At 62.2% G+C, this 54,289-nt stretch carries 59 protein-coding genes and 1 tRNA gene (2 of these 60 only partly in view); 30 read left to right on the forward strand and 30 right to left on the reverse strand.

The window, feature by feature from the left end; all coding sequences use genetic code 11:
* Window positions 1–660 carry the 5' portion of a serine O-acetyltransferase gene (cysE, locus tag NLY33_RS21955; RefSeq protein WP_023695384.1) on the reverse strand. The gene continues 189 nt to the left of window position 1, outside the view, so 660 of the gene's 849 nt are visible here — the first part of the coding sequence; its start codon is at window positions 658–660; its stop codon lies beyond the left edge, outside the window.
* 133 nt (window positions 661–793) lie between these two features.
* Between cysE and NLY33_RS21960 the strand changes: the two genes are divergently transcribed.
* The gene (locus NLY33_RS21960; RefSeq protein WP_023706617.1) at window positions 794–1,408 is read left to right on the forward strand and encodes an HD domain-containing protein; all 615 of its coding nucleotides are present in this window, start codon (window positions 794–796) and stop codon (window positions 1,406–1,408) included.
* Here NLY33_RS21960 and NLY33_RS21965 read toward each other — a convergent pair.
* The 6 genes from NLY33_RS21965 to NLY33_RS21990 all read right to left on the reverse strand — a co-directional run bounded on the left by NLY33_RS21965 (window position 1,405) and on the right by NLY33_RS21990 (window position 4,819).
* Window positions 1,405–1,905 (reverse strand): GNAT family N-acetyltransferase, encoded by a 501-nt coding sequence (locus tag NLY33_RS21965; RefSeq protein WP_023706616.1) that lies wholly within the window; start codon window positions 1,903–1,905, stop codon window positions 1,405–1,407. The genes NLY33_RS21960 and NLY33_RS21965 overlap by 4 nt on opposite strands.
* Window positions 1,906–1,944: 39 nt before the next feature.
* Window positions 1,945–2,286, reverse strand: coding sequence for a hypothetical protein (locus tag NLY33_RS21970; protein WP_023706615.1), 342 nt, complete (start codon window positions 2,284–2,286; stop codon window positions 1,945–1,947).
* Between the two features lie 43 nt (window positions 2,287–2,329).
* Window positions 2,330–2,701 carry a hypothetical protein gene (locus tag NLY33_RS21975; protein WP_286438986.1) on the reverse strand — a complete coding sequence of 124 codons (372 nt, stop codon included), beginning with the start codon at window positions 2,699–2,701 and terminating at the stop codon, window positions 2,330–2,332.
* Between the two features lie 57 nt (window positions 2,702–2,758).
* Window positions 2,759–3,526, reverse strand: coding sequence for an alpha/beta fold hydrolase (locus NLY33_RS21980; RefSeq protein ID WP_023706613.1), 768 nt, complete (start codon window positions 3,524–3,526; stop codon window positions 2,759–2,761).
* Between the two features lie 10 nt (window positions 3,527–3,536).
* A complete protein-coding gene (locus tag NLY33_RS21985; protein ID WP_023691205.1) occupies window positions 3,537–4,109 on the reverse strand; it encodes a DUF192 domain-containing protein in 573 nt (190 codons plus the stop codon).
* A 113-nt stretch (window positions 4,110–4,222) separates the two neighbouring features.
* Complete coding sequence (locus tag NLY33_RS21990; protein ID WP_031196524.1) at window positions 4,223–4,819, reverse strand: cold-shock protein; 597 nt, start codon at window positions 4,817–4,819, stop codon at window positions 4,223–4,225.
* Between the two features lie 359 nt (window positions 4,820–5,178).
* Here NLY33_RS21990 and NLY33_RS21995 point away from each other — a divergent pair, with 359 nt between their 5' ends.
* A complete protein-coding gene (locus tag NLY33_RS21995) occupies window positions 5,179–5,619 on the forward strand; it encodes a VOC family protein (protein WP_023667513.1) in 441 nt (146 codons plus the stop codon).
* 133 nt (window positions 5,620–5,752) lie between these two features.
* Window positions 5,753–6,046 carry a DUF2218 domain-containing protein gene (locus tag NLY33_RS22000; RefSeq protein WP_023681521.1) on the forward strand — a complete coding sequence of 98 codons (294 nt, stop codon included), beginning with the start codon at window positions 5,753–5,755 and terminating at the stop codon, window positions 6,044–6,046.
* A 104-nt stretch (window positions 6,047–6,150) separates the two neighbouring features.
* Here NLY33_RS22000 and NLY33_RS22005 read toward each other — a convergent pair whose 3' ends face one another.
* The 3 genes from NLY33_RS22005 to ilvA form a co-directional block, all read right to left on the reverse strand.
* Entirely contained in the window at window positions 6,151–6,657 is a 507-nt protein-coding gene (locus tag NLY33_RS22005) for an outer membrane protein (RefSeq protein WP_023708471.1), read from the reverse strand.
* A 350-nt stretch (window positions 6,658–7,007) separates the two neighbouring features.
* Window positions 7,008–7,586, reverse strand: coding sequence for a DUF1697 domain-containing protein (locus tag NLY33_RS22010; RefSeq protein ID WP_023706611.1), 579 nt, complete (start codon window positions 7,584–7,586; stop codon window positions 7,008–7,010).
* Entirely contained in the window at window positions 7,583–8,839 is a 1,257-nt protein-coding gene (ilvA, locus tag NLY33_RS22015) for a threonine ammonia-lyase IlvA (protein ID WP_023706610.1), read from the reverse strand. The genes NLY33_RS22010 and ilvA overlap by 4 nt, the downstream gene beginning before the upstream one ends.
* A gap of 126 nt (window positions 8,840–8,965) precedes the next feature.
* Here ilvA and NLY33_RS22020 point away from each other — a divergent pair, with 126 nt between their 5' ends.
* The 3 genes from NLY33_RS22020 (at window position 8,966) to NLY33_RS22030 (ending at window position 12,884) form a co-directional block, all read left to right on the forward strand.
* The gene (locus NLY33_RS22020; protein WP_023706609.1) at window positions 8,966–10,369 is read left to right on the forward strand and encodes an aminopeptidase P family N-terminal domain-containing protein; all 1,404 of its coding nucleotides are present in this window, start codon (window positions 8,966–8,968) and stop codon (window positions 10,367–10,369) included.
* Between the two features lie 145 nt (window positions 10,370–10,514).
* Window positions 10,515–11,588, forward strand: a complete 1,074-nt coding sequence (locus tag NLY33_RS22025; protein ID WP_023706608.1) for an alpha/beta hydrolase — start codon at window positions 10,515–10,517, stop codon at window positions 11,586–11,588.
* A gap of 132 nt (window positions 11,589–11,720) precedes the next feature.
* A complete protein-coding gene (locus NLY33_RS22030; RefSeq protein ID WP_023706607.1) occupies window positions 11,721–12,884 on the forward strand; it encodes an alpha/beta hydrolase in 1,164 nt (387 codons plus the stop codon).
* A gap of 21 nt (window positions 12,885–12,905) precedes the next feature.
* Here NLY33_RS22030 and ade read toward each other — a convergent pair whose 3' ends face one another.
* Entirely contained in the window at window positions 12,906–14,717 is a 1,812-nt protein-coding gene (gene ade, locus NLY33_RS22035; RefSeq protein WP_023706606.1) for an adenine deaminase, read from the reverse strand.
* A gap of 256 nt (window positions 14,718–14,973) precedes the next feature.
* On the opposite strand from ade, the gene NLY33_RS22040 reads away from it, so the two are divergent.
* Window positions 14,974–15,825 carry an alpha/beta fold hydrolase gene (locus NLY33_RS22040; RefSeq protein ID WP_023706605.1) on the forward strand — a complete coding sequence of 284 codons (852 nt, stop codon included), beginning with the start codon at window positions 14,974–14,976 and terminating at the stop codon, window positions 15,823–15,825.
* Window positions 15,826–15,954: 129 nt separating this feature from the next.
* Window positions 15,955–16,617 (forward strand): outer membrane protein, encoded by a 663-nt coding sequence (locus NLY33_RS22045; protein ID WP_023706604.1) that lies wholly within the window; start codon window positions 15,955–15,957, stop codon window positions 16,615–16,617.
* Window positions 16,618–17,001: 384 nt separating this feature from the next.
* Here the strand turns inward: NLY33_RS22045 and NLY33_RS22050 are convergent, their stop codons facing one another.
* Together NLY33_RS22050 and NLY33_RS22055 are read right to left on the reverse strand one after the other, a co-directional pair.
* The gene (locus NLY33_RS22050) at window positions 17,002–17,742 is read right to left on the reverse strand and encodes a DUF4145 domain-containing protein (RefSeq protein ID WP_198020367.1); all 741 of its coding nucleotides are present in this window, start codon (window positions 17,740–17,742) and stop codon (window positions 17,002–17,004) included.
* Window positions 17,743–17,769: 27 nt separating this feature from the next.
* Window positions 17,770–17,855 (reverse strand) — tRNA-Leu (locus NLY33_RS22055).
* Window positions 17,856–18,820: 965 nt separating this feature from the next.
* Here NLY33_RS22055 and NLY33_RS22060 point away from each other — a divergent pair.
* Together NLY33_RS22060 and NLY33_RS22065 are read left to right on the forward strand one after the other, a co-directional pair.
* Window positions 18,821–19,012 carry a hypothetical protein gene (locus tag NLY33_RS22060; protein WP_023667524.1) on the forward strand — a complete coding sequence of 64 codons (192 nt, stop codon included), beginning with the start codon at window positions 18,821–18,823 and terminating at the stop codon, window positions 19,010–19,012.
* Window positions 19,013–19,910: 898 nt separating this feature from the next.
* The gene (locus tag NLY33_RS22065) at window positions 19,911–20,159 is read left to right on the forward strand and encodes a hypothetical protein (protein ID WP_023695401.1); all 249 of its coding nucleotides are present in this window, start codon (window positions 19,911–19,913) and stop codon (window positions 20,157–20,159) included.
* Here the strand turns inward: NLY33_RS22065 and NLY33_RS22070 are convergent.
* Window positions 20,156–21,019 (reverse strand): ATP-dependent DNA ligase, encoded by an 864-nt coding sequence (locus NLY33_RS22070; RefSeq protein ID WP_023708468.1) that lies wholly within the window; start codon window positions 21,017–21,019, stop codon window positions 20,156–20,158. The genes NLY33_RS22065 and NLY33_RS22070 overlap by 4 nt on opposite strands.
* Window positions 21,020–21,105: 86 nt before the next feature.
* Between NLY33_RS22070 and NLY33_RS22075 the strand changes: the two genes are divergently transcribed.
* Together NLY33_RS22075 and NLY33_RS22080 are read left to right on the forward strand one after the other, a co-directional pair.
* Complete coding sequence (locus tag NLY33_RS22075) at window positions 21,106–21,327, forward strand: hypothetical protein (protein WP_023681532.1); 222 nt, start codon at window positions 21,106–21,108, stop codon at window positions 21,325–21,327.
* Between the two features lie 724 nt (window positions 21,328–22,051).
* Window positions 22,052–22,240 (forward strand): hypothetical protein, encoded by a 189-nt coding sequence (locus tag NLY33_RS22080; protein WP_023704573.1) that lies wholly within the window; start codon window positions 22,052–22,054, stop codon window positions 22,238–22,240.
* A gap of 277 nt (window positions 22,241–22,517) precedes the next feature.
* Here the strand turns inward: NLY33_RS22080 and NLY33_RS22085 are convergent, their stop codons facing one another.
* The gene (locus tag NLY33_RS22085; protein WP_023704572.1) at window positions 22,518–23,489 is read right to left on the reverse strand and encodes an ATP-grasp fold amidoligase family protein; all 972 of its coding nucleotides are present in this window, start codon (window positions 23,487–23,489) and stop codon (window positions 22,518–22,520) included.
* Window positions 23,490–23,578: 89 nt separating this feature from the next.
* On the reverse strand, window positions 23,579–24,157 hold the full coding sequence (locus NLY33_RS22090) for an NUDIX domain-containing protein (protein WP_023667531.1): 579 nt from the start codon (window positions 24,155–24,157) through the stop codon (window positions 23,579–23,581).
* A gap of 142 nt (window positions 24,158–24,299) precedes the next feature.
* Here NLY33_RS22090 and NLY33_RS22095 point away from each other — a divergent pair, with 142 nt between their 5' ends.
* From NLY33_RS22095 to NLY33_RS22110, 4 genes are all read left to right on the forward strand, one after another.
* On the forward strand, window positions 24,300–25,397 hold the full coding sequence (locus NLY33_RS22095; protein ID WP_023704571.1) for an NADH:flavin oxidoreductase/NADH oxidase: 1,098 nt from the start codon (window positions 24,300–24,302) through the stop codon (window positions 25,395–25,397).
* A 124-nt stretch (window positions 25,398–25,521) separates the two neighbouring features.
* A complete protein-coding gene (locus NLY33_RS22100) occupies window positions 25,522–25,836 on the forward strand; it encodes an SH3 domain-containing protein (protein ID WP_023704570.1) in 315 nt (104 codons plus the stop codon).
* 84 nt (window positions 25,837–25,920) lie between these two features.
* Window positions 25,921–26,199 carry a DUF982 domain-containing protein gene (locus NLY33_RS22105; protein WP_032995678.1) on the forward strand — a complete coding sequence of 93 codons (279 nt, stop codon included), beginning with the start codon at window positions 25,921–25,923 and terminating at the stop codon, window positions 26,197–26,199.
* A 59-nt stretch (window positions 26,200–26,258) separates the two neighbouring features.
* Window positions 26,259–26,498: a DUF2188 domain-containing protein gene (locus tag NLY33_RS22110; RefSeq protein WP_023667535.1), complete on the forward strand. Its 240-nt coding sequence runs from the start codon at window positions 26,259–26,261 to the stop codon at window positions 26,496–26,498.
* A gap of 117 nt (window positions 26,499–26,615) precedes the next feature.
* On the opposite strand, the gene NLY33_RS22115 is transcribed toward NLY33_RS22110, so the two are convergent.
* Window positions 26,616–26,888, reverse strand: coding sequence for a hypothetical protein (locus NLY33_RS22115; RefSeq protein WP_023704568.1), 273 nt, complete (start codon window positions 26,886–26,888; stop codon window positions 26,616–26,618).
* Window positions 26,889–26,892: 4 nt separating this feature from the next.
* Entirely contained in the window at window positions 26,893–27,954 is a 1,062-nt protein-coding gene (locus tag NLY33_RS22120) for an alpha/beta fold hydrolase (RefSeq protein ID WP_023704567.1), read from the reverse strand.
* Window positions 27,955–28,127: 173 nt separating this feature from the next.
* Here NLY33_RS22120 and NLY33_RS22125 point away from each other — a divergent pair, with 173 nt between their 5' ends.
* The 7 genes from NLY33_RS22125 to NLY33_RS22155 all read left to right on the forward strand — a co-directional run bounded on the left by NLY33_RS22125 (window position 28,128) and on the right by NLY33_RS22155 (window position 32,500).
* Window positions 28,128–28,868: a competence/damage-inducible protein A gene (locus NLY33_RS22125; protein WP_023681539.1), complete on the forward strand. Its 741-nt coding sequence runs from the start codon at window positions 28,128–28,130 to the stop codon at window positions 28,866–28,868.
* 98 nt (window positions 28,869–28,966) lie between these two features.
* Complete coding sequence (locus tag NLY33_RS22130; protein WP_023704566.1) at window positions 28,967–29,800, forward strand: universal stress protein; 834 nt, start codon at window positions 28,967–28,969, stop codon at window positions 29,798–29,800.
* Between the two features lie 87 nt (window positions 29,801–29,887).
* Window positions 29,888–30,388 carry a xanthine phosphoribosyltransferase gene (gpt, locus tag NLY33_RS22135; protein WP_023667540.1) on the forward strand — a complete coding sequence of 167 codons (501 nt, stop codon included), beginning with the start codon at window positions 29,888–29,890 and terminating at the stop codon, window positions 30,386–30,388.
* A gap of 207 nt (window positions 30,389–30,595) precedes the next feature.
* Window positions 30,596–31,093 (forward strand): NUDIX hydrolase, encoded by a 498-nt coding sequence (locus NLY33_RS22140; protein WP_023704565.1) that lies wholly within the window; start codon window positions 30,596–30,598, stop codon window positions 31,091–31,093.
* Between the two features lie 185 nt (window positions 31,094–31,278).
* Window positions 31,279–31,599 carry an ArsR/SmtB family transcription factor gene (locus NLY33_RS22145; RefSeq protein WP_023681541.1) on the forward strand — a complete coding sequence of 107 codons (321 nt, stop codon included), beginning with the start codon at window positions 31,279–31,281 and terminating at the stop codon, window positions 31,597–31,599.
* The gene (locus tag NLY33_RS22150) at window positions 31,596–32,060 is read left to right on the forward strand and encodes an SRPBCC family protein (protein ID WP_023704564.1); all 465 of its coding nucleotides are present in this window, start codon (window positions 31,596–31,598) and stop codon (window positions 32,058–32,060) included. The genes NLY33_RS22145 and NLY33_RS22150 overlap by 4 nt, the downstream gene beginning before the upstream one ends.
* 26 nt (window positions 32,061–32,086) lie before the next feature.
* The gene (locus tag NLY33_RS22155; protein WP_023681543.1) at window positions 32,087–32,500 is read left to right on the forward strand and encodes a GFA family protein; all 414 of its coding nucleotides are present in this window, start codon (window positions 32,087–32,089) and stop codon (window positions 32,498–32,500) included.
* A 43-nt stretch (window positions 32,501–32,543) separates the two neighbouring features.
* Here NLY33_RS22155 and NLY33_RS22160 read toward each other — a convergent pair whose 3' ends face one another.
* The 4 genes from NLY33_RS22160 to NLY33_RS22175 all read right to left on the reverse strand — a co-directional run bounded on the left by NLY33_RS22160 (window position 32,544) and on the right by NLY33_RS22175 (window position 37,849).
* Window positions 32,544–34,349, reverse strand: a complete 1,806-nt coding sequence (locus NLY33_RS22160) for an ABC transporter ATP-binding protein (RefSeq protein ID WP_023704563.1) — start codon at window positions 34,347–34,349, stop codon at window positions 32,544–32,546.
* A gap of 389 nt (window positions 34,350–34,738) precedes the next feature.
* Complete coding sequence (locus NLY33_RS22165; protein WP_023695412.1) at window positions 34,739–35,149, reverse strand: GNAT family N-acetyltransferase; 411 nt, start codon at window positions 35,147–35,149, stop codon at window positions 34,739–34,741.
* 205 nt (window positions 35,150–35,354) lie between these two features.
* Window positions 35,355–37,070 carry an NAD+ synthase gene (locus tag NLY33_RS22170; protein WP_023704562.1) on the reverse strand — a complete coding sequence of 572 codons (1,716 nt, stop codon included), beginning with the start codon at window positions 37,068–37,070 and terminating at the stop codon, window positions 35,355–35,357.
* Window positions 37,071–37,132: 62 nt separating this feature from the next.
* Window positions 37,133–37,849: a DNA-3-methyladenine glycosylase I gene (locus NLY33_RS22175; RefSeq protein ID WP_023704561.1), complete on the reverse strand. Its 717-nt coding sequence runs from the start codon at window positions 37,847–37,849 to the stop codon at window positions 37,133–37,135.
* A 91-nt stretch (window positions 37,850–37,940) separates the two neighbouring features.
* On the opposite strand from NLY33_RS22175, the gene NLY33_RS22180 reads away from it, so the two are divergent.
* Complete coding sequence (locus NLY33_RS22180; RefSeq protein WP_023667551.1) at window positions 37,941–38,504, forward strand: DUF1003 domain-containing protein; 564 nt, start codon at window positions 37,941–37,943, stop codon at window positions 38,502–38,504.
* On the forward strand, window positions 38,501–39,109 hold the full coding sequence (locus tag NLY33_RS22185) for a DedA family protein (RefSeq protein WP_023704560.1): 609 nt from the start codon (window positions 38,501–38,503) through the stop codon (window positions 39,107–39,109). Before NLY33_RS22180 ends, NLY33_RS22185 begins: the two co-directional genes overlap by 4 nt.
* A gap of 3 nt (window positions 39,110–39,112) precedes the next feature.
* Here the strand turns inward: NLY33_RS22185 and NLY33_RS22190 are convergent, their stop codons facing one another.
* The 3 genes from NLY33_RS22190 to NLY33_RS22200 all read right to left on the reverse strand — a co-directional run bounded on the left by NLY33_RS22190 (window position 39,113) and on the right by NLY33_RS22200 (window position 40,598).
* Complete coding sequence (locus NLY33_RS22190) at window positions 39,113–39,700, reverse strand: hemerythrin domain-containing protein (RefSeq protein WP_023708466.1); 588 nt, start codon at window positions 39,698–39,700, stop codon at window positions 39,113–39,115.
* Between the two features lie 43 nt (window positions 39,701–39,743).
* A complete protein-coding gene (locus tag NLY33_RS22195) occupies window positions 39,744–40,103 on the reverse strand; it encodes a diacylglycerol kinase (protein ID WP_023681553.1) in 360 nt (119 codons plus the stop codon).
* A gap of 75 nt (window positions 40,104–40,178) precedes the next feature.
* Window positions 40,179–40,598 (reverse strand): GFA family protein, encoded by a 420-nt coding sequence (locus NLY33_RS22200; protein WP_023667555.1) that lies wholly within the window; start codon window positions 40,596–40,598, stop codon window positions 40,179–40,181.
* 338 nt (window positions 40,599–40,936) lie between these two features.
* On the opposite strand from NLY33_RS22200, the gene NLY33_RS22205 reads away from it, so the two are divergent.
* The 3 genes from NLY33_RS22205 (at window position 40,937) to NLY33_RS22215 (ending at window position 43,238) form a co-directional block, all read left to right on the forward strand.
* Window positions 40,937–42,007 (forward strand): GGDEF domain-containing protein, encoded by a 1,071-nt coding sequence (locus NLY33_RS22205; protein WP_023681555.1) that lies wholly within the window; start codon window positions 40,937–40,939, stop codon window positions 42,005–42,007.
* Between the two features lie 105 nt (window positions 42,008–42,112).
* Window positions 42,113–42,508 carry an MbcA/ParS/Xre antitoxin family protein gene (locus tag NLY33_RS22210; RefSeq protein ID WP_023667557.1) on the forward strand — a complete coding sequence of 132 codons (396 nt, stop codon included), beginning with the start codon at window positions 42,113–42,115 and terminating at the stop codon, window positions 42,506–42,508.
* Window positions 42,468–43,238, forward strand: a complete 771-nt coding sequence (locus NLY33_RS22215) for an RES family NAD+ phosphorylase (protein ID WP_023704558.1) — start codon at window positions 42,468–42,470, stop codon at window positions 43,236–43,238. The genes NLY33_RS22210 and NLY33_RS22215 overlap by 41 nt, the downstream gene beginning before the upstream one ends.
* Before the next feature lie 62 nt (window positions 43,239–43,300).
* Here the strand turns inward: NLY33_RS22215 and NLY33_RS22220 are convergent, their stop codons facing one another.
* On the reverse strand, window positions 43,301–44,674 hold the full coding sequence (locus NLY33_RS22220) for a class II 3-deoxy-7-phosphoheptulonate synthase (RefSeq protein WP_023704557.1): 1,374 nt from the start codon (window positions 44,672–44,674) through the stop codon (window positions 43,301–43,303).
* A 271-nt stretch (window positions 44,675–44,945) separates the two neighbouring features.
* Between NLY33_RS22220 and NLY33_RS22225 the strand changes: the two genes are divergently transcribed.
* Window positions 44,946–45,554: a hypothetical protein gene (locus NLY33_RS22225; protein ID WP_198020366.1), complete on the forward strand. Its 609-nt coding sequence runs from the start codon at window positions 44,946–44,948 to the stop codon at window positions 45,552–45,554.
* On the opposite strand, the gene mfd is transcribed toward NLY33_RS22225, so the two are convergent.
* Window positions 45,551–49,042, reverse strand: a complete 3,492-nt coding sequence (mfd, locus tag NLY33_RS22230) for a transcription-repair coupling factor (RefSeq protein ID WP_023704555.1) — start codon at window positions 49,040–49,042, stop codon at window positions 45,551–45,553. The genes NLY33_RS22225 and mfd overlap by 4 nt on opposite strands.
* Before the next feature lie 10 nt (window positions 49,043–49,052).
* The gene (locus NLY33_RS22235) at window positions 49,053–49,340 is read right to left on the reverse strand and encodes a succinate dehydrogenase assembly factor 2 (protein ID WP_023704554.1); all 288 of its coding nucleotides are present in this window, start codon (window positions 49,338–49,340) and stop codon (window positions 49,053–49,055) included.
* 305 nt (window positions 49,341–49,645) lie between these two features.
* On the opposite strand from NLY33_RS22235, the gene recG reads away from it, so the two are divergent.
* Window positions 49,646–51,754 (forward strand): ATP-dependent DNA helicase RecG, encoded by a 2,109-nt coding sequence (gene recG / locus NLY33_RS22240; RefSeq protein ID WP_023704553.1) that lies wholly within the window; start codon window positions 49,646–49,648, stop codon window positions 51,752–51,754.
* Here recG and NLY33_RS22245 read toward each other — a convergent pair.
* Together NLY33_RS22245 and glmS are read right to left on the reverse strand one after the other, a co-directional pair.
* Window positions 51,706–52,476 (reverse strand): DUF502 domain-containing protein, encoded by a 771-nt coding sequence (locus NLY33_RS22245; protein WP_031193123.1) that lies wholly within the window; start codon window positions 52,474–52,476, stop codon window positions 51,706–51,708. The two genes, recG and NLY33_RS22245, sit on opposite strands and share 49 nt — an antisense overlap.
* Before the next feature lie 92 nt (window positions 52,477–52,568).
* Window positions 52,569–54,289 carry the 3' portion of a glutamine--fructose-6-phosphate transaminase (isomerizing) gene (gene glmS, locus NLY33_RS22250; protein ID WP_023704552.1) on the reverse strand. It continues 103 nt past the right edge of the window, so 1,721 of the gene's 1,824 nt are visible here — the last part of the coding sequence; its start codon lies off the right edge, out of view; the stop codon is at window positions 52,569–52,571.

Below are 54,289 nucleotides of genomic sequence, written 5' to 3' on the forward strand. Positions count from 1 at the left end.
ATTGCCGAGAATCTTGGCGCCGGCGCCGATCAGTACGCCGTAACGGATCTTGGGGTGGCGGTCGCCGCCGGCCTTGCCCGTGCCGCCCAGCGTCACGCCGTGCAGGATCGACACATCGTCCTCGATCACCGCCGTCTCGCCCACGACGAGGCCGGTGGCGTGGTCGATGAAGATGCCCTTGCCGATGCGGGCGGCCGGGTTGATGTCGGTCTGGAACACCGAGGACGAGCGGCTCTGCAGATAGAGCGCGAAATCCTTGCGGCCCTGATTCCACAGCCAATGTGCCAGCCTGTGCGTCTGGATCGCATGGAAACCCTTGAAATAGAGCACCGGCATGATGAAGCGGTCGCAGGCCGGATCGCGGTCGTAATAGGCCTGGATGTCGACACGCACGATCGACGACCATTCCTTGTCGTCGGCCAGCATCGACTTGAACGTCTGGCGGATGAGGTCGGAGCCGATGTCCTGATGCGCGAGCCGCTCGGCGAGCCGATGGATGACAGCTTCCTCCAGGCTCTCCTGGTTGAGGATGGTCGAATAGAGGAACGCCGCCAGAAGCGGGTCGCGGTTGACCGCTTCCATCGCCTCGTCGCGGACCGAACGCCAGATCGGATCGACCGGCTGCACCTTTGTGGGGCGGGAAATGCTGATGCTGTTCATCGACGTCTTGTCCTGCGTCCTGGCCGCTTGCCTATTCTCCGGCGGCACATATAAGCCAGATCATAGCACGATTGAACTCAATTTTCCTTAGTGCTCGGTGAAATGGATTTGGTTCACGGAAATTCAAGCCGCCATGGAAAACGAACCCTTGATCGACGCCCCGCTGAAACGCGCGCTTTGCCGGCTCTATCAAGCTCCGGATCGCCACTATCACAACCTCGCCCATATAGAGGCGTTGCTGGCGCTGGCGGACGAATACCGAGCATCGCTGCATGATTCCGGCGCCGTCGAAGCCGCAATCTGGTTCCATGACGCCATCTATGACAGCCGCGCCAAGGACAACGAGGCCAGGAGTGCGGCACTTGCTCAGGACAAACTTGGCGCCCGCACCGATCCGGAGCGCCTCGGCCGCATAGCGGCGATGATCGTCGCCACCGCCACGCATGAGCTGCCCAGCCTTCAACCACGGGGCCTTGCCGATGAGAACGCCCTCCGCGACGCAGCGCTTTTCCTCGACATGGACCTGGCGATCCTGGGTGCGTCACCCGACGCTTTCGACGCCTACGAACAAGCGGTCCGCCGCGAATATGGCTGGGTCGAGGAGCCGATGTGGCGCGCCGGCCGCGGCGTGATTCTCAAGACTATCCTCGCGCGCCAGCATATTTTTCACTCGCAGGAATTCCGCCAGAGGTTCGAGCCCCAGGCCAGGCAAAACATGGCGCGGTCGCTCGAAACGCTCAAACCCTAATCCGGAAAGGTCTCCATGCGCTGCGCATAGGCTTTGAAACCGGCGCGCCGGTAAACCGCTTGCGCGCCAGGGTGATCGAAGGTGTCGGTGTGAAGCCAGACCCTTTGCGGCGCATGCAACCAGACGGCGCGAAGCGCCTGGTCGAGCAGGAATGGCCCAAGCCTGCGGCGGTGGAAGACGGGGATCAGCCCGAAATGAACCAGCTCGACCTCAGGCTGGCCGACGCCGTTGAATTCGCACAGACCAGCGGCCTCGCCCTCGACGCGCAGCACATGGATATGTGTCGAGGGCAGCGCCAGCAGGCGCTCGAGGTCTTCCGCCGGCATGCGCAGCCGCTGGTCCCACTGCACCGGCTCGCCGACAGCGCGGTAGAGGTCGATGTAAGCCGCGCAGTCCAGCCTTTCCAGCGCCACCGTGGTCGCTGCTGCAGGGCTGACGCGTGCAGGCGCCAAATCGCGCGGGCGCATCTCCATGTAGGTGACGAGAAGATCAACCAAAGCGGCACCGCCTCCGGCTGCAAGCCAGACGAAGATCGATCACCTGAAGGCGCCAACGGACTTGGTCGCCGCCCAAACAAAGAACAGGCCGATCACCAACGACAGCCCGTTGAGGATGATACCGACGATGCCGAGGACACGATTGTCGTTTGAACGTCCCAGTGCCATCAAGCCAAAAACCACGCCGGTGATGTGCGCCAGCGGCGCCGCAACGAGAAACACCGCCAGAAAAACCCCGCCGAGGACGTTTTGAGCGGCCAGCGACGCCTCGCCTGGCATCAACGCCAGCGTGACCACCGCCGCAAAATCCATTGCGAACGCCAGCAGGGCCAGGATCACCGCGCGTTTGCCGAAGCTGCTCCGCCCCACCACGCCGGGCATTGCTATCGTGCTTCTTCCCCATCCGGCCATTACTCGTCCCCGATCAGGTGAAAGCGCCTATCGTCGATGCCATTGCCACAAGCAGCAGGAAGCCAACCGCCAGGGAACCACCGTTGAGCAGGATGCCGACGACCCCGAGCACGCGGCTATCGTTCGAACGCACCAGCGCCATCAGCCCGAAAATCAATCCGGCAATATGCGCCAACGGCCCTGCCAGCAGGAAAACCGCCATGAAGAAACCCGTGGCGATGTTCTGGGCACGCTCGGATGCGTGGGTCGGCAGCGCCACCATTGTGGTCAGCGCTATCACACCGGCACCGAAGGCGAGCAGCGCCAGGATGACGGAACGCTTGCCGAACTTGCTCGTCAAGACGGCGCCCGGCAGAGCGTCGGCGCTTCTTCCCCATTGAGCCATTGTTTGCCACCCCTCGCCGGCCGCCCAATCCATATCGCCCGAAAAATCGCTTACCGGTTAAAGCGGATTTTCGGCATAAAACTCCAAAACCCGCTGCTTGAAGGTCTTGTCGCCCACAGCCAGCATATGGTCGCGGCCGTCTATGTGAAACACCTTGGCGTTCGGCATCAGCGCGGCGAGCTCGTCGGGCGAGCCGCCGATATCGTCTGTCGTCCCGACCGCAATCAGCGTCGGTTGGGCGATGCGCGTCATGTCGTGTTCGCTGAGCAGTTCGCGCGACGTGGCGATGCAGGCGGCCAGCGCGCGGCGGTCGCTGCGCGTCTGATCCGCAAAGGCGCGAAACGAGCGGCCGCGCGGATGGCTGGTGGCGGCCGGATCGTCGGCCAGCAGCGCCTCGGCGATCGGATCCCAGTCGCCGACCCCGTCGACCATGCCGATGCCGAGCCCGCCGAAGACCAGCGTCGCCACCTTGTCCGGATCCGACAGCGCCAGGAACGCCGAAATGCGCGCGCCCATCGAATAGCCCATGACATGGGCGCGCCCGATGCCGAGATGGTCGAGCAGCGCTGCCGCGTCCGAGGCCATCTTGGCCGGGGTGTAGTCGGCCTCGTCATAGCTTTTCGACGACGAGCCGTGGCCGCGATTGTCGAAGGCGATGGCGCGATAGCCGGCGTCGTTCAGCGTCTTGAACCAGCCGGGCGATACCCAGTTGACATAGTGGCTGGAGGCAAAGCCGTGGATCATCAGCACCGGATCGCCCGCCCCCGACGCCGGCTGGCGGTCGAGGAAGGCGAAGTCGAACCCGTCATGGGAGAAGAATTGCATCGGGAGCGGCTCAGCCGGCGCCGGGCGTGGGCGCGTTGCCCTTGTCCGATGGCGGCATGCCGGGGCCGGACACCGTGCCGACGGCCGGATGGCGCAGCAGATCGCCATGGTCGATGCCGTTTTTGGCGGCGGTGCCGGCCTTGAGCTCCAGCACGAAGCGCACTGGCACACCCGGCGAGATGACTGCATCGGACAATGGAGTGCCGTGCTTGACGGCCCGGACCTTGCCGTCCTGTCCAACAAAGATCAGGTCGAGCGGCATCGGCGTGTTGTGCATCCAGAAGCCGACCTGCTTCTGCATCTCGAAGACGAACAGCATGCCATGATTGTCGGCCATATCCTGGCGATACATCAGGCCGGCCTCGCGTTCCGAGTCGGTGTCGGCGACTTCGATCGAAAAGGATTTATCGCCGCCTTTCGTCGCCACGACCAAGGGTGTCGGATCGACGGGAAGGATCATCGCCTGACCGCCGGCGATCGTCTGCTGGGATGCGGTCGGCTGCCCGGAATAGAAGTAAGCGCCTGCGGCTACCGCAACGATGACGCAGAGCGCGCCCGCTGTCAGCCAGTTCCTGTACGCCATTGGAAATCCTCGACCAAAGACCATGATCCCTAAAAGTGGTCTCAGGTATTCGGATAAGATCGTGGTGAAACCAAGAAAAACGCCGTCCTGACTTCCTCAGGAAGGCTCGCGTCCTAATGCGCGACCGGCAAGGTGCCCATATCGGGGTGAATCTCGGCAGCCATGAGGCCCTTGTCACCGCGTCCGAAACGCACCAGCACGACCTGTCCGGGCCTGAGCTCGGTGATGCCATAGCGGCGCAGCGTCTCCATATGGACGAAGATATCCTCGGTGCCCTCCCCGCGCGTCAGAAAGCCGAAGCCCTTGGTGCGGTTGAACCACTTGACCAGCGCCCGCTCGAGCCCGCTTTCCGGCGTCACCGCCACATGGGTGCGCTGTTCCTGCATCTCGGCCGGATGGACCGCCGTAGTGGTGTCCATGGACAGCACCTGGAAAGCCTGCAAACCACGGTCGCCATGCTTGACAAGGCACACGACACGCGCGCCCTCCAATGCCGTCTGAAAACCGTCCTTTCGAAGGCAGGTGACATGGAGGAGGATGTCGCCCGAAGAACCGTCATCGGGAAGTATGAAACCGTAGCCCTTGGCCACGTCGAACCATTTGATGGCGCCGGCGATTTCGACAAGGTCGGCGCTATCGCCGCCACTGTCACTCTTCAGGGCGTCGTCAAGGTTCTCATCCCGCCTCGTGAAAGAGGCCTTATCCCCCATAAGAACGCCCCCTTTTTTTCAAGAAAACCGCAAGTGATTCTTGACATTAGATTAACACCGCCGCTTCCGGGGTGTGCAAGACCTGCCGTGCCTTTTTTCGCGGTTGAATACAGGAATAGCTGACTTGTTGTTTGCCGGCGTCGCTGCCGACAGCAATGACGATCCATCAAGGCGGTCAACCGGTCGGCAATTTGCAAGGGATTTCGCCGAAATCGGCAACCACTTGTGTCCGACGCTTTTGTCAGAGCAATCTGATTTTTTCCAAAACCGGTGACCACTTTTCCAGTCCGATGCTCGTTGCCCTTCGGCGGGGTGGACCTTATGTTGCCTCGCAACCCAAACATTCCCGAGGAAATCCCATGCGCTACCTCCACACAATGGTCCGTGTCGCCGACGTCGATGTCTCGCTTGATTTCTACTGCAACAAGCTCGGCCTTAAGGAAGTGCGCCGCTACGAAAACGAGCAGGGCCGCTTCACGCTGATCTTCCTCGCCGCCTCCGAGGATGTAGAAAGCGGCATCACTGAGAAGGCGCCGCTGATCGAACTGACCTACAATTGGGATCCGGAGGAGTACAAGGGCGGCCGCAATTTCGGCCATCTCGCCTATGAGGTCGACGACATCTACGCCACCTGCCAGCATCTGATGGACAATGGCGTCATCATCAACCGGCCGCCGCGCGACGGCAACATGGCCTTCGTCAAGTCGCCGGACGGCATCTCCTTCGAACTGCTGCAGAAGGGCCCGGCCAAGCCCAAGGCCGAGCCGTGGGCATCGATGCCGAACACCGGCACCTGGTAGCGATCACGCCATCTTGAGCGAGGCGGCCGCGCCGACAAGCCGGCCGCCTTTGCCATTTCGAGCAACGGCACCTATTTACCTGCCTGTCGCGCCAGCCAAACAAAGCCAGTGCCTCATCCAGGAGAATTCATTTATGCCGACCAGCCGTGCCGATGTCACCACCGCATATGCCAGCCGCTATTTGCAGCAGCTGTGCAAGCACTGGGCGCACAAATTTCCCGTCGAGTTCGATCCAAACCACGGCACCATCGATCTGTCGCTCGGCCGCACGGTTCTCGATGCCGATGCGGCAGCGCTGCATATCACGGTGTCGACGGATGAAAGCGGATCGCTGGAGCGCATGGAGAGCGTCGTTGCCGATCACATCAAGCGCTTCGCCTTCCGCGAGGAGCTGACTTTCGAGTGGAAGCAGGCTCCGGCGACCTGATCTGCTGTCAGCCGCAACGCCGAACGCCGGAAGCTGCCAGCCCCGGACAACGTTATGGCGTCATTTGGTTGCGACGCATCTGAATTGTCGGAACGACGGATCGATCAGAACTTGTAGTTCAGGCCGATCTTGATCGTATGGGCGTCGATCTTCACCCTTGCGTCGTTGCCCTCGATATCTGTCAAACGGACCTTGCCGAAGTCGAAGTACTGGTATTCCAGCTTCGTGGTCCATTTGTCGGCGAAGGCCCATTCGACACCGCCACCGATCGTATAGCCGAAGCGGCCTCCGCTCCTCGATGCGCTGCTGTCCGGGTCGGGCACCCCGTCAAAATCGAAAGTATCGCCATAACTCAATTTGTAGTGAGTCGCCGCCGCGCCGCCCTTGGCGTAGATCAGCAGCCTGTCGGTGGCGTAGCCCAGACGTGCCGTCAGATCGCCATAGACGCCCAGTTTCGCCGATCCGAAATTGTCCGGCTCTTCGACGATAGTCCTGTCGCCGTCGAGGCCGAGATAGCCCAGATCGGCTTCGACGCCATAGACAAATGCTCCCGGACTGCCAGTTGTAACCGGCCTGAACGCCGCCGAGGAAGCCGTCGGTATCGACGTCATGGGTCTGACCAAGCTCCTCATCGAAGAAGGAATCCGTCTGGTCGACCGCGTCACCGCGTCCCCAGCCATAGCCGGCGTTGATGCCGACATAGCCACCCGACCAGACAAACCCTGCCGGTACGGTCTCAATCACGTCGGCGGCGAACGTCGCGCCGCAAGCCGAAATCAGGAAAGTGGATGCGAGAAGCAGACGTTTCATGAAACTCCCCAATGCAGTCGGAAAGAGCATAGCACAGACATGCAGTATTCATTAAGCTGCCCAAGCCGGAAAATCGGAAATTGTTGCAGAAAAAACAACTGTTTAGCCGAGACTTAATTAGCATCGCAACCGCAACGCAGATCTAAGCGATTCAAAGCGAACGCGCCATCTGCAGCAGCGCCAGCACCGACCGCCAGTTGCGCGCGGTGCCTGGCACTTTCAGCACGCGCGGGATCAGCCCGGCGAACACCGATTTGCCGAGCCCGTCTGGCGCCTTGAGGTAGAGCACGTCGCCCTTAACCTCGAAGCTTTCCGGGCCGGTGCATTTTTCGGCAAGCCTGGCGATCTCGTCCGCCGTCGGCTGGCGCTCCAGCGTGTAGGCGTGAAGCTTGGTCGGATCGCCGGCGACTTCCGGATAAGGATTCTCCTTCACCAACCGTTCGAACCAGGAGAGATCGCGCACCATGATGCGCGAGTGAAAGCCCCATTTTTTCTCGAAGGCCGCCTCTATCTGTTTGGTCAGCGTGGCGGCGTCGCCCTTCTTGGTCCGGAACACGACATTGCCGCTCTGCACATAGCCGGCGACATCGGTGAAGCCGAGCGCCTCGAAAAACGCCCGCAACTCCGCCATCTTGACGATGCGGTTGCCGCCGACATTGATGCCGGAAAACAGCGCGACGAAGACCACCCTTCGCTCTTCGAGCTTCGGGTGGCAGGCTGTACCGCTCATATGATGAACCCGGCCAGGGTCTCGTTGTCGGTGATGTCCTGATAGTGGACGCCCTCGGCCTCGAAATTCGCCTTCAGCAGGTCGAAATTGCGCCGGTCCCTGGTTTCGATGCCGATTAGCACAGAGCCGAAATTGCGTGCCGATTTCTTCAGATATTCGAAGCGGGCGATATCATCGTCGGGACCGAGCAGTTCGAGGAAGTCGCGCAGCGCGCCCGGCCGCTGCGGAAAGCGGATGATAAAGTATTTCTTCAGCCCCTCGAAGCGCAGCGCCCGCTCCTTCACGTCGGGCAGCCGCTCGAAGTCGAAATTGCCGCCCGACACCACCGCAACGATGGTCTTGCCGCGGATTTCCTTGCGCGAAAAATCTTTCAACGCGTCGATCGCCAAGGCGCCGGCCGGCTCCAGCACCACGCCTTCGATGTTGAGCATCTCGATCATGGTGGCGCAGAGCCGGTTCTCCGGGATCAGCCGCACCGCATCGGCGGCGAACTCCTTGAGGTGGCGCAACGGCTCGCGGCCGATCTCGGCCACCGCCGCGCCGTCGACGAAATTGTCGACATTGGCGAGCCGGACGCGCTTGCCGCTGGCGAGGCTCTGATACAGGCTCGGCGCACCGGCCGGTTCGCAAAAGACGTACCGCGCGTCACGTTGCTGATCGGCGAAATAGTGCGTCACCCCCGCGGCCAGGCCACCGCCGCCAACCGGCAGCATGATGATGTCGGGCATGCGCGCGCCCGGCATTTGGTCGGCGATCTCATAGGCGACCGTCGCCTGCCCCTCGATAATGTCCTTGTGGTCGAAAGGCGGCACCATATGCGCGCCCGAACTTTCGGTGAATTCGAAGGCGGCGCGGTAGCAATCGTCGAAGAAATCGCCGACCAGCCGGATCTCGACGAACTCGCCGCCGAACAGCCGCGTCTTGTCGATCTTCTGCTGCGGCGTCGTCACCGGCATGAAGACCACGCCCTTCTTGCCGAAATGGCGGCAGACGAAGGCAAAGCCTTGCGCATGGTTGCCGGCCGAGGCGCAGACGAACAGCTCGGCCTCGTTGCCTGCGGCCAGCGCCTTGCGGAAAAAGTTGAAGGCGCCGCGGATCTTGTAGGAGCGCACCGGCGAAAGATCCTCGCGCTTCAAGAGCACCCGAGCCCCCGTCTTCTTCGACAAATAGTCGTTTTCCTGCAGCGGCGTTTCGGGAAAGATCTCGCGGATCGCGGCTGCGGCGGTGGCGACACGGGAGGAGAAACTGTTCATGGCGCCGTCACCTCTGGATCGAATGGTTCGAAGGCGAAGCCTATTGCACAAATCGCCGTTTGCGGCCACCGATGCCCGCTGGCCGCCGCTTTGATGCGCCGGATGAAATCCACTGGAGCCATCCTCATGCCTGTTTCGGCTGTCGCCCTGAAGACCGTAGACCTTCCTGAATTCGGCGAGCCGACCGTGATGCCGCTGCTTAAGCGCCAGACCTACGAAGCGCGCATCGATGCTCTACTGGCGCATGGGGTTAAAGCCGGGCTCGATGCCTTCGCCGTCTATGGCGACCGAGAGCACGCGGCCAATGTCGCCTATCTCAGTGGCTACGACCCTCGTTTCGAGGAGACCCTGCTGGTCATCGTCCCCGGCAGCCAGCCGAAACTTCTCGTCGGGAATGAAGGCTGGGGCTATGCCGAAATCTGCGACGGACCCTATGAGCGCGTGCTCTACCAGACCTTCTCGCTACCAGCGCAGCCACGCGACCGCTCCGCTTCCCTTGCCGACACGCTTGCCGCCTGCGGCCTGAAGACCGGGCAGAAAATCGGCGCCATCGGCTGGAAGCCATTCGGGCCCGGCGATGGCGGCTTTGGCGAGACGACGCTCGACCTGCCGTCCTTCATCGCCGATACGCTGCGCACACTGGCCGGCGACAGAGGCGCGGTGGTCAACGCCGCCAACCTGTTGATGAACCCATCCGACGGCCTACGCGCCATCAACGAGGCAGACCAATTGGCGTCCTTCGAATTCGCCGCGACCTTTTCCTCGCAGGGCCTGCGCAACGTGCTTGGGAATATTCAGCCCGGCATGAGCGAATTGCAGGCCGCGCGGCTGATGGGGATCAACGGCCTGCCCCTGTGCTGCCACCCGATGCTGTCCGCCGGCAGGCGTGCGCCCTACGGCTTGCCTAGCCCGCGCCTCGACATCATCAAGCGCGGCGATCCCGTCACCATGGCCTATGGCATCCAGGGCTCGCTCAACGCCCGCGCCGGCTTCCTGGTCGAGAGCGCGGCCGAACTGCCGCCCGAGATAAGCGACTATGTCGAACAGCTGGTAGCGCCCTATTTCGCCGCCGTCGTCGACTGGTACGAGACCATCGGCATAGGCGTTGCCGGCGGAGCGCTTTGGAAAGCCGTGCATGACCGCATAGGCGACCCGTTCTTCGGCGTCTCGCTCAATCCCGGCCATCTCGTCCATATCGACGAATGGATGCATTCGCCGGTGTTTTCCGGCTCGGACATCAAGCTGCAATCGGGCATGGCGCTGCAGGTCGACATCATTCCGGCGACCGGAACCAGCTATTTCACCACCAACATCGAAGACGGTATCGCGCTTGCCGATGAGGCGTTGCGCGAGGAGATCGCGGCCCGTTATCCCGAGGCATGGCGCCGCATCGAGGCGCGCCGCGCCTTCATGGGCGATGTGCTCGGCATCAGGCTCAAGCCCGAGGTATTGCCCTTCTCCAACATCCCTGCGTTCCTGCCGCCATTCTGGCTTTCGCGCAACAGTGCGATGGCTGTGACCCGACGCTGACCACATTTCGGCTGGACACGACTTACTTCTGCCGCACTCTCACTGTCCGGGAGGTGTCGCGGAGGGTAGACGGGCCGAGGGTAGACAGGCCTTTGGGCCTCAAAGTGAATTCTAAGTGAATTCATCTTTCGATTGGAATTTTGACGTGCGTTTGAAGACGATTTGCATTCTTGCACTTGCCCTGTTGATCGCCGGCTGCGGCGGCCGCAAAACCGAGGAACTGCTCGGCAGCGCCGTCATGTCCACGCCGGTGACCGAAATCTCGGGCAATCACTCGATCTTCATTGCCACCACACGCAAGAAATCCGACGATCCCAACAAAGTTTTCGACGGCGAACGCTCGGCGACGCTGAACTACGCCCGCGTCACCGTCACCGTTCCCGGCATCCACCAGACCGGCCAGATCGAGCGCCGCTCGCGCGGCAGGTCCAACGACCCGGCGAAGTACTTCATGGCTTCCGAGGTCGTCGGCTACGATGCGCAGCCGAAATTCTCCAGTGCGCTCAATGCCGACATCGCCGCGCGCGGCGGCCGCGTCATGGTCTTCGTGCATGGCTACAACACCGGCTTCGACGACGCGGTCTACCGCCTGACCCAGATCGTCCACGATTCCGGCTATCCCGGCACGCCGGTGCTGTTTTCCTGGGCATCGGGCGCCAGAACCACCGACTATGTCTATGACAAGGAAAGCGCCAGCGCCGCCCGCGATCAGCTGGAGGTGACATTGCGCATGCTGCAGCAGTCCGGCGCGCGGCGCATCGACATCGTCGCCCACTCGCTCGGAACCTGGGTGACCATGGAAACGCTGCGCCAGATGGCCATCACCGGCGACCGCGATCTCGGCGGCAAGCTCGGCGATGTCGTGCTGGCCTCTCCCGACATCGACGTCGACGTCTTCAAGAGCCAGATGCGCCGCTACGGCAAGCCGGACAAGCCGTTCATCCTGCTGCTCTCCGACGACGACCGTGCGCTGCGGCTCTCAGGCCTGATTGCCGGATCGCGGCCACGCGTCGGCGACTACAAGGATGCCGCCGACCTCGCCGCTTATGGCGTCACCGTGGTCGACCTCTCCAAGGTCAAGGGAGGCGACAGCTTCAACCACACCAAGTTCGCCGACAATCCCGAACTGGTGAAGATGATCGGCCAGCGGCTGCGCGAGGATGACGGCTTTGCCAGCGACCAGACGGTGACCGACCGCATCAGCGCGCTCGGACAATAAGGCTGTTGCCTTGCGGCCACCGTCGCCGCGTGAGGTCGCGAATGCCGCTCGGCCGATCACTTTCAACTGGACCGGGCCGGTCTCTGCCTCTACGACATTGAAATCGGCGCCAATGCGCCAGCGGGAGCCCGCGTGAACGAGCGTTGGAAGACTGTCCTGGTCCTTGCGTTCGCGCTCGCTGCCGCCGGCTGCGCCGGCCCGAACACCCATGACCTGTTGAACAAGACGACGGTTTCGGTGCCTGCCTCCGACATCGCGGGCACCCACGAAATCTTCGTCGCCACCACCCGCAAGCAGGCGACCAAGGACCCACGCCAGGTGTTCGATGGCGATCGCTCGCTGACCACCAGCTACGCCCGCGTCGACGTCACCGTGCCGAAGGTCCACCAGGTCGGCGCCATCGAGCGCGCCAAGGGCTCGGCCAATTCGAACCCGGCCAAGCAATTCACCGCCACGGATGTCGTCCACTATGGCGACGCCTCGCAATTCGCCAAGGCCGTCGGCGCCAACATCGCCATGAATGGCGACCGCGCGCTTGTCTTCGTCCACGGCTTCAACAACGGCTTCGACGATGGGGTCTACCGGCTGACGCAGATCGCCCACGACACCGAATATCCGGGTACGCCGATCTTGTTTTCGTGGGCTTCGAGCGGCAAGACCACGGGCTATATCTACGACAAGGACAGCGCCAACGCCGCGCGCGACGACCTCGAGGCGACGCTCAGGATGCTCGCCAAGACAAACGTCAAGAGCATCGACATCATCGCGCATTCGATGGGAACCTGGGTGACGATGGAAGCGCTGCGCCAGCTCGCCATCACCGGCGACCGCGATCTCGACGGCAAGCTCGGCCGTGTCGTCCTGGCATCGCCCGATATCGATGTCGACGTCTTCAAGAAGCAGATGATCCGCTACGGCAAGCCCGACAGGCCGTTCGTCATCCTGCTTTCCGCCGACGACCGTGCTCTGCGATTGTCCAGCCTGATATCCGGTGACAAGCCGCGCGTCGGCGACTACGGCAACGCCGCCGACATTGCCAGCTACGGCGTGGTCGTGGCCGACCTCAGCCAGATCAAGGGCGGCGACCGCCTGAACCACGCCAAATTCGCCGACAACCCGTTCCTGGTGCAATTGCTCGGCGACCGTCTGCGCGCTCCAGCCGGCCTGGCATCGGACGAACCCACGCAGGGCCAGATCGACAATCTCGGCCAAGGCATCGGCAAGGCCGTCGGCTCCGTCGCCGAGATCATCATCACCACGCCATTCAAGGTGCTGACCATCGCCACCGGCGGATGAGAGCCAAGCACCGGGCTGATCTCAGATAAAAAGATCGACCTTCTGGAACGTCGTCACGTCGATCAGGCCGACATCGGAAATCCTGAGCTCCGGAATGACGACCAGCGCCAGCAGCGAGTGCTGCATGTAGGCGTTGTTGAGCGAGCAGCCCATCTTGCGCATCGCCTCGGTCAGTTTCTCCGCCTTGGCCGCCACGATTTCCGCCCGCTCGTCCGACATCAGCCCGGCGATCGGCATTTCGACCAGCGCAAGCTCCTTGCCCTTCGAAAACAGCACCACGCCCCCGCCGACCTCGCCCAGCCGGTTGACGGCCAGCGCCATGTCTTCCTTGTTGGTGCCGACGCAGATGATGTGGTGGGCATCATGTGCGACGCTCGACGCCATGGCGCAGTCGCCCATATAGCCGAAGCCTGAGACGAAGGCATTGGTGACGCCGCCGGTGCCGCGGTGGCGCTCGACCAGCGCGATCTGGCAGATGTCGTTGCGGCGGTCCATGGCGACCAGCCCGTCCTCGACCGCCAGGTCGGCCTCCAGCGCCCGCGTCGGCGCCTGGTTTTCGATCACGCCGATGACCCGCACCCGCACCTCGTTGGCGCCCTTGGGCGCCGCAATGTCGAAGTCGCCTGGCTTCAGCTTCTTGCCGAGCTTGACGGTGTTCTTCGCCGATTTGGGGTAATCATAGGCCGGAATGTCGATCTCGAGCTTGCCGCCCTTGGCCAGCCTGATACCGCGGCCATAGACCTCGTCGATGGTCATGGCGGCAAGATCGGAGACGATCAGCAGATCGGCCAGCCGTCCCGGCGCGATCGAGCCCAGTTCGCGCTCCAGCTTGAAATGCTGGGCGGTATTCAGCGTCGCCATCTGGATCGCCGTCACCGGCTTCAATCCCTGTTGGATGGCGTGGCGCACCACCCGGTCCATATGGCCTTCATGCACCAGCGTGCCGGAATGGCTGTCGTCGGTGCACAGGATGAAGTTGCGCGGGTCGAGACCGCTCTCGGTCACCGCCTTGATCTGCGAGGCAACATCGTACCAGGCCGAGCCCAGCCGCAGCATTGCCTTCATACCCTGGCGCACACGGGCGATCGCGTCCTCGGCGCGCGTGCCTTCATGGTCGTCCTCCGGCCCGCCGGCGACATAGCCATGGAACGGCAGGCCGAGATCGCGCGACGCATAGTGGCCGCCGACCGTCTTGCCCGCTCGCACCGTGGCGGCGATCTCGCCCGACATCACCGGATCGTTGGCCACGACACCGGGAAAATTCATCACTTCGCCGAGCCCGATGATGTTTTCCCAGGTCATCGCTTCCGCGACATCGGCGACCGTCAGTTCGGCCCCGGCATGCTCCAGCCCCGGCGCGGATGGCACGCAGGACGGCATCTGGACATGGACGTTGATCGGCATGGCGACGGCCTCGTCATGCATCAGCCGCACGCCGGGCAGACCCAGCACATTGGCGATCTCGTGCGGATCGATGAACATCGAGGTGGTGCCGTGCGGGATGACGGCGCGGCAGAACTCGGTCACCGTCACCATGCCGCTCTCGACATGCATGTGCGCGTCGCACAGGCCGGGCACCAGATAGCGGCCGCCGGCATCGACCACCTTGGTGCCCTGGCCGATGGCATGGCTGGCATTCGGCCCGCAATAGGCGAAGCGGCCGCCGGCAACGGCGATGTCGGTGCCGGCTATGATCTCGCCGGAGTGCACGTTCACCCAGCGGCCGTTGCGAATGACGAGATCGGCAGGCTTGCGCCCCGTCGCGACGTCGACCAGATGCGTCGCCATCTCGGTCCAGGGCTTGGGTTTCGTCGCCGACGGCTGCTTGGCCATGAAAGACTCCTGTTTGCCAGACTGTGCCAAGCCGGCAAGGTTTTGGCCAGCGATCACGGACGAAATCCGCTCGATGAGAACTCGCCCTGGCGGATGCGCCGCACCTGTTCACACCGGCGAGCGTCACGGCGGTCATTCAGTTTGGCCTGTGCCGGCACTTATGCTACTATTCTGCCGACGGTGCTGATTTGCGCCGACGACCCGCCGCGAGGCGGGTTTTTGTTGTGATGAGGCCGAAACCTCCTGAGGTGAAGTCATGACCCGGTTCCTGAAAGCACTCGCCTTCGTCACCCTGTTCCTGATCTCGGCCGGCTTTGCATCCGCCGAGGAACGTTGGCAGACCTTGCCCGAACCGGCGGCCATGCCCAAGCCTGAACAGAGCGGATATGCGCCGGTCAACGGCATTCAGATGTACTACGCCGTTTTCGGCGCCGGTGATCCGATTCTCCTGATCCATGGCGGCCTTGGCCATGGCGACATCTGGGCAAGCCAGGTGGCGACCATGTCCAAGACGCACAAGGTTATTATCGCCGACAGCCGCGGCCATGGCCGCTCTACCCGCACCGAGCAGGCTTACGGCTATGACCTCATGGCGTCGGACTATCTTGCGCTGCTCGACTATCTCAAGATCGACAAGACCGCTCTTGTCGGCTGGAGCGACGGCGGCATTATCGGCATCGACATCGCGCTGCATCATCCGGAGCGGCTGACACGGCTCTTTGCGCAGGCCGCCAACGTCACCACCGATGGCGTCGATCCGGGTGTGCTGACCAACAAGACCTTTGCCGCCTATATCGACCGCTCGGGCCGCGACTACAAGAAACTGTCGAAGACTCCCGACCAGTACGATGCCTTCGTGGCGCAGATCAGCCACATGTGGGAGTCGGAGCCGGCCTGGACCAAGGAGCAGCTCGGCAAGATAACCACGCCGACCGCGATCGTTGCCGGCGACCATGACGAGGCGATCAAGCGCGAACACACCGAATACATGGCCTCCGTCATTCCGGGCGCCAAGCTCATCATCCTGCCCAACGCCAGTCATTTCGCCATGCTGCAGGCGCCGGACGAATATAGCCAGGCGGCGCTGGACTTCATCGACGCCAAATAGCGCCCCCAGCTAGAGCACCCCAGCGCAGCAACGGGTGCATTCCGATTGTTGAACAATGGGTTCCGTTTTGCGGCGAATAGGATTACCTTCCGGCAAGGCGCCTTCTGAACCGCCTTTTCGGAGAACTCGATGCGGTGTCTGACGATTGCCAGTGCCGGATTTCTGATCGCTCTGGCCGCGCCGGCATTCGCCGCCGACCCGATGGCGGTGCCGATGACCGAACCAGGCTTCGACTGGACCGGCTACTATGCCGGCCTGCAGGCCGGCTACGGCTGGGGCCAGTCCGACATATCAGTGACGGAAGGCGCGCCGTTTTCCATCTCGCCCGACATTGACGGCGGTTTCGTCGGCGGCCATGTCGCCGGCCTGTGGCAGTTCGATCAGGCGGTGCTCGGCGCCGAGGCGGAGCTCAATTATTCCGCCGTCGACGGTACGGCGGTATCAGGCCTTGGAAGCACATTCCGCACGGACATCAAGTGGTTCGGATCTGTAAACGCCAAAGCGGGCTTCGCCATGGACCGCGTGCTGGTCTACGGCGTCGGCGGCGTCGCCTTTGCCGGCATCGAAACTTCGCAAGTCGCGGGCGCGTCGTTCGCCGGCACACGCACGAATATCGGCTGGACCTTGGGCGCCGGCGTTGACTATGCGCTGACCGACAAATTCATCGTCGGCGCGCAATATCGCTATTACGATTTCGGCTCCGAGCACTATGACGTGGCGGAACCCTTCAACGATCGCGATCAGGATGTGAAGATGAACGCGGTCGGTATCAATCTCAGCTACAAATTCTGAGCCTTCTCGGCGACTGAGATTTTGGCAACAACCAACTGTTTTGCCATCACGAACCACCTTTCATGAGTCCGACACTCGGCAAAAGATGGCTTGACGGGTTTTCGCTGGCGTCTGAAAAGGGCTGGCCTGCGGACGTGGCGGAATTGGTAGACGCAAGGGACTTAAAAAGGGATTTGTCACGTCCCGAGCATTTTCAAAGGCTTAGCAGTACGCAGGAAACGCCGACATGCGTTCCGATTGTGTTCAAGAGTTTCAACCGTTTAAGTTGAATAAACTAAGTGACTGTTTCCCTTGTGGATTGCGCTGCCACATGTGCAATGATCCCATTGGAGTGACCGTTGCAATCGCGAGTGCATGATGTGGGGAATTTTGTGGGAAAAAAACTTAACCGGCAGCACTATCCGGGTCGACTTTGGCGGCAATTTTGGCATTCTTTTGTTGCGTTCTCTTGCCGTCCAAGAGCGCCTTTAGCTGCGAACTATGTTCTTTGCGACGATCCCGCTCGATATACCAGACTTTGAAAAGCTCCTCGATCAGACCAATCAAGAGCGCCGCCTCGTTTGGATCGACGTCGATGATGACATCAACGTTTTTGTCCATGTGAGCCCCTATGTCCCCGACCCCACGAACCGCTTGAATGTCGTCCCAGACCTGGCTGTTAATCTTGTCTTTTACGAAAGACAATTCTGCACCTAGGTCGCCTCGCCTGTTTTGCGGGATTTCGAAATAATCTCTCACAATGCCCTGCAAACAGCGTCGCGACAAAGCTGCGGACGCGGCTCCACTGACAGGAAGCACCAAGACTGCCTCTCGATACGTTTTTTGTATCGCTTCTGGAATTGAAACCGGGAGGGGCATGACCTTGCCTTCCGGCCAAAGCCGATGCTGGTGGACGATACTGCCCCATTGCATCTGTCTTTGTGCGGGATGGGAAAAATTTCGAATTACAAGATCAATCGACAACTCGCGACAGTTTGGGTTCGGACATGAAACAGAGAACACGCGCAGTTTGACTGCCCCGTGTTTTGATCGAAGATTTAACATCGCATGGTCGTCGGTGCTGTCGCCATCGCTGATTGTGGTGAAGGTTCCACAATACGAGCACTCCCAATTCATTGCAGCCATGCCGTTTCTTCCCATTACGCTCTGGTATGGTGCGGGCGGCGGGACTTGAACCCGCACGGCCTAGGGCCTCCGGATTTTAAGTCCGGTGTGTATACCAATTTCACCACGCCCGCAGTCCTCGCAGATTTAGTTGGACCCGCCCTGTTTGGAAAGCGAAAAAGGCGGTTCCCATATGTGGGAAATCAGTGGGAAATCCCCACAATTTTTGGCAATTTGTGGGAGACGTTGAATGCGCAAACCCTTGACTTGCAACGAACGTTCAGAAGCCCAAGGGACTTAAAATCCCTCGATCTCTGATCGTACGGGTTCGATTCCCGTCGTCCGCACCATTTGAAATGCTTAGGATTTGTTCTGTAAGAACTCACTGGCTACCATAGAAAAGGCTGACGCGGGTAGCAACTGAAGAGTTTTTAACACTCTTGCTGGAATACCTGCTGCAACACTCCTGTCCGTAGCAACCGACCGCGCGGCCAGGTCAAGGCACTCCCTTAGGAGCCGGCTGGGGCCGCAGCGGCCTCAACCCGGTGGGCATGCTCCGTCGCGATTTTAAGAAGAGTTGCAGCCGTTTCCTGTGGCGTCCAACCTTGCGCTTCTGACGCAGTCACCAAGGCCGCAAACGCGGCTTCTAATGCGACTTCACAGTTCACCCCACGGTCTGGGCTATCCTCTGGCAATATCGGGGGTTCGACGGATTGGGACATGGTGAGTTCTTTCAAAGGGGAAAAACCCGCCGCCCCAGCCTTTTGCCACTTGAAAATTTCAGCAAAGGATCATTCCAGCTATCAGCAGCGTGATTAGAACTGACAACGGCACGGCCAGAAGACCGACCAACTCAACATTTCTTGTGTTTTGTCGCTTGTCCATCTTCGTCGCCCGCATGTCGTTGGCTTTGGCATCTTGCCGTCAACGTGCAGCTGTTGGAACCAACCACAAGTGCCGCTGATCGGAGATTCAGTCGGTGCTGCATATTAGCAACACATTGTGGAACGATCGGGCGGCATCAGCCAATTGCTTTTGAATGCGCTTGCACTTGCTTCGTACGATTCCGTACAGTTTTCCCCATTGGGGGAGGCGGCCGATGGACCATGACGAGGAAGGCTACAGCATTGACGCCTTCGATTTCGATGTGGTGTGCGAGACCTTCAGGAGATCCGTTCGGGAGCTGAACCTGGCTGAAGAGCATTGGGTAGACCACGCGAAGGCGCTCCTACGGGAATTCACCGACAGCGCACCTGACGACGACATGATTAGCCGGATCGTCGGGCGCTAGTGGCCTATACAGCCCTAGTTGGTTAGAATCGTACCCCGGTCCTGCCACGGAAACCTTTTCCAAGGTTTGCCGCGTCATAGAGGCATCACAGAAGCTCTCGGAACAGATTGCCCAGCGCGGAGGCCTATTAACTAAAAAAGCTCGCCACCTTGAGGCAACGGGCATCGCCAATGCCCTCAGAGAGCCCTGCCTGGACGTGTGGCGTCCTGTCCGGCCCTCGCCATTGATTTCGTCGGCAAGCTTGTCTTTGGCCTCGTGATAAGTCTTGAAGTTGGCATCGGGATGGCAATCGCCGGCTGCCAAGGATGCCGGGCCGCTGGCCGACCTATCAGTCAGGCGTCCGTAGCCAGAGCGTTATAAAGCAGCAAACACGCCAGGATAGAAACGGCGCTGCCTAGCAGCTGGTCTGCCGTCAGGCCGGAAAAATAGACAAGATGAAACGTCACCATCGCTCTACCAATCACGGTTCGGAACACTGCCGAATTAACCGTTAGCCGACGCTAATGTTCCGCTCTGGACTCACTACCGCTTTGGAAGAATCCTGCCGCAGCGATCAGCGCCCCGCCGACCTTGATCTCAACGTCGGTGCCACAAGGCTTCCTTCGTTCGCATGGTTCGCAGAGATTAGCACGATCGCATACTCTCATCTCATCCGGCGTCGTCTCCCTCACAAAGCAGCGCCGGTAAGGCTCGGCGACCTTCTTGTTTGTCCCGTGTGCCAAAGGAGGTCGCCGGGCCTGCCGTTGCTCATCTTTGCTGGTGGCTGCTCCTGATGGCTGCGCTTGGCGCCGTCGCCCTACTGCTACCTGCGGGGTAAGGCCGGCGAGCCCTCTTGTCAGGCAGTCCGGCATGTAGGATTATAGTCCTCGTTGCGGCGACCCCTCAATGGAGAGCGCCAATGGCCAGAACCAAACCTTCGGAACAACTTTCCCGGGCTGAAATCGAGCGCTTCCTGGCGGCAGCCGAAGCGCTGCACAAGAGCATCGTCGGGCCGCTCCTGGCGTACCACGGCGAGCACTACCAAGCTCTACGTAAGGTCCATGGACCCCTGTTGAAGTCGATCGAGACCATCACCGGCCAGAGGGCGAAGTTCATCCAGTGGAACGGGACAGGACCGGCACAGCCCCGGGACAAGCCTCCGGGCTAAGTCTCCTCCCGGAAATCCAGCAGCTTGGCATGGCGAAGCTTCTCCTCGCCCTTCAGGAACCGCACGCGGCCGACCAGGCCCGGCTTTAGCCATTCGGCCTTGTCACTCTTGAGCCCTTTCGGCGCCGGCCCGCCCATCTTGCCTTGCACGCGGTCCCATAGGCGCTGGCGCTTGTCCGCCTTGAACGTGACGAAGGCGCCGCCGGCATAGTGGCCTTTGTCGGCCATCAGCACCATGGCAGGCTTGCCGGCCTCGCGCTGCACGCCGATGATGTCCATCTCCTTTTCGGCATAGCACTTGATCTTGCGCCAGTTCGTCGTCGGACCCGACCGATACTTACTGCCCTTCCGCTTTGAAACGATACCTTCAAGCCCAGCCTGGTCGACCAGATGAAAGACGGCGTCGCCAGTGCCCGGCATCGCTTCGCTGAACTGGATTCGGCCACCGTCCGGGATCAACGCCCGGAGGATCTCGCGACGGTCTTCCACCGGCGTGTTCCGCAAGTCATGCCCGTTCAGATGCAAGAGGTCGAATGCTGGCAGATACAGATCGCGCGACGGCTTGCGGCTGGTCGCGGCTGATTGATGCGCATGGAAGTCGGATAGGCCAGCCTCATTGATCGTAATGGTCTCGCCGTCGATGATGAAGTCTTTCGCCTCGATCGCTTCCGCCTCACCGGCAAGTTGGATGTAGCGGCCCGTCCAATCATAACCGTTCTTGGTGATCAGCCGAATCCCGTCATCATCCTTGATGACCTGGGTGCGGTAGCCATCGAATTTGATCTCATGAATCCAATCATCGCCCATCGGCGGCGTGTCGACCAGTTCGGGTTCCATGGGCTTGATGAATTTCAGACGCATGCACTGACTCGCAGAACCGCGACTTCAATTATCTATCACTAAATTAGTTCCGGAACATTTTAGACGAATTGGATGTTTGAAGGGCTATGAAGATCGAAGCCGACCAATGCCGGGCAGCGCTGACGCTCATCCGGCGCACAATGGAAGAGCACTGTCCTCCTGGCGTGCTGCCGAGCGAAGAGATGGTCAATGGGCTCTATGGTCCGGAACTGATCCATGAGGCGGAAGCCATTGCCGCCGGCATCGTCGCAACCATTGACCAGCTGCAATTGCCCGTGATGAAACCGCCGTCCCCTAGTATCAAATAGAGACCGACACAGGGAAGGTCGCTTGGCCGCCCGATCGTGGGCTCGCAACGACCGGCGAGGCGATGCCGGCCTCACCAAGGGTTACAGCCCCTCGACCAGCAGCGAAGGCGGCTCGCGGCAGTGCAACGCCCGAAGTGTTTCGAGACGACGATGGCCACCGAGCGTAGCCAGCGCGCGTTGTGCTGCACAAGGACTGAGGCAGCGGCACGACCGCCCGGGCTACTCCAAAGGCGGCTCTTCGCTCTGTGGAGCCAAAACGGTGATATCCATCCTGGCGATTGTCGATGCGGCGCGCCCCTGGGCGCCAGAATCCGTGTCGCCACTTTCTGCCGCCATTGCCTTGGCGCGATGTCCTACGCTGTCTGCGCTTTTGCCTGGCGCAAATCCTTCGCCCGGTTCTGTCTTTGCGGGTTTCGGTCGAGTTTCAGCTGCCTGCCGATGTTGGTTTCCAATCGCCGAGACCATTGATACCTCCCCTTGATGAGGCCGCGACTGTACCGGTCAAGGCTGTAGCGAGGCTGATCACTTAAGTGGTCGGGTTGCGCCCGCTCGTCGTGGCCCTCCGATCACTGGGCTCTCGATGCCTTGGCGCTCGCGGACGTCTGGCCGGGTGGGAAGTTCAAACTCAGCCGCCCTTTGCGGCACCGGCTTCGCCCGACAATCAGGAACGATTTCGCCCGCCATGTGTTACGCAAACATGAATCTCGCGGATCCCGGATCAACAATGGCAACCGATCTTTTCACGATGCAACTCGCTGATGCTCAGCAGCGCATCAAACAGACCGAGTTCGCGCTGGTACTCAGCGAGAAAATGGTGGCTGAGAACCTCGCTTTATCCAGCAGGATACGATCGGCGAGGCGGCGTGTCCTGAAGGCCGGAAGGCCTCTGGCGACAGCCGACTCAACAAGCTGAAAGAGTTCTTCAAATGATCTCGACCCAGTCGGGACGTGGGAGAGCTTGCCGGTAACCTTAGCGGTAATCGGCCGAGTCGCAGCAGGAAGCGCGCCGAAAACTTGCTCGATGAAGACTGCGGCGTCGCTATGACCGCTACGGCTCAGTTGAGGCAGCACTTCGAAATCACGGCTATTGACCTGCTGAGCTATCAGTTTCCCTCGATCTCTAATGGTATGGGTTCTCCGCACCACCCTTCGCTCTTCGAGCTTCGGGGTGGCAGGCCACCGAGTAGCCGTCAAACGTCGAGATAGCCGGCGGCGACGAGCATTGCCTTGTATCGCCGGGCAAATCGGCTGGGCAAACGGCTGAGGTAAGCTGACGCGCCAATATCCCAATGCGCGCCCAGTTCGCGGTCGAAGGCAGCCGGGTCGAATTGCAGCAAGCCGCTGCGTGGGTAGACCGTGAATTCTCCGAAGATCGGCTCCCCCTCCTCCTCGTAGAAATCGACACGCACCATGTCGAACTCGCTGCCGAGCGCCTCGGCTGCCTCGATCATCCGCGCCAGGCTCTTGGGAGGGGGAATTTCCAGGCTCGAGTCGATCGCGCCCTGGGCAATGTTCAGCGGGCGCCAATCGCGATCCAGGTGGGCGGTATTCTTGACCGTGGAACGGAAGGCGACGACGACGATGTAGGCGACGCGGCCAGCCAGCACACAGAATTTGTAGTCGACCGGGTCATAGCCCTGGTCCTTGCCCACAAGTGCTTCGACGAAAACCCGCCGCTCTATGTGCGCATAGCTGCGCTCCAGCTTGCGGGCGCCATAGGTTTGGCCAAGGTATTCCGTCATCTCGGCAATGATCGCCTCCCGGTCGGCGTTGGCCGGATCGCGAACGATGACATTCATGGCGCAACCGTGGTTGCATTTGACGGCGTAGGGGATTTTCAGGTCATCGAAGGGGATCTGGCGCGGATCGTCGCCCTGCCACAGCACCTCAGGGATGGCGAGCCCGGGAAGCCGCTCCCTGACGATTTCCTTGGACTTGAGCTTGTCGAGAAGACCGGCAAAGCGAGGATCGTCATCGAAAATCTTGCGCCAGTGGATCTTTTCCGTGAACGTCACCGGGGCTGCAAAATTCGGCAGATGCCGCATCCGCTCCAGGAAACGCTGGGTCAACCGGCGGTAGCGGACAAGCAGCGCGGCGTTCAGCAACAGGAGAGATGCCCGCGCGCTGTTTCGCTTCAGCCATGCCTTTGCGCCACGCGCCATTCCGGTGTCCTTGCAACCTGCGCAACTTCATCCGCGAAGTGGACGTGCCACCCTGCCCGCAGCAGTGAGGCACGTCGAGCTTCGCCGAGCTAGCCCTTCATCGGGTACAGTTTCAAATGCTGGATCAGGATGATCGTCTTGGCGTCGATGATGCGGCCGTCTGAAATGCCGGCCAGCGCTTCATCAAGAGGCATTTCCAGAACCTCGATGTCCTCGCCCTCGTCGGCCGCGCCGCCGCCGGCCGAGATGCGGTCGGCGGGTGAATAGCGCGCCACGAAGAACCACAGCCGTTCGGTGACGCTGCCCGGGCTCATATAGGGGGAAAACAGCCGCTCGATGTTCTGTAGGCGATAGCCGAGCTCTTCCTCGGCCTCCTTGAGGATGGCGGTTTCGGGATCGTTTTTGTCGAGCAGGCCGGCGCAGGCCTCGATCAGCGGTTCGCGGTGGCCGGTGACGTAGGCGGGGTAGCGGAACTGCCGCACCAGAAGCACCGTCTGACGCTCGGGATCGAAAGGCAGGATCACCGCGCCGTCGCCACGATCGTAGGTCTGGCGAATCTGCGTCTCCCACTGCCCGTCGCGCCGACGGTAATCGAGAACGGTCTTCTTCAGGACCGCCCAGTCGTCGGACAGGACTTCCTCCGAGCGGATGCGGATACGATCTTCCATGATGAGCTCCAAGTGTCGGCGCCATGGCGTAACCGCGAACGGTTTTGCGCGCAACCGAAACGGCGAAGCTTTCACCGCCTCGTGTCTGGTGCCGGCAACTGCCATCGCCTAAATAGCTGCAGCCCTCTCCGGAGTTTTTTTGATGACCGCAGCGCTTTTCCAGCCGATCGCCCTCGATGGCCTGACCTTTCCGAATCGTATCGCGGTGGCGCCGATGTGCCAGTATTCCGCCGAAGATGGCTCGGCCAGCGACTGGCATCTCTATCACTGGATGAACCTGGCGATGTCGGGCGCCGGCATGGTCACCGTCGAGATGACCGACGTCGAACGGCGCGGCCGCATCACCCATGGCTGCCTCGGCCTCTATTCCGACGACAACGAGGCGGCCGCCCGGCGCACGCTGGATGCAGCAAGGCGCGTCGCCGCGCCGGAAACGAAATTCGGCATTCAGCTTGCCCATGCCGGCCGCAAGGCCTCCAACCGAAAGCCCTGGGAAGGCGGCGGCCCATTGCAGCCGGGCGAGGATCCCTGGCAGACCGTCTCGGCCTCGGCCATCGCCTATGACACCGGCTGGAATGTGCCGCATGCGCTGGAGGAGGATGAAATCCTGCAGCTTATCGAGCGCTTCACTCAAGCCGCGAGGCGGGCCGAGCGCGCCGGCTTCGACTTCCTCGAGTTGCACGCCGCGCACGGCTATCTGATCTTTCAGTTCCTGTCGCCGCTTTCCAACCAGCGCACCGACCGCTGGGGCGGCTCGCTGGAAAAACGCATGCGTTTCCTCATCGAGATCGCCAAATCGGTGAGGAAGGCAGTTCCAAACCTGATGCTTGGCGCCCGCCTGTCGGTAAAGGACTGGGTCGATGGCGGCTTCGAGGTCGACGAGGCGATCGAGGTGGCCAAAGCCTTGAAGGCGCTTGATGTTGCCTATCTCTGCTGTTCGAGCGGCGGCAATTCGCCGTTGCAGAAGCTGCCGACCGGCCCCGGCTATCAGGTGCATCTGGCCGAAGCGGTGCGCAAGGGCGCCGGCATCCCGACCCGGGCTGTCGGCCTGATCGACGATCCCGCGCAGGCAGAGGCGATCGTCGCCGACGGCCGCGCCGACATGGTGGCGCTGGCCCGCGCCTTCCTCGCCGATCCGCGCTGGGGCTGGCGCGCCGCCGCCACCTTCGGCGAGAAAATCCATCCCGCGCCACAGCTCGCCCGCTCGGTGACGACGATGCAGCATTGGACGAAGGGCTGAACAGGCAGCGCCGACGGATGCGCCAAACGCATCTGCTGGACAGATTGCCGCAGCTTCGCTTTAATCCGCCCGCTATAGTCCCTGGGGGCAGGCCGCCTTGGCGGCCGGATTGGGAGCAAAGTCCATGGCATCAAGGGCAATCTATCCGGCGGCAGCCGCTCTGGTGGTCGCACTGTCGTTCGCCGCGTCGTCTCCGGTCGGCGCGCAATATTGCGAAGGCACGGTGCACGGCCTGTCCAGGCACTACGATCTCGATACTGGCAGCGGGTTTCTCGCCGTGCGCGCACGGCCGAACTTGTCGTCGCGCATGATCGGGCAATTGTTCAATGGCGACCACACCGAGATTTTCGACCGCCGCGGCAACTGGTACCAGGTCGAAATCGGCGGACGGACCGGCTGGGCCAACGCCCGCTGGCTGCGCAACGACTGCGGTTACTGAGACCAACGATTGCTGTTGGTGAGACGTTTGGGCGCAGGCTGACGGCCATTTTTGCAACCATATTGGCTGCTTTGCGTTGCGGCCATCATGGATAACAAACCTTTTGAAACCCCGGTCGTGGTCGGACTCGGCCATGTCGGCAAATATCGCCAGATCCGCAGCACCCAGGAAGCGGCGGAGTGTCTGATCACGGTGTGGCCGCTCAACCGCGGCCCGCGCCATCGTGATGCTCTCGACACTTGCCTCAAAGTGCTGGAAGGTTATCGTTCGACGGCCGATGCACGCAGGGCTTTGATCGAAGCGGCCAAGGAATCGGAAGTGCTGGTTCCCGAAGACCGGCTGCCAGACGCCAAGTTGCATTGAAGCCCAAATTGCAATGAAAAACGGGCCGCATTGAGCGGACGGACGAACCGGAGGATTTCATGGCGAAGCTGACTTACAAGATCGTCGAGCATGACGGGGGCTGGGCCTACAAGGTCGGTTCGACATTCTCGGAGACATTCCCGACCCATCAGGATGCGCTGCGCGCCGCCGAGATCGCCTCGGCCGAACAGCAGATCGCCGGCGCCACGGACGGCATCCAGTATGAGGATGCCGAAGGCAAGTGGCACGACGAACTGGCCGACGGCCGCGACCGGCCGCAGACCGAAGTTTCCGACTGATCCTTGCCCCTCAGCTTTCGCTGCCGGCCGTGGATGCTCGCCTAAGCAATTCCCTTGGGAATTGCGTCAAAACAAACAGGCGGGACATCCTGCCGGTCAGTCGAAGCCGCGGCTTGATCACTTGCCGCAATATTGATCGTTCACGTTGGGCCTCACATTTCCGTAGGGTCCTGACGGGTCGGAGGCGCACGGCCCCGTAGCGCCGCCATAGCCTTTGCTGCCGTCGGCATTGATGCTGCCGGTGGTGCTCTGGTCGACGGTCGATGACTGCTCGTTCCCGAACGGCCACCAGCTGTGATGGTTGGAATACGTGCCGTCCGATGACTGCGCCATCGCCGATGTGGCAAGACCGATCGTCAGGACGGATGCTGCAAAAACTTTCCTGTACATTGAATTACTCCGTATCTGCCGCCTTGGGTGCGACACGGGGTAAACCGGATATCAGCCGAATGGTTCGGTGAAATTGTTGTGAGGCTGTGGTGAGGTCTTGGCCAGCGAATGCCCGCTCGGCAATGCGCTTGATGAAGGCGATGACGCGGTCCGGCTCGACGAATTGCGGCATGTGGCCGAGGCCTTCGACCGTCTCGAAATCCAGCCCTTCGATCCTGTCCTTCATCGGCTCCCCATGTATGCGCATGGCGATGACGCGATCGGCTGTCCCGAAGAAAATGCCGGCCGGCATGGCGATCTCTCCATAGCGCTCTTCGATGCGGCCAAGATCCTGTTCGACCGCTACGAAATCGGTGGAGGTTGCATGGAAATGGCTTGGCCTCAGCCCGAGCCATCCGCCGCCATCGATCATGTAGTCGGCGGGAACGGCCTGCGGCGAGAAGATGAACTCCAATGTCTGCCGCGCATATCTGAGGCTTGTCGGTATCGCGACGGTGTAGGCCATGATCCAGCGCCAAAGCCGCGAACGGATATAGAGCAGGCCCGCTTTCTCGCGGACGCCGGCTTCCAGATGCGTCAGCGGCGCCAGCAAAGCGATGCCGGAAATCGCGCCGGGATGTTCCACGGCCAGGGTCAGCGCGACGGCGCCGCCCAGGGAATGCCCGACCACAAGCGGCCTTTCCAGCGCGAGCGTTTCGATGAAGCGCCTTATGATCTCGGCCTGCTCAGGCAAGCGGCCGGTGGCTCCTTTGGCCCGCACCGAATAGCCCGATCCCGGCCGGTCGAGCGCGATCAGCCGGCAACCGGGGCCGAAGCGGTTGAACAGCGTGTGCTGGAACTGATGAAGCTGGGCGCCAAGTCCGTGCACGAACAGGATCGGCCGTCCCTCGCCCGTTTCGACATAATGGATGCGGCTGCCGTCGATCTCGACGAAGTTTCCGCTGGCCGGCACCAGCCTTTCGGCCTTGGCGGCAATCCAGAGCGTAGCGGCCACCAGACAGGCTACGATGACGAGAGCCAGCACGGACAGGCCGGCAACAAGCCACAGCAGAATCGATACCAGCATGTTTCACCCGGGAGCGGACCGGCGCGCACCATCACCCACTGACGAACGCTCGGCAAGGCAGATGGCGGCTTGTGTCGGCATTGCCGCCAGTTCGATGTCGCGCTATCTCAGGCGACCTTCTTTCTGCCTCAGGCGACCTTGTCTGCCAACGGGCCTGTTTGCCGGAGCCTTCCATGCCTGAAATCGTCACTGCCGCCATGCTTGTCATCGGCGACGAGATTCTGTCCGGCCGCACCAAGGATAAAAATATCGGCCACCTCGCCGACATCATGACGGCCATCGGCATCGACCTGAAGGAAGTGCGCATCGTTCCCGACGAGGAGGACGAGATTGTCGCTGCGGTGAATGCCGTACGCGCCCGCTACACCTATGTCTTTACCACCGGCGGCATCGGCCCGACGCATGACGACATCACCGCCGATTCCGTTTCCAAGGCTTTTGGGGTGCCGTGCGAATACGACGCCAAGGCCTATGCCATGCTGGGCGAGAGCTATGCCGCGCGCGGCATCGAATACACCGAGGCCCGCAAGCGCATGGCGCGCATGCCGCGCGGTGCCGACCATATCGACAATCCGGTCTCCGTCGCGCCCGGCTTTCGCATCGGCAACGTCCATGTCATGGCCGGCGTGCCGGCGATTTTCCAGGCCATGCTCGACAATGTCGTGCCGACGCTGAAGGCCGGCACCAAGATGCTGTCGGCTACCGTCCATTGCCCGTTCGGCGAAGGCCTGATCGGCGGTCCCCTGGGCGACATCCAGAAGGCGCATCCCGACACCATCATCGGCTCCTATCCGAAATATGGCGACGGCAAATTCTGGACGGAGCTGGTGGTCCGCGCCCGCAGCCAGGAGGCGCTGGATTCGGCACGCAAGGACGTCGAGGCGATGGTGGCCGGCTTCACCGCCGCCAATTGACCCTGGGTTCGCGGACCATCGCCGGGCCGGAACCAAGCACCGCACTCCCACGTTTTCCCTCGGGCGCAGCACGCGCTGGCAGATTTGAGGGATTTCGCATGCGCTTCAAGACCATGGTCGCCATATTGCAGAACGAACAGGACGCCGAACGCGTGCTCGACTGCGCCATCCCGCTTGCCGACCGGTTCGAGAGCCATCTCATCGGCATCCATGCCGAAGCGCTGCCCGTTCCCTACACCTCGGCAACCGGCTTCCCCGACACTGAGTTCCTGCAGGTCTCCGCCGACATGAACCGCGAGCGCGCCGAGAAATTGCAGACGCTTTTCGTTCGGCGGATCGAGAATTCCGGCCTTTCCTTCGAATGGCGCAGCCTCGAGAGCTTTTCCGGCGACAGCGCGCTGACGGGTATTTCCAGCGTGCGCGCCGCCGATCTGATTATCGCCGCGCAGCGCGAGACCGGGGGCGACACGAGCGCCGATGTCGACACGCTGGTTTACGATGCCGGCCGGCCAGTGCTGGTGGTGCCGCATGAGGGGCCGTTGGTCACCACATTCAAACATGTGCTGCTGGCCTGGAACGGCAGCAAGGAGGCGGCGCGTGCCGCCTTCGACGCGCTGCCCTTCATCATCGAGGCCGAAAAGACCGACATTCTGGTCATCGATCCGCCGGATACGCTGGATGACAACCCGGAAGCCGCCGGCGCCGAGATCGCCGCGGCAATCTCCAGGCATGGCGCAACGGTCAGCGTGTCGGTGCAGAAATCGGGTAATGCTTCGGTCGATGACGTCATCCAGACCCGGATCGCCGAGACCGGAGCCGACCTTCTGGTGCTCGGCGCCTACAGCCATTCCTGGCTGCGTCAGCTTTTGTTCGGCGGCGTCACGCGCACCGTGTTGCGCAGCGTGCCGGTTGCGGCCTTTTTGTCGCGGTAACTCCACAGACTGGCCCCGCCCTTGCCAATGCCCTGGCTTTCCAGTTAATTCCGCGCGCATTCCACAATGGTGCGCGCGGAGTGCAGAATGTCCCTTCCCGAAAAAGCCTTTCCGGTCTCCTGGGACCAGTTCCACCGCGATGCCCGGGCGCTCGCCTGGCGGCTTGCCGGCGCCAACAAGGGACAGTGGAAGGCCATCGTCTGCATCACCCGTGGCGGCCTGGTTCCCGCCGCCATCATCTCGCGCGAACTCGGCATACGCGTCATCGAGACGGTCTGCGTCGCCTCTTATCACGACTACACCAGCCAGGGGCAGTTGCAGGTGCTGAAGGAGATCACCCCGGCGCTGCTCGCCGATGATGGCGCGGGCGTGCTGATCATCGACGACCTCACAGACACCGGCAAGACGGCAGGCATCGTGCGCGCCATGATGCCCAAGGCGCATTTCGCCACCGTCTACGCCAAGCCGAAAGGCCGGCCGCTGGTCGACACCTTCATCACCGAAGTCAGCCAGGACACCTGGATCTACTTTCCCTGGGACATGGGTTTCACCTACCAGAAGCCGATCGCCGACGATCACGCCGGCTGATTCGCGCCAGCCCCATTTCTGCCCAGACGGCCAAACCCGCCCCGTCTGCTATGAAAACAGACACTGGAAGGGACAATGTTCTGTCGAATCGACAGGTGTTGGCGGATTTGACGGGTCGGTGTGATGTTTTTTACTTTTAAGACTTACACTTGTCGGTAAGATTCATACGGCGGCTAACGATTCTGAGGGCTGGGGTAGCTTTCACTGATGCTGACGACACCGGCGACACACGACCATCTGGCTGAAAGGGTCCGCAAGCTCTTCGGCACTTCGCCTTGTCGCCTGCAGGTTGCCGCTTTGCCATGGCGCAATAACGAAGACGGCGTCGAGATCATGCTGATCACCAGCCGAGACACCGGGCGTTGGGTGCTGCCGAAGGGCTGGCCCGAGGCCAGGGAGCCGCTCTGCGAGGCAGCGGCCCGCGAGGCGGGCGAGGAAGCCGGATTGCGTGGCAAGATTTCGCTTTTCGAGGCCGGTCGTTACTTCTACGCCAAGGCCCTAGCGTCCGGCGAGGAAGTGCCTTGCGAAGTGCTGGTGTTTCCGCTGCAGGTCGAGCACGTTGCCGACCGCTGGAAGGAAAAGCGCGCGCGCACCCGGAAATGGGTCAATGGGGCCGAGGCCGTACGCATGGTCAACGAACCGGACCTCTGCCAGATCATCGCCCATTTCTGCGCCGATCCCCACAAGTTCGTCGTTAGAGCCTAGCTCACAGCCACCGCTGCATAGTCCTGCGCGCCCGCACCGGTTCTTGCCCCGATTCCGGGCTCGGTGCTTCGCTCCGCGCGCCAGCAATCCGACACTATAAATCCCTCCCCTTCAGGCCAAGCTTAGCCACAGCTTGACATGCAGGCATTTACCTGCATATTGTGTCTTCAAGATGAGTGAGACCGATGGACGCCGACAAGGTTTTCAAAGCGCTGGGCGACCCGACCCGCAGAATGCTGCTCGATCTTCTGTGTGAGAAGAACGGCCAGACGCTCGGCGAGCTTTGCGAAAATCTCGACATGGCGAGGCAATCCGCCACGCAGCACATCGATCTGCTGGAAGCGGCCAATCTGATCAGCACGGTCAAGCGTGGCCGAGAGAAGCTGCATTTCATCAACCCCGTGCCGCTGCACGAAGTCTACGAGCGGTGGGTGCGAAAATTCGAACGGCAGCGGCTGAGCCTGCTGCACGACCTGAAACAAGAACTCGAAGGAGACGACCAATGACCCGGGAAACCACCAGTTTTGTCTACGTGACCTACATCAGATCGACGCCACAAAAGGTGTTCGAAGCCATCACCAGGCCCGATATCGCCAAGCGCTACTGGGGCCACGAGAACGTCTCCGACTGGAAGCCCGGCTCGAAATGGGAACATATTCGCGCCAATGAGGAGCGCTCTGTCGAACTCGTCGGCAAGGTGGTCGAAATCTCGCCGCCGACCCGCCTGGTCATGAGCTGGGCCAACGCCTCGCAGGCCGACGATCCCACCAAGCACAGCCGGGTGACGTTCGCCATCGAGGAATACGACACCATGGTCAAGCTGACCGTCAGCCATGACGAGCTCGAAGCCGGCAGCGGCATGGCCAAAGGCGTCAGCCAAGGCTGGCCGGCCGTGCTGTCCAGTATGAAATCCTTCCTCGAAACCGGCACGGGCATCGACCTGTTCGCCAAGCCGAAATCGGCCTGAAGCAATCTGACAGCGGGAGAACGACAATGACCAGGCACTATACCGGCGGCTGCGCCTGCGGCGCGATCCGCTATGAGGCCAGCGGCGAGCCGATCTTTCAGAACCACTGCCAATGCCTCGATTGCCAAAAGCGCAGCGGTACTGGCCATTGTTCCTATGTGACCTTCGGCCGGCGCGCTGACGTAAAGATCACCGGCGAGCCGAGCACATGGCGGATGATCGCCGACAGCGGCAATGAAAAAGCCCAGGCCTTTTGCCCGACCTGCGGCACGCCGGTCTACGTAACGTTCGTCGCCATGCCGGAGGTGACGGCGATCCAGGCCACGAGCCTCGACGATCCCGGCCAGTTCGATCCGCAGGCGGTCACCTACACCGTGCGCGGCCACGTCTGGGACACGATCGACCCAGCGCTTCAGCCATTCGAGCGAATGCCTGGATGAACCAGGCAGAGCCCTGTCCCTCGGATAGGGCTCTGCGTTCAGCTCAGATCACCAGGCCCTTGGTCAGTTCCAGCGCCTGCCGCTCGAACAGGCGGCGGTAGATGCCGCCCTTCAGCCGGATCAGCTCGTCATGCGAGCCTTCCTCGACGATCTTGCCACGGTCGAACACGAGCAGCCTGTCCAGCGCCCGCACCGTCGACAGACGGTGCGCGATGACCAGCGTCGTGCGGCCGACCATCAGCCGCTCCATCGCCTGCTGGATCAGCACTTCCGATTCCGAATCGAGGCTCGATGTCGCCTCGTCCAGGATCAGGATGCGCGCATCCGCCAGGAAGGCGCGTGCGACCGCCACCCGCTGGCGCTCGCCGCCCGACAGTTTCACGCCGCGTTCACCGACCAGCGTGCCGTAGCCCTTCGGCAGGCCGGTGATGAAGTCGTGCGCGCTGGCGAGCTTGGCGGCATGCTCGATCTCGGCCTGCGTGGCGTCCGGACGGGCATAGGCGATGTTTTCCGCCAGCGAGCGGTGGAACAGGATGGGCTCCTGCTGGACGATGGCAATCTGCGCGCGCAGCGACGCCTGTGCAACCTGGGAGATGTCTTGGCCATCGATCAGGATCCTGCCGCCGCTGACATCATAGAGACGCTGGATCAGCTTCACGAAGGTCGTCTTGCCCGAGCCGGAATGACCGACCAGTCCGACCCGCTCGCCCGCCGCTATCTCCACCGAAAAGCCGCGGTAGAGCGGCAGGCGATGGCTGCCATAGTGGAAGGTGACGTTATCGAAGGCGATGTGGCCATGAGTGATCCGGATCGGCTTGGCGCCGGGCCGGTCCTCGATGCCGAGCGGTTGCGACTGGAAATCGACCAGTTCCTCCATATCGTTGACCGAACGCTGCAAATTGCGGATATGCGTGCCGATGTCCCTGAGGTAGCCCTGCAGCACGAAGAACGAGGTCAGCACGAAGGCGACATCGCCCGCACTTGCCTGGCCCCAGGCCCACAGCATCAGCGACAGGCCGATCACTGCCGTCCGCAGCACCAGCAGCATGGCGCCTTGCGTCGTGCCGTTGATGGTGCCGCGCACCCAAGTGCGGCTGGTCCGCGCGCGCCATTTGGCGACGACCTTGGCAAGACGCGTTTCCTCGCGCGTCTCGGCGCCGAAACCCTTGACCACGGCATTGCAGCTCACCGCATCGGCAAGCGAGCCGCCAAGCCGCGTATCCCAGCTGTTGGCGAGCCGTGCCGCGGGCGCGACATAGCCGAGCGACAGCAGCGCCGTCACCGTGATGAACAGCACCGAGCCGACTGCCACGACCAGCCCCATCAGCGGCCAGAACCAGCCGAGCAGCAACGTCGAGCCGACCAGCATGGCGACCGATGGCAACAACGCAATCAGGATGGTGTCATTGAGCAGGTCGAGAGCCCACATGCCGCGCGTGACCTTGCGCACCGTCGATCCGGCAAAGCTGTTGGCGTGCCAGTCGGTTGAGAAGCGCTGCACGCGATAGAACGAGTCGGCGGCGATGTCGGCCATCATCTTCAGCGTCAGCTCGACAATGCCCATGAAAGCCAGGTTGCGCAGCACCACGCCGGTCAGCGCCAAAGCGATGAGCGCGAAGAACGCCGCCATTGCCGCATTCCACGCGACATCGTCAGCCAACGCACTGCTGGCGACGGCGTCGACCAGCCGGCCGGAATAGAGCGGCGTCAAGACGTCGGCCAGGGTCGACAGCAGGAAGCTGCCCATGATCAGCGAAAGCCGCCACGGCTGGCGCCGCCAGTGGCTGAGCGTGAAGCCAAGAACGCTGCGAAAGGCGCTTGCACGCAGATCGATTCGAAAACGAGTCATGATGTCATCCGGGCGCAAATCTGCCCGGTCCCGGTAAGGTCTGAAAATTGAAAACCGCGCTGGGCAATTCGCCCGGCTGCGGAGGTTCGGCATAGGTGGCGGCGCGCCCCGGGTTGTCGGGTGGCGACCGGCATCGGCAGAAGCCTGTACTCGACCCGGCATCGGTGCGAAGGGCAAACCTTCGCCGGACGCCAGGTGAGACCTAGGCTTCGCGGCCTCGCATTACCATGTGAAATACTGCCATTCAGACCTCCCGCAAGACACTTGCGGAGAGGTCCTTATAGAGACGCCATGAAGGATCGCCAAGGCCGGGCACGTGGCAAAGCGTAACTGGTCCAACCAGTGAGGTTATTTTGCAACAACAGCCGGTCAACCCCCCTCGCTATGCCTCATTCCGGGTTGCGATCGAGGCGCATGTAGCGGCCGTCGGTTGATGCCTTGAAGCCCAGCTTCTCATAAAGGCCATGCGCGTCACTGGTCGACAGGCTCCAGTGCGAGACCGTGCTGAGTTCAGGGTGGTCGATGAGCGCCTGCACCAGTTGCAAGCCAATGCCTTGGCCGCGATGCTGCGGCCAGATGATGATGTCGGCGAGATAGGCAAACACCGTACGGTCGGTGATGGCCCGGCCAAAACCGACTTGGTTCCCGTCGATATAGGCCGCGGTGCAGAACGAGTTGGCAAAGGCGCGGCGATGAAACTCATCGCTGCGGCCGGCGCCCCAATAACTCGCCATCAACAGATCGGAGGTCGCCCGGAAATCGATCCGTGACATGTCGAAGCTGATTTCACAGTCGGGCATGGTGCCTCGCAAAGAATGGAGGGCGGCCGAATTTCGGTCCGGCCCGTGGTTTGGTTACCGACCTGACGCGCTTACGGCACCACGAAATGCCGCGCCCCTGCTCCCTGATCTTGCCGTTCTTGAAGCGCAGGATGTGATACTCAGGCGTTCCCTTGAAATAGCTGATAAACATGCGCCCCCAAGGTTCATTGATTTAATCAGATGTTTAGCCGCGATCCCTGAAACGGTTGGTGATGGGATAGCGGCGGTCGCGGCCAAAATTCTTACGGGTGATCTTCACACCCGGCGCCGCTTGCCGGCGTTTGTACTCGGCAATGTAGAGCAAATGTTCGACGCGCGTCACCGTCGCCCGGTCGTGGCCGCGCGTGACGATGTCGTCGACGCCCATTTCGTTCTCGACCAGGCATTCCAGAATGTCGTCCAGCACCGGATAGGGCGGCAGCGAATCCTGGTCGGTCTGGTTCTCGCGCAATTCCGCCGACGGCGCCTTGTCGATGATATTCCTGGGGATCACCTCGCCTGAGGGACCGAGCGCGCCCGGCGGCACATGGCTGTTGCGCCAGCGCGACAGCGCATAGACCTGCATCTTGTAGAGGTCTTTTATCGGGTTGAAGCCGCCATTCATGTCGCCATAAAGCGTGGCGTAGCCCACCGACATCTCGCTCTTGTTGCCCGTGGTGACGACCATCGAGCCGAACTTGTTGGAGATCGCCATCAGGATCGTGCCGCGCGCGCGGCTCTGCAAATTTTCCTCGGTAATGCCTTCCTTGGTGCCCTCGAAAAGCTGCGTCAGCGTATGCAGAAAACCCTCGACCGGTTCGAAGATCGGCACGATGTCATAGCGGCAGCCAAGCGCACGGGCGCAATCCTCGGCATCCTTCAGCGAATCCTCCGAGGTATAGCGGTAGGGCATCATCACCGCCCGCAGCCGCTCCTCGCCGAGCGCATCGACGGCCAATGCGGCGCAGATCGCCGAATCGATGCCGCCGGAGAGACCCAGCACGACGTTCTTGAAGCCGTTCTTGTTGACGTAGTCGCGCAGGCCGAGCATGCAGGCGCGGTAGTCCGCCTCCTCGCGCTCGGGGATTTTCGACATCGGCCCTTCCGAGCAGACCCAGCCGTCAGAGTTTTCTGCATCTTGCGCGCCTGCGGCGACGCGGTTGCGCTTCCAGGTGGTGACATCGACAGTTTCCTCGAACTGGCTCATCTGGAAGGCGAGCGTCTTGTCGGCGCCGATGGCAAAAGAGGCGCCGTCGAAGATCAGCTCATCCTGGCCGCCAATCTGATTGGCATAGATCATCGGCAAACCGGTCTCGATGACCTGGCGGATAACGACCTGATGGCGCACGTCCATCTTGGCGCGGTAGTAGGGCGAGCCGTTCGGCACTAGCAGGATTTCCGCGCCGCTCTCGGCCAGGGTTTCACAGATGCCAACGTCGCCCCAGATGTCCTCGCAGATCGGAATTCCGATGCGCACACCGCGGAAATTGACGGGTCCCTGAGCCTCGGGCCCGGCCTGGAAGACGCGCTTCTCGTCGAACTCGCCATAGTTTGGCAAATCGAGCTTGTAGCGCTCGGCGAGGATCTTGCCGCCATCGGCGACGATGATCGAATTGTGGGTGCCGCTCTTGCGCTTCAGCGGCGTGCCGATGATGACGCCCGGCCCGCCATCGGAGGTATCCGCGGCGAAATCCTGAGCGGCCTTCTCGCAAACCTTGAGGAAGGCCGGCTTCAGCACCAGATCCTCCGGCGGATAACCGGCAAGGAAAAGCTCGGTGTAGAGCACGATGTCGGCGCCCTGGCGGGCGGCATCCGCCCTCGCCTCGCGCGCCTTGGCAAGATTGCCGGCGACATCGCCGACCGTCGGGTTGAGCTGGGCAACGGCGATGCGCAGAATATCGGGTGCGGTCTTCTGGGTCATCTGTGCGGTTTAGCGCGGCAAATTTGCCCGAGCAATGGCGTTCGTTTGGACCAATTCGGTGATCAGTCGTCGCCCATATATTCGCGCGGCGATTGCGGCGAATGGTTCTCTCCGATCGACATCGCCAGAATGCGCGAAATGTGCCGGCGCGGCAGGCCGGTTTCCTGCGCCCATTTGTTGATCTGCGCCTGAATCCTGTCGAGATCCCTCTTCGACGTCGGACTTTCGGCGATGTCGAGGCCGGCGTCACGCAAAGCCGCGACCATATCGGCCGAGATGACGAAGGCGTCCCATTGCAGCCAGCGCAGGAAATACTGGCCGGTGTTGCCGCCAAGCCGGCTGCCATGCTTGCCGAGATACGCCATCAGCCCGACCTGGTCGTCGTCAGGCCACTCCGCGAGGAATTTGCCGAAACCGCCATGTTCCTTCGACACACGCTCAACGAAGGCGGCGTTGTCGCGGACGGATTTGATCTTCTGCGGGTTGCGCACAATGCGTTGATCAGCCGTCAGGTCGTGCCAGAAGTCATCAGGTTGAAACAACAGCCGTTTCGGCTCGAAATGGAGAAAGGCTTCCTCGAAGCCCGGCCATTTCTGTTCGATGACGCGCCAGACGAAGCCGGCGGCAAACACCCGCTCGGCCATCGTCGACAGGATACGATCGTCCGTAATTTCGGCAATCGCAGCATTGTCAGGCGCCGGCCCGAGCAGCGAGGTCAGCACCGCGTCGCCGCCTTTGCGTTTTGCAGCACGGGCGCGAATCTTCGCGAAATCGGGCATCCTGCATCCTCGCGCCGCGCTTTTGACGAAACGCCATCTTCCTATATGCAAACAAGGCTGCCAAGCCGACGCTTTTCCTATGGAGACATCCATGCACAAGACCGTGCCAGAACTTGCCAACCGCTGGTTGAGGCGAACGCCTGAAACCCTCAGCGAGCTCGAGCGGCGGGTGTTGCAGAGCACTGTCGACCGCAAGCCCATCTCGCAGGATATCAACGACAGCCTCACCGGCCTTCAGGGCGCCGGCGACCGGATCGCCGATGCCATTGCCCGCATCGGCGGCTCGTGGACGTTCATCCTGTCATTCATTGCTTTCCTGGTGCTGTGGATCGGCGCCAATTGGTGGCTGCTCGGGCGAGACTCGTTCGACCCCTACCCCTTCATCTTCCTCAACCTGGTGCTGTCGATGATCGCCGCCTTGCAGGCGCCGGTGATCATGATGTCGCAGAACCGACAGGCCGCGCGCGACCGCATCGACGCCGCGCATGACTATGAGGTCAACCTCAAGGCCGAGATCGAGATCATGGCTCTGCATGAAAAGCTGGACGAACTGCGCCACAGCCAGATCATCGGCGTGCGCGAGGACATCGCGCGCCTGGCCGAACAGGTGAACCGCATAGACGAAAAACTGTCGGGCCGGCAAACCTCTCAATGACCGGGATCGTCCATCACCTCATCGAGCAATATGGGTTGATCGCGGTTTTCATGGGCTGTGTCGCCGAAGGCGAAAGTGCGGCCATCCTCGGCGGCTTCTTCGCCCATCAGCATGTCTTCATCCTCTGGAAGGCTTTCCTCACGGCCGCCATTGGCGCCTTCGTCGGCGACACGTTTTTCTTCGTTCTCGGCCGCAGCTTTGCCGACCATCCCAGGGTGCTGAAACTGAAGGCGAGGCCCGGCTTCAACCACGCCTACCGTCTCGTCTCGTCCCATCCCAACATATTCGTCCTGTCCAACCGCTACATCTATGGCCTGCGCCTGGTCGGCGGCATCGCGGCCGGTTTCGCCAGCATTTCGGTAGCGCGCTTCGTTATCCTCAACGCGGTGTCGTCGCTGGTCTGGGCGGCTTTGTTCTGCGGCATCGGCTACGTCTTCGGCCTCGGCGCCGAGCAGATGATAGGCAAGGCACTGCTCCATCACGAACGGCTGCTGATCGCGCTTGCCATAGGTCTGGGTGTCGCCATCCTTGCCTGGCTCATCGCCCGCACCGTCGCCGGCAAGGAGCGCGCCAAGGACGCCCGCGACAGCGAAACCACATCGTAAGGTTCAGTCGTCGTCCTCGACCAGAGCCCGGTCGCCGCGATCGAGGATCAGCGGGATGATGAGATCTTCCTCGTCGGCCAGATGCCGCTTCAGCATGGCAATCAGCCGGCTGTTCTCGTCCGCATAGGCGTCGGCGGCGAAGCGCTGCCTGTCCTCGCTCTCCTCGAGCGTGCGGATGAAGGCGTTCGCCGTCTCGGCGTTGCGCTCCAGCCCCTCATGAATGGTGTGATGGTCGGCATCGAGGATTTCGAAGCCGCGCTTCAGGCGCGGCTCCGCCTTGGCGAAAGCCGGGAAATATTGGTAGTCCTCGACATTGTGGTGGCCGTCGAGATTGCCGAGAAAGTGGTTCAGCCGCGGCGCGAACCAGCGCGCGAAATCCGGCGCCGTCAGCCTGCCTTCGCGATAGTCGCCAATGCCGTTGGTGAGCATGCCGCCCAGCTCTCGGAACATGTCGTGCCGCTGCAGCCACATGTTTGCCATGCCGTGGATGTTGGCGTGGCCCCGCCATGTCTCGCGCGGATATTTTTCCGCCAGCCAGCGCAGGTCTTCCGGCAGGCCGGCTCTTTCAAGCAGCAGAAAATTGGCTTCCACGACGTCAGTCTCCTTTGGTGACTAACATATGGGAGCGTTCAGATCAGATCGGTAGTCCCGTGATGCGCTCGATGAGGGCGATTCCCCAGACGCCGGCGACGATAATAACCGAAATCAGCACCGCCAGCGAGCCGCAGTCCTTGGCGAGCTGGATGTCGACGTTGAACTCGCGACTGAAGGCATCGCAGGCTGCCTCGATGCCGGTGTTGAGCACTTCGACCATGATGAGCAGCAGCACCGCGCCGATCAACAGCGCGTAGCCGCGCCACGAGACCGAGACGAACCAGCCGAGCGGCAGCGCCAGCACCAGCAGCATCAGTTCCTGCTGAAATGCCCTTTCGCTGGCGGCGAGCTTGCGAAAGGCTCGCACAGAATTGAAGTAAGCACCGATCAGCCGCTGCATGCCGCATCCCCTTCGAATCACCGGCAGGGGATATCGCAATGGCTGGATCAAGGGAATAAGGCAGCCGCCGCAAAATCACTCCTCCGCAACCTTGATCGTCGGCGTCGACTTCTCGAACTGCGGCAGTCCATCGTCGATCGTATAGTAGTCGCCCTTGTCGCCGACAAAGATGTGGCATTGGCCTTCGAGCCCGGTCGGGTTGTCGAACGATCCGGCCAGAACTGAGACATAGGCATCCTGACCCGGCTTCCAGAACAGCACCGAGCCGCAGATCTTGCAAAAGCCGCGCTTGGCAAAGGAAGACGATTCGTACCAGCTGATGTTGTCGGCGCCGGTTATCGTGATGTCGCCGTCGGCGACGTTGGTCGCGGCGTAAAAATGCCCGCTCTGCTTGCGGCACTGCGAACAGTGGCAATAAATGACGCCGCGCAACGGCCCTCGCGTCTGGAAACGCACGGCTCCACACAGGCAAGATCCGCTGTGGTTGTTGCTCATCCCTACCTCCACCAGCCATCGTCCACGGCTTCGCCGCTGGCCGAGAGGATTTCAGTTTTGCCGCAGCCGGGCACCGGCAAATGCGACATGGGGTGGGCGTGTTCGGACCTGACCTCAGGATCTTTGCAAACCATTTCTGCAGCCTGCGGTAGAACGGACGCGTTACCTGGCGGCACATTAAGGAAACTTTAGCGCCGGCGCATCTATGGTCGTTGCCAAGCGAATGTCGCGATTGGGGACGTGTCTTTCGCAGGATGATCCGAAATACGGCTGGCACTCTCCGGTCGGCGGCATCTCGCACGGTCTGCGATGGTTCCCAGAGGCAGAGTGAACAGAACATGCAGCCGGCAGCCGTCCAGACCGACCGAAACAGCGACATTGCAACAGCCGTTGTGGCGACCATGCGTCAGCTCGGCGTGCTTGGCCTGCCGCGCAATTACGAAATCTTCTACGAAGCACTGAAAGGCACCAATCGCGAACTCGGCCTGGCCGTCGTCGCGCTCGGCAACCAGCCGACGCAGGACGATCTCGACCGCATCGGCCGCGCTTTCTTTGCCCAGCATCACGGTCCCGGCATTGTCGAGCAGGCGCGCGACGTGCTGGCCAGGGAACTCGAGGACATCGCCTTGCTGCTGCGCAGCGAACGTAGCCATATCGAGAAATACGGCAAGATCCTCGATGAGACATCGAGTGGCCTCGCCAACCGCAGCCTGCTTTCGCAGGATCTGCTGCAGAAGGTCGCCAGCGCCATGGCGGCGGCCACCAACTCGACCCTCGACCACGGCAAGCAGGTTGCAACCACGCTGAGCGACAAGACGGCGGAACTGGAGAGCGTCAAGTCGAAGCTTGAGGAGTACAAGCGGCTCGCCGACACCGACCCCTTGACCCATATCTGGAACCGCCGCGCCTTCGACAAGCAAATCACGGCGATTTACACCTCCAACAAGGGGATCCTGTTCAACGCCCTGATCCTTGCCGACATCGACCATTTCAAGGGTGTCAACGATCGCTACGGCCACCCGGTCGGCGACAAGATCATCCAGATCGTCGCTGAAATCTTCCAGACCAGCATCCGTGAAGACATGTTCGTTGCCCGCACCGGCGGGGAGGAATTCGCGCTGATCGTCGAGGGCGCCAGCGAGGATACCACTTACGAGATCGCCGAACGCATCCGCGTGCTGATCGAACAGACGCCGTTCACCAGCAGCCAGACCGGCGCCAATTACGGCACGGTGACCGTTTCCATGGGCATCTGCATGGCTTCCGAAGCGGAAAGCCCGGAGGATCTTTACACCAAGGCGGACCGGGCGCTCTACCGCTCCAAGGTTGGCGGGCGCAACCGCGTCACCCGGCACTCGACAATGGCCGGCCGCACGGGCAAGAACTGGCTGCTATACAAGAAAGACTGACACTTCGGCGTGCAGCCAATTCCCGGGCACAGGCAAATTTATCGGATCCCGCCTCTTTCCATATGAATTTCAGTGGACTATATTTTCCATGGAAAGAGAGAGGCCATGTCTGTTACACAACCCAATGCCGCCCCTGATCTCACCGCGACGGCGGCCGAAAACGCGGTTCTGACCAAGGCCACGCTGCGCGCCGCCGAACTCTTGGATATAACCGCCAGGGTGCTTGCGTCGATCATCGGCGTCTCGGAAGCCACGGTTTCACGCATGCGCAGGCAGGAATTCCTGCTGGAGCGCGGCACCAAGCCGTTCGAACTCGCGGTGCTGTTCGTGCGGCTGTTCCGTTCGCTCGATGCCATTGTCGGCGGTGACGAGACGATAGCCCGGGCATGGCTGAAGAACGCCAACACGGCTTTCGATGGCAGCCCGCTTGAAAAGATCCTCACCATTACCGGGCTTGTCGATGTCATTGCCTATCTGGACTCCCGACGCGCTCTCGTCTGAAGCCGTCCGGCTCGACGGCAAATACTGGCGCATGGTCGAGGCGCAGCACCGCGTCTCGACGCTGAAGATCGTCGACACGCTGGACGAACAGGCGCTGCTCGAGGATCTGATCGAGGAGACCAAGCCGCAGATCCCCATGGAATGCCGGCATCTCCACTATCTCCTGGCGACGCCCTTCCGCTACGGCTCGATCTATCCCTACGGCTCGCGCTTCCGCCGCGCTGGCCGCACCCTGGGTGTCTACTATGCCGCGGAGACGATCATGACGGCGGTCGCCGAAATGGCCTTCTACCGCTTGTTGTTCTTCGCCGATTCGCCCGACACGCCATGGCCGCACGACGCCGCCGAATACACCGCCTTCGCCGCCGCGATCCGCACCGACAAGGCTGTCGACCTCACGCGGCCGCCACTCGACCGCGATCAGGCTGAGTGGACGCATCCGACCGACTACGCCGCCAGCCAGGCGATTGCCGATGTCGCGCGTGAGGCTGGGCTGGAGGCGATCCGTTACCGTTCGGCGCGCGACCCGACGGGCGTCAATGTGGCGTTGCTGACATGCCGCGGCTTTACCAAGGCCAAGCCGCTGGAGCCGCATACCTGGCGCATCCGGCTCGGCGCGTTCGGCGTCCAGGCCATCTCAGAATTTCCGGAGAAGCGGATCGAGTTTTCCAGAACCGCCTTTGCCAACGATCCCCGGCTCAACGGATTGCGCTGGGAACGCGGGCGTTGATCTAAACGAAAAAGCGCCGGATTTCTCCGGCGCTTATCATTTCAGTTTCTGAAAACAGGCTCTCAGCCGTTCACGGCCTGCTTGTGCCGGATCGGATGGGTCTTCTTCAAGAGGTCGGACACCAGGAACGCCAGCTCGATCGCCTGGTCAGCGTTGAGGCGCGGGTCGCAATGGGTGTGGTAGCGATCCTGCAGTTCCTCTGCGGTGATGGCGCGGGCGCCGCCGGTGCATTCGGTGACGTTCTTGCCGGTCATCTCGACATGGATGCCGCCCGGGTGCGTGCCCTCAGCGCGATGCACTTCGAAGAAGGTCTGTACTTCCTTGAGGATGCGGTCGAACGGCCGCGTCTTGTAGCCGGCTGCCTCGATGGTGTTGCCGTGCATCGGGTCGGATGACCACACGACGCTGCGGCCTTCCTTCTGCACCGCGCGCACCAGCTTCGGCAGATGGTCGGCGACCTTGTCGGAGCCGAAGCGGGCAATCAGCGTCAGCCGGCCCGGCTCGTTCTCCGGATTGAGCAGGTCGATCAGCTCCAGCAAACCATCCGGCGTCAGCGACGGACCGCATTTGAGGCCGAGCGGGTTCTTGATGCCACGGCAATATTCGACATGGGCATGGTCGGGCTGGCGGGTTCGGTCGCCGATCCAGATCATGTGGCCGGAGGTTGCATACCAGTCGCCCGACGTCGAATCGACGCGGGTCAGCGCCTCTTCATAGCCCAGCAACAGCGCTTCGTGGCTGGTGTAGAAATCGGTCTCGCGCAAGGCGTAGTTGGTCTCCGAGGTGATGCCGACGGCCTTCATGAAGTCCATCGTCTCGGTGATGCGGTTGGCGAGCATGCCATACTTCTCGCCTTGCGGGCTGTCGGAGACGAAGCCCAGCATCCAGCGATGCACATTCTCCAGGCTGGCGTAGCCGCCTTGGGCGAAGGCACGCAGCAGGTTAAGCGTCGCCGCCGACTGGCGGTAGGCCATTTCCTGGCGGGCCGGGTCGGGAATACGCGACTTGGGGTCGAACTCGATGCCGTTGATGATGTCGCCACGGTAGCTCGGCAGCGTCACCTCGCCCTTGGTCTCATTGTCGGACGAGCGCGGCTTGGCGAACTGGCCGGCGACACGGCCGACCTTCACCACCGGCTGCGCGCCGGCAAAGGTCAGCACCACCGACATCTGCAGGAAGACGCGGAAGAAGTCGCGGATGTTGTCGGCGCCATGTTCGGCGAAACTCTCGGCGCAATCACCGCCCTGCAGAAGGAATGCGTCGCCGGCAGCGACAGCCGCAAGCTGCTTCTTCAGCTTGCGCGCCTCACCGGCAAAAACCAGCGGCGGAAAGGTGGCGAGCTGGGCTTCCGTGTTCTTCAGCGCGGCGAGGTCCGGATAGGCAGGAACCTGCTTGATCGGCTTTGCTCTCCAAGAATTCGGCGACCATTTCGTCATCGCTGCACCCAAACGCTCTTTCCAGCAGGCTTTTGCCCGCCATTCCCGCCCCATATGGGGATGGCGGCTCCATACACGAAGCCGATTTCCTATTCTAGACCGGAATTCAAGCGCTGGCGAATGATGGGGAGCGCCATGCCGCGACCCACTTTGGCTTCTTATCTTCGCGACGGCTGTGCAATATCGCTTGGTGCCAGAATCGATCCTCACCGATCTAGTCGCGCCGGTCATCGTCCGCCGCGCAACAATTCTCCATGGAGTCCCTATGTCCGTGTCCGCCTACCTTGACCGCGTGCGCCGCGAGCAAGGCCTGTTTACGATCGAAGAGGTGGTTGGCCTGTCCGAGCGCGGCAACGTGATCTACGACCCCTACTCCACGCTGATTTCCGCAGGCGCCGTCATCGGGCGAGGCAACGTCTTCTTCCCCGGCGTCTACCTGTTGTGCACCGACGGTGGCGCGCTGGAGATCGGCGACGCCAACATTTTCCACGCCAACACACTGTTCGAAGCATCCGCCGGCGCAATCCGCGTCGGCTCACGCAACCAGTTTGGCGAAGGCGGTTTTACTGCAAAGGCCAACAGGCCGGGAGCCTCGATCGTGATCGGCGATCGAGGCCGCTATCTCAACGGCGCGGCGGTCTTCGGCGAAACGGTGCTGGGTTCAGGCAGCCAGCTTCTCGGTGCAATCACGGTCGACAGTTGCCGGCTGGAACCGGGCGGCAGTTTTCGTGAGCCCGACCCCGACCGCCGGGCCGGATTGCTGAAAGGCGCCGGCGCCGCGCGCGGCTTCACCGTGCCTGCCGGGCACGTCATCGTCGGCGCCGGCACGTTCTCGGCATCCGACCTGCAGTTGCAGTCGAATTTCCATCCGAAAGTCTAGGTGGCCACCAGCCGCGCCAACTGCGTCATGACGACAGCCGAGCCCGCCAGACGCTTCTCGGCTGTCGGCCAGTCGCGGATGAAGACCACGCTGTGGTCGGCCCTGATCTTGGCCAGCGAGCCCTGTTCGCCGATGTACTTGACCAGCCCGACCGGGTTGGAAAACTCGCGCTTGCGGAAATGGATGACGACGCCCTTGGGGCCGGCATCGAGTTTTTCGACATTGGCCCTGCGGCAGAGTGCCTTGATGAAGACGATCTTGAGCAGATGCTTCACTTCCTCCGGCAGCGGGCCGAAGCGGTCGATCAGCTCGGCGCCGAAAGCATCGATCTCCTCGGTGTTTTCGAGATCGCCAAGGCGGCGGTAGAGCGCCAGCCTTAGCTGAAGGTCCGGCACGTAGCTTTCCGGGATCATGACAGCCGTGCCGACAGCGATCTGCGGCGACCAGCCGCCGTCCTGGACCTCGCCGGAGTCCTTCACCTCGGCCACCGCCTCTTCCAGCATCTGCTGGTAAAGCTCGAAGCCGACCTCCTTGATGTGTCCGGATTGTTCTTCGCCGAGTAGATTGCCGGCGCCCCTGATGTCGAGGTCGTGGCTGGCGAGCTGGAACCCGGCGCCAAGCGTGTCCAGCGACTGCAGCACCTTCAGCCGGCGCTCGGCCGTGTCGGTGAGCTTGCGGTTGGCCGGCAGCGTGAACAACGCATATGCCCGCACCTTGGAACGGCCGACGCGGCCGCGCAGCTGGTAGAGCTGCGACAGGCCGAACATATCGGCGCGATGGATGATCAGCGTGTTGGCGGTCGGAATGTCGAGCCCGGATTCGACGATGGTGGTCGACAACAGCACGTCGTACTGGCCGTCATAGAAGGCGTTCATGATGTCGTCGAGTTCGCCGGGCGGCATCTGGCCATGGGCCACCGCCACCTTCAGCTCCGGCACGGATTCCCTTAGGAAATCATGGATTTCGGCGAGATCGCTGATACGCGGCACGACATAGAAGGAATGGCCGCCGCGATAGCGTTCGCGCAGCAGCGTCTCGCGGATGACCAGCGGGTCGAAAGGCGAGATGAAGGTGCGCACCGCCATGCGATCGATCGGCGGCGTGGCGATCAGCGACAGTTCGCGCACGCCGGTCAAGGCAAGCTGCAGCGTGCGCGGGATCGGCGTCGCCGACAGCGTCAGCACGTGGACGTCGGTCTTGAGGTCCTTCAGCCGTTCCTTGTGCTTGACGCCAAAATGCTGCTCCTCGTCGATGATCAGCAGGCCGAGATTCTTGAACGAGATCGCCGACCCGAGCAGTGCATGGGTGCCGATGACGATGTCGACCTGCCCCTCGGCGATGCCTTTCTTGGTTTCCGCCAGTTCCTTGGCGCCGACCAGCCGCGAGGCCTGGCTGACGCGGATCGGCAGGCCGGAGAAGCGCTGCGAAAAGGTCTTGAAATGCTGGCGCGACAACAGCGTCGTCGGCACCACGACCGCGACCTGGAACCCTTCCATCGCCGCGATGAAGGCGGCGCGCAACGCCACTTCGGTCTTGCCGAAGCCGACATCGCCGCAGATCAGCCGGTCCATCGGCTTGCCGGCGCCGAGATCGTCCACGACGGCATCGATCGCGCCCTGCTGGTCGTCGGTCTCCTCATAGGGAAAGCGCGCCGAGAATTCGCCGTAAAGCCCTTCCGCCGGCACCATGGGCGGCGCGGTACGCATCTGGCGCTCGGCGGCAATGCGGATCAGCTGTCCGGCCATGTCGAGCAGGCGCTTCTTCAGCCGCGCCTTGCGCGACTGCCAGGCGCCGCCGCCGAGCTTGTCCAGCGTCGCCTCGGCTGTGTCAGAGCCGTAGCGCGACAGAAGCTCGATGTTTTCCACCGGCAGGAACAGCCGGTCGTCGCCGGCATAGTGGATTTCCAGGCAGTCATGCGGCGCGCCGACCGCCTCGATGGTGCGCAGGCCGATGAAGCGGCCAATGCCGTGATCGGCGTGGACGACGATGTCGCCGGCCGACAGAGACGAGGCCTCGGCGATGAAATCCGACGCGCGCTTCTTGCGCTTCGAGCGGCGGATCAGCCGGTCGCCCAGAATGTCCTGCTCGGCGACGACAACCAGTTGTTCGGTCTCGAAGCCGGATTCCAGCGGCAGCACGGCGAGTGCCGCCTGCCCCGGCTCGAGCTTTTCCGCCTCGGCCAGCGTCGCCACCGGCACGAGATTCCCGAGATGGTGCTCGGCCAGGATCTGGCCAAGCCGGTCGAGCGAGCCTTCGGTCCAGCCGGCGACGATGACCCGGCGGCGCGCCGCGCGCTCGTCGGCGATGTGTTTTACGACGACATCGAAGACGTTGATGTTTGGGTCAGCCCGTTCCTCGGCAAAGCTGCGGCCATGGCGCGAACCGCCATGGAAGACCTTCCTGGTCCCGACATCGGGCGCATCGAAAGCAGTGAAGTCGATGGCTTCGCGCGGTCCGAGCGACGCCACGAGATTTTCCGGCGAGAGATAGAGCAGGTCCGGCGCCACCGGCTTGTACGGCACGGCGTCCTTCAACGCGGCGTCGGCCTGTTTGCGGCGCGCTTCGTAATGGTCGAGGATCAGCGTGTGGCGTTCTGCCAGCGCCTCATGCGCCAGGTGGTCGAAGATCACCGGCGCATCAGGCAGATAATCGAATACCGTCTCCAGCCGCTCGTAGAACAACGGCAACCAATGCTCCATGCCGGCGAAGCGCCGGCCCTCGCTCACCGCCGCATAAAGCCCGTCGTCACGCTGCGGTGCGCCAAAGGCTTCGATATAGGACCGGCGGAAGCGGCTGATGGTTTCGGGGGTCAGCGCCACTTCACTCATCGCCTGCAGCGCCATCGACTTGCGCTGGCCGGTGGTGCGCTGCGTGGCGGCGTCGAAGACGCGGATAGATTCCAGCGTGTCGCCGAAGAAATCGAGCCGCAGTGCTTCCGTCCAGCCGGGTGCGTAGAGGTCGAGGATGCCGCCGCGCACGGCGAATTCGCCGATACCGCGCACCGTCGGCACCCGCTCGAAGCCGGAAATCTCCAGCCGGGACACCAGCGCGTTCATGTCGATCTGGTTGCCGGGCCTTGCGTGGAAAGTCTGCGCTTCGACCAGATCGGCCGGCGGAATGCGCTGCAGCAGCGCATTGGCAGTGGTCAGGATGACCGCGCGATGCGGCTTTTTCGCCAGCGCGATCATCGCCGTCAGCGCGTCGAGCCGCTTGGCGGCGGCATCGGAGCCGGGAGAAACGCGGTCATAGGGCAGGCAATCCCAGGCCGGCAACTCCAACACCGGCAGGCCGGGGGCGGCAAAGGTCAGCGCCTCGATGATCGACGGCAGGCGCTGGCCGTCGCGCGCCACGAACAGCACCGGTTTGTCAGGCGCAATCTCATGGATCGCCTGCACCAGCGCAAAGGCTTCGTAGCCATCGGCAACGCCGTCGACGATGAACTGGCCGGCACGGCCTTTCGGCAGACCGATTTTGGGAATGAGGCTCATGGTTGCACGTTTAAAATGTCATGGTCCGGCGCGATGCCAGGATCTTTTGCAGGACGGCACAGTCGATATTCCCGGGAACCGGGCGTTCGCCGGTGACCATGGGCAGGAATTCGGTGTCGGGGATGTCGAGGAGCCTTTCATATTGGTCGATTTCATCGCCGGTCAAGGCGCCGATCTCGTTGTCGGCAAACGTACCGAGGATAAGGTCCATCTCGCGCATCCCGCGATGCCAGGAGCGGAACAACAGCTTGCGGCACCTGATATCCAGCCCCTCGCTTGATCGTTTCGTCCCGGTCATCGTGCCGCATCCTTCCTTGGTGCGGCGCATATAGCGTGGATAGAGGGCGGTGTCAGCCTTGCAACGCACGGGTGGGCGGCTAAACATCCCAGGTGTGAAGAACACTCCTGACAACGCTGGTGCCGGATACCGCCCGCACTTCACCCTCCTTGTGGGGAGGGTCGGCGAGCACGCATCGCAAAGCGAAGCGGGTGAGACGGGGTGCTGCGCTGGTGCGCCGCCTTCTTCTGAAGTTAGACGCGCACCTACCCCCACCCCGCTCCGCTTCGCGGATCGACCCTCCCCACAGGGGGGAGGGTAAAGCCATGCGCCCCTCCCTCCTCGACCCTCTCTTCGTGCCCATCACTTCGCTTGCCGGCGTCGGCCCCAAGGTTGGCGCTCTGATCGAGAAGGTGGTGGCGGCCGATCTCGGCGAACGGCCGGCGCGCGCCGGCGACCTGTTGTTCGTGCTGCCGCACACCGTCATCGACCGCCGCAATCGTCCCGGCATCGCGCTTGCGCCGGCCGGCTCCATCGTCACGCTCGACGTGCGCATCGACCGCCACCAGCCGCCGCCGCGCGGCAACCGGTCGGTGCCTTACCGCGTCTATGCCCATGACGACACCGGCGAGATCGGCCTGACCTTCTTCCACGCCCATGCCGCCTATCTCGAAAAAGCGATGCCGGTGGGCGAGCATGTCGTCGTCTCCGGCCGTATGGAATGGTTCAACGGCCGCCCGACCATGGTCCATCCCGACCATATCGCCCTGGTGAGCGAGGCGGAAACACTGCCGCTGGTCGAACCGGTCTATCCGCTGACCGCCGGCCTGTCGGGCAAGGTGCTGCGCCGCGCCATCGGCCAGGCGCTCGGCCGGCTGCCGGAATTGTCGGAATGGCAGGACGGCGCCTTCATGCGCAAGCAGACTTTCCCCGCCTTCGCCGACGCGCTCGCCCGCATCCACTATCCCGCGGACCCGATCGATGTCGCCATCGAGGGGGTGGCATGGCGCCGCCTTGCCTATGACGAGCTTCTCGCCGGCCAGGTCTCGCTGGCATTGGTGCGGGCAAAAGTGCGCCGCCTGTCGGGCCGGCCGCTCATCGGCGACGGTCGCATCGTCGAGAAACTGCGCGCAGCCCTGCCCTATTCATTGACCGGCAGCCAGGAATTCGCGCTTGCCGAAATCAATGCCGATCTGGCCGACCCCGAGCGCATGCTGCGCCTGCTGCAAGGCGATGTCGGCTCCGGCAAGACGGTGGTGGCGCTGCTGGCCATGGGGCGCGCAGTCGAGGCCGGCGGCCAGGCGGCCTTGATGGCGCCGACCGAAATCCTGGCGCGCCAGCATCTGGCGACAATCACGCCGCTGGCCGAACAGGCCGGCCTGCGCGTCGCTATCCTGACCGGCCGCGAAAAGGGCCGCGAACGCACTGAAACGCTATCAGGTCTCGCCAGCGGCGAGATCGACATCGTCGTCGGCACCCATGCGCTGTTCCAGGAAACGGTGACCTATCACGACCTCGTCTTTGCCGTGGTCGACGAGCAACACCGCTTCGGCGTCCACCAGCGGCTTGCCATCACCGCCAAGGGCGACGCCCCCGACATGCTGGTGATGACGGCGACGCCGATCCCGCGCACTCTGGTGCTGACCGCCTTCGGCGACATGGACGTCTCCAAGCTGACGGAAAAACCGATCGGCCGCCAGCCGATCCGCACCGTCACGCTGCCGCTGGAACGGCTTGACGAGCTGGTCGGTCGCATGCTGGACGCGGTTGCCGACGGTCAGAAGATCTACTGGATCTGCCCGCTGGTCGAGGAATCCGAAGAGATCAAGCTTATGTCGGCCGAGGACCGTTTTGCCTCGCTGCAGCCCTTGTTCGGCGATCGCATCGGCCTCGTGCACGGCCGCATGAAGGGCGCCGAAAAGAACGAGGCGATGCGCGCCTTCAAGGCCGGCGAAACCCGCATCCTTATCGCCACCACCGTTATTGAGGTCGGCGTCGACGTGCCGGACGCCACGATCATGGTCATCGAACACGCCGAGCGTTTTGGCCTGGCGCAACTGCACCAGCTGCGCGGCCGCGTCGGGCGCGGCGACAAGCCTTCTTCCTGCGTGCTGCTCTACAAGGACCCGCTCGGCGAGACGGCAAAGCGCCGGCTGTCGGTGATGCGCGAGACCGAGGACGGGTTCCTGATCGCCGAAGAGGATCTGAAGCTGCGCGGCGAAGGCGAATTGCTCGGCACCCGCCAGTCCGGCACGCCGGGCTTCCAGGTGGCGCGCATCGAGGTGCACGCCGACTTGCTCGAAGCAGCCCGCGACGATGCAAGGCTGATCCTGTCGCGCGACCCGGAACTACAGTCTGAGCGCGGCGAGGCGCTGCGCCTGCTGCTCTATTTGTTCGGCCGCGACGAGGCCGTACGGCTCTTGCGCGCCGGCTGAGCGCCCTCGGCGATCAGCCCGCCAAGCGGCGGGTTGGCGAGATCTCCGTCGATCGGCTGGCCGTTCATCGTCACCATTTTCGGCTTGACTTCGGGCGCCACCAGCCCGGCCGAGACGATCAGCCTGGCGCCGTCCTCGATCGTCATGTCGAGCAGCACGATGTCGGATTTCGGCACGTACATCAGGAAACCGGTGGTAGGGTTCGGCGTGCACGGCATGAACACGGCGATCATCGGGTCGCCTGCATGGTCGAGCTTCTGGTTGATCTCGGTTTCCTTCTCGCTGGCGACGAAGACCAGCGACCAGACGCCTTTTCGCGGATATTCGACCAGCCCGACCTGGCGGAACATATCGCCCTTGTTCGACAGCACCGTCTGGAAAATCTGCTTCAGCGAACCGTAGATGCCGCGCACCAGCGGCATACGGCCAAGCAGCCGTTCGCCGAAATTGACGATGGCGCGACCGACGATGTTGGCGGTCATGAAGCCGATCAGCGTGATCAGCACGAGCGCCACGATCAGGCCGAAGCCGGGCACCGGAAACGGCAAATAGGTGTCGGGGCTGTAGCGCGCCGGAATGTACGGCTTCACCCAGGAATCGACCCAGCCGACGAACGACCAGGCGATATAGGCGGTGATCGCCAGCGGCGCGCAGACGATAAAGCCTGTGAGGAAATAGTTCCTCAGCCGGGTCATGCCTGAAGTTCTGGGAGCATCGGACATGGTTCACCGGGGACGCGGGTTGCAGCGCCACACTAGTGAAGCGGACGGCGCTTTGGAACTGCGAAGTTTTTTAGACCCCCGATGAGCGCCGACTACTCCACCGTCACCGATTTCGCCAGGTTGCGCGGCTGGTCGACGTCCGTCCCCATGAACACGGCGGCGTAGTAGGCCAGCATCTGGATCGGCAGCGCATAGATGATCGGCGAGATGATTTCCGGCACGTCGGGCAGGATGATCGTCTCCATCGTCTTGACGCTGACCTGCGCCGCGCCCTTGGCGTCGGTGATCAGGATGATCTTGCCGCCGCGCGCCGCCACTTCCTGCATGTTCGACACGGTTTTTTCGAAGATGCGATCATGCGGCGCGATGACGATGACCGGCATGTTCTCGTCGATCAGCGCGATCGGCCCGTGCTTCAGTTCGCCCGCGGCATAACCCTCGGCATGGATGTAGGAGATTTCCTTGAGTTTCAGCGCGCCTTCCATGGCCAGCGGGAAATTGGTGTCGCGTCCGAGATAGAGCACGTCCTTGTAGCGCGAGATTTCGCGCGCGATGCGCTCGATCTGCTCTTCGAGCTTCAGTACCTGGTTGGCGTAGCGAGGCGCCTCCGAAAGAGCGCGCACCAGCGTCTTTTCCTCATCCTTCGAGATCGTGCCGCGCGCCACACCCGCACGCACCGCCAGCGAGGCCAGCACCGAAAGCTGGCAGGTGAAAGCCTTGGTCGAGGCGACGCCGATCTCCGGCCCGGCCAACGTCGGCAGCACGACGTCGGATTCGCGCGCCATGGTCGATTCGCGCACATTGACGATGGCGCCGATCTTCATGCCCGCCTTGCGGCAATAGCGCAGCGACGCCAGCGTGTCGGCGGTTTCGCCCGACTGCGAGATGAAGAAGGCCGCGTCATCAGCCGATAGCGGCATTTCGCGGTAGCGGAACTCCGAGGCGACATCGATGTCGACCGGCAGCCGCGCATAGCGCTCGAACCAGTATTTGCTGATCAACCCCGCGAGATAGGCGGTGCCGCAGGCCGAGATCGCCAGCCGGCAGATCTTGGCAAAGTCGAACGGCAGTTCCAGCGGCTTCGACACGCCAGAGACGAAATCGACATAGTGCGCCAGCGTATGCGAGATCACCTCGGGCTGTTCATGGATTTCCTTTTCCATGAAATGGCGGCGGTTGCCCTTATCGACCATGAAACTGGTCGATAGTGATTGCTGGCGCTTGCGGGCAACCTCTTTGCCGTCGATGTCGAAGATGGTGACGCCATCGCGGCGCACCACCGCCCAGTCGCCGTCTTCAAGGTAGGTGATGGAATTGGTGAAGGGCGCCAGCGCGATGGCGTCGGAGCCCAGAAACATCTCGCCATCGCCATGGCCGACGGCCAGCGGAGGGCCATTGCGGGCGCCGACGATGAGGTCCTCGTCGCCGGTGAACATGATGGCCAGAGCAAAGGCGCCTTCCAGTCGCTTCAGCGCCTGATGCGCCGCCTCGATCGGCTTCAACCCTTTGGCGAGTTCGCGCGCCACCAGGTGCGCCACGACCTCGGTGTCGGTCTGTGACGAGAAGGAATAGCCGTCGCGGATCAGTTCGTCGCGCAGTTCGGCGAAATTCTCGATGATGCCGTTGTGTACGATGGCGACGCCGTCGGAAAAATGCGGATGGGCGTTGGTCTCGTTGGGCACGCCATGCGTGGCCCAGCGCGTGTGGCCGATGCCGATCGTGCCATTGAGCGGCTCGTCCTTCAGCCGGCGTTCGAGGTTGATCAGCTTGCCTTCGGCGCGGCGGCGGCCAAGCCGGCCATGCTCGACCGTGG

The sequence above is a fragment of the Mesorhizobium sp. C432A genome (assembly GCF_030323145.1).
Taxonomy (GTDB): Bacteria; Pseudomonadota; Alphaproteobacteria; order Rhizobiales; family Rhizobiaceae; genus Mesorhizobium.

Excerpts from the sequence above, each read along its gene's own strand:
- NLY33_RS21960 (WP_023706617.1), top strand. The coding sequence starts at position 794 with ATGGAAAACGAACCCTTGATCGACGCCCCGCTGAAACGCGCGCTTTGC.
- NLY33_RS21970 (WP_023706615.1), bottom strand. The coding sequence starts at position 2,286 with ATGCCCGGCGTGGTGGGGCGGAGCAGCTTCGGCAAACGCGCGGTGATC.
- NLY33_RS21975 (WP_286438986.1), bottom strand. The coding sequence starts at position 2,701 with ATGGCTCAATGGGGAAGAAGCGCCGACGCTCTGCCGGGCGCCGTCTTG.
- NLY33_RS21980 (WP_023706613.1), bottom strand. The coding sequence starts at position 3,526 with ATGCAATTCTTCTCCCATGACGGGTTCGACTTCGCCTTCCTCGACCGC.
- NLY33_RS21985 (WP_023691205.1), bottom strand. The coding sequence starts at position 4,109 with ATGGCGTACAGGAACTGGCTGACAGCGGGCGCGCTCTGCGTCATCGTT.
- NLY33_RS21990 (WP_031196524.1), bottom strand. The coding sequence starts at position 4,819 with ATGGGGGATAAGGCCTCTTTCACGAGGCGGGATGAGAACCTTGACGAC.
- NLY33_RS21995 (WP_023667513.1), top strand. The coding sequence starts at position 5,179 with ATGCGCTACCTCCACACAATGGTCCGTGTCGCCGACGTCGATGTCTCG.
- NLY33_RS22000 (WP_023681521.1), top strand. The coding sequence starts at position 5,753 with ATGCCGACCAGCCGTGCCGATGTCACCACCGCATATGCCAGCCGCTAT.
- NLY33_RS22005 (WP_023708471.1), bottom strand. The coding sequence starts at position 6,657 with ATGACGTCGATACCGACGGCTTCCTCGGCGGCGTTCAGGCCGGTTACA.
- NLY33_RS22010 (WP_023706611.1), bottom strand. The coding sequence starts at position 7,586 with ATGAGCGGTACAGCCTGCCACCCGAAGCTCGAAGAGCGAAGGGTGGTC.
- ilvA (WP_023706610.1), bottom strand. The coding sequence starts at position 8,839 with ATGAACAGTTTCTCCTCCCGTGTCGCCACCGCCGCAGCCGCGATCCGC.
- NLY33_RS22020 (WP_023706609.1), top strand. The coding sequence starts at position 8,966 with ATGCCTGTTTCGGCTGTCGCCCTGAAGACCGTAGACCTTCCTGAATTC.
- ade (WP_023706606.1), bottom strand. The coding sequence starts at position 14,717 with ATGGCCAAGCAGCCGTCGGCGACGAAACCCAAGCCCTGGACCGAGATG.
- NLY33_RS22040 (WP_023706605.1), top strand. The coding sequence starts at position 14,974 with ATGACCCGGTTCCTGAAAGCACTCGCCTTCGTCACCCTGTTCCTGATC.
- NLY33_RS22045 (WP_023706604.1), top strand. The coding sequence starts at position 15,955 with ATGCGGTGTCTGACGATTGCCAGTGCCGGATTTCTGATCGCTCTGGCC.
- NLY33_RS22050 (WP_198020367.1), bottom strand. The coding sequence starts at position 17,742 with ATGGCTGCAATGAATTGGGAGTGCTCGTATTGTGGAACCTTCACCACA.
- NLY33_RS22060 (WP_023667524.1), top strand. The coding sequence starts at position 18,821 with ATGGACCATGACGAGGAAGGCTACAGCATTGACGCCTTCGATTTCGAT.
- NLY33_RS22065 (WP_023695401.1), top strand. The coding sequence starts at position 19,911 with ATGGCCAGAACCAAACCTTCGGAACAACTTTCCCGGGCTGAAATCGAG.
- NLY33_RS22070 (WP_023708468.1), bottom strand. The coding sequence starts at position 21,019 with ATGCGTCTGAAATTCATCAAGCCCATGGAACCCGAACTGGTCGACACG.
- NLY33_RS22075 (WP_023681532.1), top strand. The coding sequence starts at position 21,106 with ATGAAGATCGAAGCCGACCAATGCCGGGCAGCGCTGACGCTCATCCGG.
- NLY33_RS22080 (WP_023704573.1), top strand. The coding sequence starts at position 22,052 with ATGGCAACCGATCTTTTCACGATGCAACTCGCTGATGCTCAGCAGCGC.
- NLY33_RS22085 (WP_023704572.1), bottom strand. The coding sequence starts at position 23,489 with ATGGCGCGTGGCGCAAAGGCATGGCTGAAGCGAAACAGCGCGCGGGCA.
- NLY33_RS22090 (WP_023667531.1), bottom strand. The coding sequence starts at position 24,157 with ATGGAAGATCGTATCCGCATCCGCTCGGAGGAAGTCCTGTCCGACGAC.
- NLY33_RS22095 (WP_023704571.1), top strand. The coding sequence starts at position 24,300 with ATGACCGCAGCGCTTTTCCAGCCGATCGCCCTCGATGGCCTGACCTTT.
- NLY33_RS22100 (WP_023704570.1), top strand. The coding sequence starts at position 25,522 with ATGGCATCAAGGGCAATCTATCCGGCGGCAGCCGCTCTGGTGGTCGCA.
- NLY33_RS22110 (WP_023667535.1), top strand. The coding sequence starts at position 26,259 with ATGGCGAAGCTGACTTACAAGATCGTCGAGCATGACGGGGGCTGGGCC.
- NLY33_RS22115 (WP_023704568.1), bottom strand. The coding sequence starts at position 26,888 with ATGTACAGGAAAGTTTTTGCAGCATCCGTCCTGACGATCGGTCTTGCC.
- NLY33_RS22120 (WP_023704567.1), bottom strand. The coding sequence starts at position 27,954 with ATGCTGGTATCGATTCTGCTGTGGCTTGTTGCCGGCCTGTCCGTGCTG.
- NLY33_RS22125 (WP_023681539.1), top strand. The coding sequence starts at position 28,128 with ATGCCTGAAATCGTCACTGCCGCCATGCTTGTCATCGGCGACGAGATT.
- NLY33_RS22130 (WP_023704566.1), top strand. The coding sequence starts at position 28,967 with ATGCGCTTCAAGACCATGGTCGCCATATTGCAGAACGAACAGGACGCC.
- gpt (WP_023667540.1), top strand. The coding sequence starts at position 29,888 with ATGTCCCTTCCCGAAAAAGCCTTTCCGGTCTCCTGGGACCAGTTCCAC.
- NLY33_RS22140 (WP_023704565.1), top strand. The coding sequence starts at position 30,596 with ATGCTGACGACACCGGCGACACACGACCATCTGGCTGAAAGGGTCCGC.
- NLY33_RS22145 (WP_023681541.1), top strand. The coding sequence starts at position 31,279 with ATGGACGCCGACAAGGTTTTCAAAGCGCTGGGCGACCCGACCCGCAGA.
- NLY33_RS22150 (WP_023704564.1), top strand. The coding sequence starts at position 31,596 with ATGACCCGGGAAACCACCAGTTTTGTCTACGTGACCTACATCAGATCG.
- NLY33_RS22155 (WP_023681543.1), top strand. The coding sequence starts at position 32,087 with ATGACCAGGCACTATACCGGCGGCTGCGCCTGCGGCGCGATCCGCTAT.
- NLY33_RS22160 (WP_023704563.1), bottom strand. The coding sequence starts at position 34,349 with ATGACTCGTTTTCGAATCGATCTGCGTGCAAGCGCCTTTCGCAGCGTT.
- NLY33_RS22165 (WP_023695412.1), bottom strand. The coding sequence starts at position 35,149 with ATGCCCGACTGTGAAATCAGCTTCGACATGTCACGGATCGATTTCCGG.
- NLY33_RS22170 (WP_023704562.1), bottom strand. The coding sequence starts at position 37,070 with ATGACCCAGAAGACCGCACCCGATATTCTGCGCATCGCCGTTGCCCAG.
- NLY33_RS22175 (WP_023704561.1), bottom strand. The coding sequence starts at position 37,849 with ATGCCCGATTTCGCGAAGATTCGCGCCCGTGCTGCAAAACGCAAAGGC.
- NLY33_RS22180 (WP_023667551.1), top strand. The coding sequence starts at position 37,941 with ATGCACAAGACCGTGCCAGAACTTGCCAACCGCTGGTTGAGGCGAACG.
- NLY33_RS22185 (WP_023704560.1), top strand. The coding sequence starts at position 38,501 with ATGACCGGGATCGTCCATCACCTCATCGAGCAATATGGGTTGATCGCG.
- NLY33_RS22195 (WP_023681553.1), bottom strand. The coding sequence starts at position 40,103 with ATGCAGCGGCTGATCGGTGCTTACTTCAATTCTGTGCGAGCCTTTCGC.
- NLY33_RS22200 (WP_023667555.1), bottom strand. The coding sequence starts at position 40,598 with ATGAGCAACAACCACAGCGGATCTTGCCTGTGTGGAGCCGTGCGTTTC.
- NLY33_RS22205 (WP_023681555.1), top strand. The coding sequence starts at position 40,937 with ATGCAGCCGGCAGCCGTCCAGACCGACCGAAACAGCGACATTGCAACA.
- NLY33_RS22210 (WP_023667557.1), top strand. The coding sequence starts at position 42,113 with ATGTCTGTTACACAACCCAATGCCGCCCCTGATCTCACCGCGACGGCG.
- NLY33_RS22215 (WP_023704558.1), top strand. The coding sequence starts at position 42,468 with ATGTCATTGCCTATCTGGACTCCCGACGCGCTCTCGTCTGAAGCCGTC.
- NLY33_RS22220 (WP_023704557.1), bottom strand. The coding sequence starts at position 44,674 with ATGACGAAATGGTCGCCGAATTCTTGGAGAGCAAAGCCGATCAAGCAG.
- mfd (WP_023704555.1), bottom strand. The coding sequence starts at position 49,042 with ATGAGCCTCATTCCCAAAATCGGTCTGCCGAAAGGCCGTGCCGGCCAG.
- NLY33_RS22235 (WP_023704554.1), bottom strand. The coding sequence starts at position 49,340 with ATGACCGGGACGAAACGATCAAGCGAGGGGCTGGATATCAGGTGCCGC.
- recG (WP_023704553.1), top strand. The coding sequence starts at position 49,646 with ATGCGCCCCTCCCTCCTCGACCCTCTCTTCGTGCCCATCACTTCGCTT.
- NLY33_RS22245 (WP_031193123.1), bottom strand. The coding sequence starts at position 52,476 with ATGTCCGATGCTCCCAGAACTTCAGGCATGACCCGGCTGAGGAACTAT.